We start from the raw sequence: 57,671 nt of genomic DNA on the forward strand, positions 1-57,671 counted from the left end.
CTTTGCGATTGAGCGAGGGCAAAGACCGCTTGCGGGTTTTGCCGAGCGTGAGCAAAGTCAAGCCGCCGAAAGGCGGGTTAAAGGTGAACCGACGCAGCGAGCGAGTGCAGAGACTGCGCAGCAGGCTTAACTGCGGCTAAGCGAGTGCAGAGACCGCTTGCGGGCTATGCCAGCGGGAGCCAAGTCGAGTTGTTCACAGCGGGACACGCCCGACCGAACAAACCGAACGAACGAACAAGGGGTGGCCTGTGTTCGTTCGGTGTTTGCAGAGGTGGACACGCCAGACCGAACAACCGAACGAACGAACAAGGGGTGGCCTGTGTTCGTTCGTTCGCGTGTTCGCAGAGGGGCAGGTGAAAGGTGAAAAGTGAAAGGTTAAAGGTGAAAAGTGAAAGGTGAACCGACGCAGCGAGCGAGTGCAGAGACTGCCCAGCAGGCTATGCCGAGCGGGAGCAAAGTCAAGCCGCCGTAAAACAAGGTGAAAAGTGAAAGGTGAAAGGTGAAAGAAGAATTTTGCAGGTAAGCTGTCTCTGCCCTCGCTCAATCGCAAAGTGGTCGAGCGTATGCTGTACGAGGTCTACGAACGGCTGCTCCAATCCTATGCGCTCACGGCGCAGGAGCGGTACGAGCGGCTGCTGGAACGCTGCCAGGGACTGCTCGGTCCGGTTCCACTGCACGAACTGGCCTCCTACCCTGGAGTGCAACCCGCCACGCTGAGCCGCATCTGCTGACGCATTCGTCGATTTCTCGATCCGGTTCGAGGTTTTTCGGCTCCGATACGCTATTTTTGTCGGTATGAAACGGGTCATTATCATCGGCGCGAGTTCGGGCATCGGACGCGGACTGGCGGAACACTATCTTCGGGAGGGGTGTCGGGTCGGGCTGGTCGGCCGCCGGGAGCATCTGCTCCGGGAGGTGGCGGACTGCGATCCCGAACGCTGCCGCTATGCCGTCGCCGACATTTCCCGGCCGCACTCCGCGGCCGCACTGGAGCATCTGGCAGCGACGCTGGGCGGCATGGATTTGTGCGTGGCGGCGGCCGGGACGGGCGAGCTGAATCCGGCGCTCGATTTCGACCTCGAAGCGTCTGCCATCCTCACCAACGTGCTGGGCTGGACGGCGGCCGTCGACTGGGCCTACGCCTTTTTCGAGCGGCAGGGCGGAGGCCATCTGGCCGTCATCACCTCGCTCGGGGGCCTGCGCGGCAGCGGGGCGGCTCCGGCCTACAACGCCTCGAAAGCCTACCAGATCAACTACACCGAGGGGCTGCGGCAGCGAGCCGCCCGGGCGCGGCTCGCCCTGACGATTACCGACCTGCGCCCCGGGCTGGTCGCCACGGCAATGGCCAAGGGCGAGGGCCTGTTTTGGGTCATGCCCCTCGATCGGGTCGTGCGGCAGATCGTGCGGGCCTTGCATCGACGCAGGCGCGTGGCGGTCGTCACGCGGCGCTGGCGCATCGCAGGGTGGCTGCTGCGGCATCTTCCTACCTGGATTTATCTTAAAATGTGATGGATATGAACGGATGGTTCCTGGCCGCAGGCTTTCTGGCGGGTGCGGCGTTTTTCGTACATGTGGTCGCCGGAAACCGGTTTTATTCGCTGGCACGGCCGGCCGATGCGCGTTCCGACGGCTACGAAGCGTGGCTGATGGGGCGCTGCGGCGTGCAAATGATTACGGTCGATCTGGCCCTTGCGACGCTGTTCCTGCTGCTGCTGGGTTGCGGGGTCATTGCGCGCAACCCCTGCCTGGAGCTCCTGCTGCTGGCCACCTACGGCGGCTGGTGCGTCTTCTGGCTCGTGTCGTTGGCTTGGGAACGGGCCGCTGCGGGCCGTTATCTGCGCCTGTGCCATTGGGGGCTGTTTCTTGTCATCGCCGTGCTTATCGGGTTGGGGATGAGGTGACAAGTCCCGACCGTTTCGGCCGGGACTTAATCTATGCGACCTGCCGCCGCCAGCGCAGGTACCCCGCGACGGCCAGCGCCGAGTAGAGCAGGTAGAGTCCTGCCGTGAGCGGAATCCCCTTGTAGAGGTAGAGTCCGACGCTGATGCCGTCCACCGCGAGCCACACGAGCCACTGCTCGACGTACTTGCGCGAGAGCATCCACATGGCCGCCATCGAAAGGGCGGTCGAGAGGCCGTCCCATCCGGGCACGGTGCTGTCGGTGAAGCGCACCAGGAGCAGGTAGAGGAGCCCGAATGCGCCCGCTGCGGCCGCTGCGAGCAGGGGCACGAGCCGCAAGGGGGTGTGCGCGATCCCCGGAGCGGGCTGTGCCGTGGGGTGCTTCTCTGTCCGTCCCGATCTTCTCCCCGCACGCCAGACGATCCAGCCGTAGAGGCCGGCCAGGATGTAGTAGCCCTGCATCGAGGCGTCGGCGTAGAGCCCTGCGTGGAGGTAGAGCGTGCCGTGCACCAGGGGCATGACGAGCCCCACGGCCCACAGCCGAATATCGGCCCGGTACTCCAGCCAGAGATAAAGGAGCCCCAATGCGACCCCGACGATTTGCAGTACGAGTTTCCAGTCCATAACGGTGCGATTCACAATTCACAATTCATAATTGAAAAAAACGACGAGGCCCTCGCCGCTGCAAGCGGCGGCAGCCCGGAGCCTCGCCGGGCGAAAGGCTGCTTCTCTGCCCCGAGGGCTGCGGGCAACCCATTCGCAGGCTCCGGGCCGCAAAACCCGGGAGCCCCCCCCCACCAATCAATTCTTAATTTTTAATTCTTCATTCTTAATTGGTTCAGAACCTGACCGTCACATTGGCCAGCACGTGCAGCGGTGCCTGGGCAAAGTAGTAGGCCAGGTCGTGCTGCGCTTTCTCGGCGTCTTTGCGGGCGAAATACTGCGAATAGCCGTAGCCGTTGCTCTCGTACACGGCATTGAACAGGTTGTAGAGCGTAAGACCGAAGCGCACGCTGCCCCCGGTACGCCGCGAGAGGGTGTAGGCGAGGTTGAGGTTCGAGACGCAGTAGTCATCGAGCCGCATGTTCGGGTTGGCGTAGTTGGTGAAATACTGCTCGCCGACATACTGCGTGTGCAGCACCGCCTCGAAGCCCCGCACGTGGAAATCCACCATCACAGCACCCATCCGCTCGGGCGAGTAGGAGATGCACGTGGTCCCTATCGGCGTCTCGTGGTAGCCGCCGTCCCAGTCGGCGACCTTGTTGGTGTAGTTCTCGATGCGGTTCTGCGAGAACGTGGCGTTGGCCGAGAGGGTCAGCCACGAGGCCGTGCGCCACGAAGCCGTCAGCTCGATCCCGCGCCGGTAGCTGTCCGGAACGTTGATATTCAGCGCGTCGTAGCTGTCGTTGACCTGCCCGGTCTTCACGAGCTGATCGCGGTAGAGCATGTAGTAGAGGTTGACGCCGACGTCGATGCGGCGCCGCGAGAAACGGTAGCCGATCTCGTAATCGTACATCTTCTCGCTGGAGGGGAACGTCTCGCGGAAACGGTCTGTAAAGTCGCTGCGCGTAGGCTCTTTCTGCGCAACGGCAAAGGAGGCGAAGAGGGCGTGACCGGGTGCGAATCGCCATGTCAGTCCCGCACGGGGGTTGAAAAAGTGGTACTGCTCGTCGACGTCGATCCGCTGCATGGCTTCGATCGCTTCGTCGTAGTTGTCGTTTACGCCCCACGCGCGGTAGCTCACGTAGCGATACTGGAGGTCGGCAAAGAGGTCGAGCCCGCGTGTTACGCTCCACGAAGCGCGGGCGAAGAGGTTGGCGTCCTGTTTATCGACATCGTTGCGGTACCAGCGGGCGCTGCGGTCGAACTCGATCTGTTCGACCCACTCCAGTTCGCCCCAGTGGGGGCAGGTGTAGTAGCTCCACGAGCCGCCGGCCGAGAGTTCCAGCCTTTCGGAGGTGTAGTGCGCGGCGGCATTCACGCCCCCCAGGTGGTTGCGCATGACCTTTTCGCGGATCAGGTCGCGCCGGACCTTGTTCCCCTCCGCGTCGTAGGCCACGTCCTCCGCAAAGCCGTATTCGTAGAGCTTCGCGTCGTCCTTGTACTGCTTGTAGTAGCCGTAGCCGTAGGTGTAGAACGCCGTGGCGTTGAGCCTCCAGCGGTCGCCGAGGCGCTGCGTGAGGACCAGTTGGTTGTTGATCTGGAGGTAGTTGTCGGTCTGGTCGTCGTAGTAGGCGACCTGCATCCAGCCGTCGCTCCAGCCGTCGAGGGCCTGCTCGCTGTTCCAGATGCGGTGCGCCGCGGGGTCAGACGTGGTGTACATCCCCTCGGGATTGAAGCGGCGTCCGTTCAGACGCATCTCCTCGCGCGTGGCCCCGGTGTAGGAGAGAGCCGTCGAGGCCTTGCCGCCGAACGAGAGGAGCTTCAAGGAGGTGCCGCCCTTGTAGTAGGCGCCCTGGAAGAGATACGACTTGAGGTCCGTGGCTCCGCGGTCGACGTAGCCGTCGGAGGCGATATGCGTCAGGCGTGCCTCCACGGCCCAGCGTCCGCCCATGAGCCCCGACGAGATGCCCACGGCCTGCTTCTGGGTGTTGTACGAGCCGTAGGAGAGCGAGGCCGAGCCGCCGAACGCGGTCGGGAGGGCGTCGGTCGACATGTTGATCGCCCCGCCGAACGCCCCGGTGCCGTTGGTCGAGAGGCCCGCGCCGCGCTGCACCTGGATCGTGCCCACGGCCGAAATGAGGTCGGGGGTGTCGTACCAGTACATCGCGTGCGAATCGGGGTTGTTCATCGAGACGCCGTTGATGGTGACGTTCAGGCGCGTGGCGTCGGTGCCCCGGAGGCGCATCGAGGTGGCGCCGATGCCGATGCCGGTCTCGTTGGTGGCCACCATCGAGGGGGTGAGGGCCAAAACCGACGGGATGTCGGTGGCGTAGCTGTGGCGGACGATCTCTTCGTAGTTGAGGTCGGAATAGGCCACCGGGGTCTTTTCCGTGGCGCGCGCGGCCGTCACGGAGACCTCTTCGATGCGGTGGATGCGCAGCGAATCCGCGGGTCGTTTCTCTTCGGTGCGCGGGGTTTCACCGGCTGCGGGATGCTCAGCGGGCCGGGCGTTCGCGGCGGCCGCAAGGGCGAGGGCCGCAATGGGTACGAAAAACCTTTTCATGTTTAAAACGTTTGAGTTAAAGAACTGAAAAGGGGTATGTGTGAAAGATTATCTGTCCCGGTCTCGGCATTACCCGTATCCGGTTCAATGGGTATAATCTCAGCCTGAAAGTAAGGCACCCCTTTGGAATATCGGGGGCAAAGGTAACAATAAAATTAAGAATTAAAAATTAAGAATTAAGAATCGAGAATTTTCATGACACGAAAAAGCCGCCCCTCCTTCCGGAAGAACAGCTCATGCCCAATTTTTAATTCTTAATTCTTAATTCTTAATTTCTCCAGAGTTTGGACATCTCCTCGAGCGTCCTGCCCTTGGTCTCGGGCACCCAGCGCCAGACGAAGAGGGCCGAGAGGAGCGACATGAGGGCGTAGATGCAGTAGGTGCCGCCCACGGACCAGGCGCTGAGCGAGGGGAACGTGGCCGAAACCAGAAAATTCGAGATCCACTGCGCCGCCACGGCGATGGCCACGGCCTGCGAACGGATGGTGTTGGGGAAGATTTCGGAGATCAGCACCCAGCAGATCGGGCCCCACGACATCATGAACGAGGCGGTGTAGAGGATGATGAAGACCAGTGCCGCCACCCCGATAGCCCCCGTGAACGAGAGCGCCGCCAACGCTGCCATGCCGATCATCATGCCTGCCGAGCCGATAATCAGGAGCGGCTTGCGGCCCACCTTGTCGACCGTGAAGATGGCCACCACGGTGAAGAGGATGTTGACGATGCCCATCACCACGGTCTGGATCATCGACGTGTCGCCCGTGGCGCCCATGTTCTCGAAGATGCGGGGCGCATAGTAGAGCACCACGTTGATGCCGATGGCCTGCTGGAAGAACGACAACAGGATGCCGATCACGATCACCCCGACGCCGTAGGCGAAGAGTCGTTCGCGCTTCTCGTGCACCGTGGCCTTGATCTCGGAGAGGATCGTGCGGGCCTCCTGCGTGCCGTTGATGCGTTCGAGCACCCGGAATGCCCGGGTGTCGTTGCCTTTGAGGGCCAGGAAACGCGGAGTTTCCGGCACGAGCATGATCAACAGGAAGAACGCCCCGGCCGGGAACGCCTCGGAGAGGAACATGCGGCGCCAGCCGATAGCGGTCATGGCGGCCTGAACGGCCTCCGAGGTATCGCCCAGGTGGTTGCGGATCAGGTAGTTGACAAAGTAAACCACCAGCATGCCGAAGATGATGGCAAACTGGTTGCACGAGACGAGCGTACCGCGGATGCGGGCGGGCGAGATTTCGGCGATGTACATGGGGCAGACGGCCGAAGCCAGTCCCACGCCGATGCCGCCCAGGATGCGGTAGAGGTTGAAGACGACGAGCAGCGTCATCGACGGCTGGCCGTAGGGGAGCATGCCGCTCTCGGGCCACCACGACCCGATGGCCGAGATGAAGAACATGACGGCGGCGGCGATGAGCGATTTCTTGCGTCCGAAGCGCGAGGCCAAAAGGCCCGAGAGCGCACCGCCGACGACGCAGCCCAACAGGGCGCTCGAGGCGGTGAAGCCGTGCCAGCCGGGGGTATAGAGCGCGCCCAGTCCGCTCTGGAAGAATTGCTGGAGCGCTTTCTCGGCCCCCGAGACGACGGCCGTGTCGTAGCCGAACAGGAGACCTCCGATGATCGCCACCAGGACGATCGAGAAGAGGTAGGCGCGGCTGCCGGTTTGTCGGTTGGTCATTTTATTCAGGTTAAAAGTGAAAGGTGAAAGGTGATTCGAAAACGGTTCTCGATCTCCGAGCCTGACGAGGGGGCAATCCATAAATACACTGCTCGGATTGCGGAAAACGGCAGCACGCTGCAACGAAGCCTTTTTGATTTGTCCTCGCCGCCAGTGAACGGAAGATTCCTCGCATCCGCTCGGAATGACAATTCTATTCGATCCTTGATCGTAAGTCGAGGAGCCGCCTGCCGCCCCGCAGGCCAAGCCCCCGCCGAGGCGGGGGTTTGGGGGTGGGTCAGACTTGTAAACGCCGCCATCGGCGGCGAGAGAGGACGGTCGTTAGCTGCAAAACGGTCGAATAGCCCTCGCCGATTCATCAGATATACATGTTCACAATCGCTTCGAACAGCTCCTGGCGTCCGCTGCGCTGCACGGGGCAGTGCGTACGGGCGTACTCGGCGACCTCTTCGAGCGTGAGCTGCCCCTCTTCGAACTGCTTGCCCATGCCGCTGTCGTAGGAGGCGTAGCGCTCCGTAAGCATCTGGCAGTAGGGCGAGTTGTCGAGGATGTCGGCGGCGATCAGCAGCGCGCGGGCCATCACGTCCATCGCTGCGATGTGGGCGATGAAGAGGTCCTCGGGGTCGGTCGAATTGCGCCGCACCTTGGCGTCGAAATTCGTACCGCCCCCCTGCAAGCCGCCGCCGCGCACGATCACCATCATGGCCTGCACCATCTCGTAGAGGTCGATGGGGAACTGGTCGGTGTCCCAGCCGTTCTGGTAGTCGCCGCGGTTGGCGTCGATCGATCCGAGCATCCCGGCGTCGACGGCCGCCTGCAACTCGTGCTCGAACGTGTGGCCGGCGAGCGTGGCGTGGTTGACCTCGATGTTGACCTTGAAATCCTGGTCCAGGCCGTGGGCCCTCAGGAAGCCGATCACGGTCTCGGTGTCGACATCGTACTGGTGTTTCATGGGCTCCATGGGCTTGGGCTCGATCAGGAAATTGCCCCGGAAGCCTTTCGAGCGGGCGTAGTCGCGGGCCATGCGGAGCATGGTGGCCATGTGCTCTTTCTCGCGCTTCATGTCGGTGTTCAGCAGCGACATATAGCCCTCGCGGCCGCCCCAGAAGACGTAGTTCTCGCCGCCCAGTTCGATCGTCGCGTCGATGGCGTTCTTGATCTGGAGCATGGCGCGGGCTGCGGCGTCGAAATCGGGGTTCGTGGAGGCGCCGTTCATGTAGCGGGCATGGCCGAAGACGTTGGCCGTGCCCCACAGCAGCTTGATACCGGTCTCGGCCTGCTTCTGCTTGGCATAGGCGACGATTTCGCGCAGGTTCTTTTCGTACTCTTCGGGCGTGGCGGCTTCGTCCACCAGGTCCACGTCGTGGAAGCAGTAGAACTCGATACCCATCTTCTGCATGAACTCGAAGCCGGCGTCCATCTTGGCCTTGGCCCGCTCGACGGGGCATGCCGCCTCGTTCCAGGGGAAATGCTTGGTGCCGCCGCCGAACTGGTCGCCTCCCTCGGCGCAGAGGGTGTGCCACCACGCCATCGAGAAGCGCAGCCAATCTTTCATCTTGCGCCCCTTGACGACCCGCTCGGGTTCGTAGTAGCGGAATGCCATCGGGTTTTTCGAGGCCGGGCCCTCGAATCGGATCTGTCCCACAGAGGGGAAATACTGTTTTGCCATAGTTTTATGATTTGAAAATGTATTTTTTAATTCTCAATTTTTAATTTTTAATTCTTAATTCGTCTCTCCACCTCCTCGACCCATCGCCGGTAGCCCTCCTCGAGCGCTGCGCGGTCGGCTTCGACCGGTTCGACGACCTCCAGGCGGCTGAGCGACGCGAAAGCCTCCTCGCGCGTCTTGTAATAGCCCGCACCCAGCGCCGCTCCGCGTGCAGCTCCCAGTGCGCCGTCGGTGTTGAACAGTTCGATCCGGGCGCCCGTGAGGGTCGAGAGCGTACGGCGGAACAACGGCGAGAGGAAAAGGTTGGCCTCGCCGGCGCGGATCACGTCGGGCCGCAGCCCAAGGCCGCGCATCAGGTCGATGCCGTAGCGGAACGAGTAGGCGATCCCCTCCTGCGCGGCGCGCAACAGGTGGGCCGTGGTGTGGCGGTTGAAATCGATCCCGACGATCCCGGCGCCCGTCGTGCGGTTGCAGAGCACGCGCTCGGCGCCGTTGCCGAACGGGAGCACCGACAGGCCGTCCGATCCGGCGGGGGCCGTTTCGGCCAGGGCGTTCATCTCGGCGTAGCCGAGGGTCTGCTGTGCGATGTGGCGGCGCATCCAGGAGTTGAGAATCCCCGTGCCGTTGATGCACAGCAATATGCCGTAGCGGGGAGCCGCCGCCGTGTGGTTGACGTGTACGAACGTGTTGACCCGCGACAGCGGATCGGCCTCGGGGGTGTCCACCACGCCGTAGACCACGCCGCTCGTGCCGCCCGTGGCGGCGATCTCGCCCGCCTCCATCACGTTGAGCGAAAAGGCGTTGTTGGGCTGGTCGCCTGCGCGGTAGCTGATCGGCGTGCCCTCGGGAATCCCCAGCAGTTGCTCCGTGGCGGCGTCGGTGCGGGCTTCGATGCCGATCGAGAGTCCGGCTCGCGGGATCATGGCGTGGGGAATGCCGTACCAGTCGGCCACGAAATCGGCCCGGCGCTCCTCCCGAAAATCCCACAGAATCTGCTCCGAGAGGCCGCTTACGGTGGTCGAGAGGTCGCCCGAGAGGCGGTAGGCGATCCAGTCGCCCGGGAGCAGGAAGCGGTCGATCCGCGCGAACACGTCCGGTTCGTTGCGCCGCACCCAGGCCAGTTTCGAAGCCGTGAAATTGCCCGGCGAGTTGAGCGTATGCTCCAGGCAGCGGTCGCGTCCGATACCTTCGAGCGCTTCGGCGCCGATCCCGACGGCCCGCGAGTCGCACCAGATGATCGCCCGTCGCAGGGGACGGCCCGCGGCGTCGAGCGCCACCAGCCCGTGCATCTGGTAGGTGATCCCGATCGAGACCACCTCGCGCATCGGATGGCGGGCGGCGATTTTACGAATGCCCTCTGTTGCGTAGTGCCACCACAGGTCGGGGTCCTGCTCGGCCCAGCCGCTGCGGGGCGCGTCGATGGGCATTTCCGACGCGGGGTTGGTCTCGGAGGCCGCACACCGGCCCGTGGCGATGTCGAGCAGCGAAACCTTGACCGAAGATGAACCGATGTCGATACCTAAGCTGTACATGGTTAATGGATGTTGTTGGTTTGTCTTTTTTTGCGGAGCGGCACGAAGCCCCTCCCGAGGGAGGGGTTTGGGGTGGGGTCAGAATCGAATACGCCGCCACAGGCGGCGACCACTACGGTCGAAAGCGGAAAGCCATACATGGTCGTAATTCGGTTAATATCTCCAGTTATTTATAAACCCCAGCCGGAGCTTCTCCTTGAGGGCCCGCTTGTAGGCGTTCTTATTAAAGGTATAGTATTGCGCGGGTTTGTGGGCCACGCCCTGTTCGCGTTCGGCGGTGGGGGTGAGAAAACCCGACGAGAGAATCTTCTTGCGGAAATTGCGGTTGTCGATCTCGATACCCAGCACCGCCGCATAGAGGTCCTGCAACTGGCGGATGGTGAACTTGCGGGGCAGCAGCTCGAAAGCCACGGGCGACTGGAGCATCTCGCGGCAGAGGACCCTCAGCGCCGTCGAGAGAATCTGCTTGTGGTCCATCGCCAGCCGCTGGATCGACTCCACCTCGACCCACTGCGCGCCCTTGGCCGTGGTGTAGGCGATGGTGCGCGCGTCGAGCTTCACCAGCGCGTAGTAGCCCACCGTCACCACCCGCTCGGTGCGGATGTTGTGGTAGCGGTTGATCCACTCCAGCTCCTCGCCCCAGACGCGCCGGGGGTCGGAGAATATCTCCATCTGTTTGAGGTAGACGTCCCTGAGTCCCGTGGCCTCCTCCAGTACGCGGTAGGCGGCGTCGGGCAGCGTCTCGTTTTCGAGAATCATCGCTCCGGGCAGTTTGAGCGGATCGAGGTGCGTGTCGGGAACGACGTAACGCCGCTCGATAAGGAGCACCTTGAGCGAGCGGCCGTCGAAACCGAAGACGGCGCAGTCGACCGACAGCGATTGGTTCATCTGGATGGACATGGGGTCCGGGTGGTTTTAGGTTCGAGTGTAAAATTAGGCCTTTTTCCGCAGAGATGCAAACTTATTGCCGAATTTACGCTAACTGCGCTCCGACCCTGCTTTTCAGGGTGGTGACGGGGCGTATTTCAAAGAGTAGACTTTACGTTAAGTAAGCGGCCGCCCGCATCGTCCGCCGTTGGTCCGAATATTGTATTTTTCCCGGCAAAACGAGTACGATTATGAGCAAAAAACAAGACAACAACAGCACAGAGACGCTTGTCGATCCGCGCAAAGCGTATTACACCGACGATTTCCCGCGCCAGCGGCAGGAGGCTCCCGGCGTGGAGGAGAAGATGACGCCCAAGCCCGATGCGGGCGAGCGCAGCTACCGCGGCTCGGGGCGGCTTCGGGGGCGCAAGGCCCTCATCACGGGCGGCGATTCGGGGATCGGACGCGCCGTGGCCATCGCCTATGCACGCGAGGGGGCCGACGTGGCCATCGGCTACCTCCCCTCCGAACAGCAGGACGCCGACACGCTCCGCACGCTTCTGGAAGAGGAGAAGCGGCGGATCGAACTGCTGCCGGGCGACATCCGAGACGAGGAGGTGAGCCGCGAGTCGGTGCGCCGGGCGGCCGAAAAGCTGGGCGGGCTGGACATCCTGGTGCTCAACGCCGGGATGCAGCAAGCCGTGAAGCATATCGAGGACCTGACGACCGAGCAGTTGCGCCGCACGTTCGAGACCAACGTCTACCCCATGTTCTGGATGGTGCAGGAGGCGCTGCCGTGCCTCCGCCCGGGGGCTTCGATCATCACCACCTCGTCGATCGAGGCGTTCGAGCCCAGCCCCATCCTGCTCGATTATGCGGCCACCAAGAGTGCTATCGCCGGATTTACCCGCGCGCTGGCCAAGCAGTTGGCCGACAAGGGCATCCGCGTCAACTCCGTAGCGCCCGGACCCGTCTGGACAGCGTTGCAGGTCACCGGAGGCCAGCCGCCCGAGAAGATTCCCGAGTTCGGCCAGAGCACGCCGCTCGGACGCGCCGGACAGCCGGCGGAGCTGGCGTCGGTCTATGTCTTCCTGGCCTCCGAGGAGTCGAGCTTCGTCTCGGCGCAGGTGATCGGCGTGACGGGCGGGCGGCTTACCTATTGAACGAACGAACGGGACCTCGAAAGGGTCCCGTTCGTTCGTTCAGCAGGTGCCGAACCTAAATACGATCTTCTGGCAGTAGGTCTCCCCGGGCCGCAGCAGCGGCGAGGGGAACTCGGGATGGTTCACGGCGTCGGGGTAGTTCTGGCACTCGATGGCCACCCCGTCGTAATCGGCATAGCGCCGTCCGGATTTGCTCTCGGGCGAGCCTGCGAGCCAGTTCCCGGTGTAGATCATCACGCTGGGCTGCGACGAGAGCACCTCGACGCGGCGGCCCGAGGCCGGGTCGCACAGTTCGCCGACCTCGCCCAGAATGCCCGGCTGCCAGCCGTCGACGAGGAACGGGTGGTCGTACCCCTTGAAATCGCGGATGTGGTTGAACTCCGCGTCGACGCCCTCGCGCAAGGGGCGCGCGGAGAGGAAATCCTGCGGCGTGCCGGTCGCTTCGAGCACCCGGCCCGTGGGTATCTGCCACGGGTCCATCTCCAGCACGCGCGAGCTGTTCAGGCGCAGGCAGTGGTCGAGGACCGTGCCGCTCGCTTCGCCCGCGAGGTTGAAATAGACGTGGTTCGTCAGGTTGACGGGCGTGGTGCGGTCGGTGCGGGCCAGATAGGTGATTTCGAGCGCATTGTCGTCGTCGAAATCGAAGACCGCCTCGACGTTCAGTTCGCCCGGATAGCCCTGGTCGCCGTCCTCCGAGAGGAGCGACATGACCACGCGGTTGGTCTCCACACGGCTCTCCCAGAGGCGGTTGGCGAAGCCGCGCGAACCGCCGTGGAGGTGGTTGCGGCCGTTGTTGACCTCCAGGGCGTACTGCTCGCCCTCGACCGTCATGCGGCCTCCGGCGATGCGGTTGGCCACGCGGCCCACGCTCTTGCCCATCGCGGGGCCGTCCGAAAAGTAGCCCTCGGGGTGCTTGTAGCCCAGCACCACGTCGGCCATGCGGCCCGCGCGGTCGGGCGCGGTGACGGCCACGATGGCGGCTCCGTAGTTCGACAGGCGCACCTCGGCTCCGTGCGCGTTGCGCATCGTGTAGAGGACGATGGCTTCGCCCTCGGGGGTCATGCCCCAGACGTGTTGTTCGATCTCGACCATTATTCGGCGGGTTTGAGGTTGTTCATGAGGTTGTCGATGCGGCGGAGGGTCTCCTCGCGGCCGATGAACGCCGTCACGTCGTACATGCCGGGGCCCTTGCCCGCGCCCACGAGGGCCAGGCGCAGCGTGTTCATCACCTGCCCCATGCCGTAGCCTTTTTCTTCGATCCAGGCGTGGACGATGCGTTCGGTGTTCGCAGCCGAAAAATCGTCGATTGCGGCCAGCACCTCGCGCAGCTCCCGGAGGATCGCCGGGTTGTCGCCTTTCCAGTACTTTTTCGCCTGCTTTTCCTCGTACTCCGTGGGTGCCGTGAAGAAGAACGACGTGAGGTCCCACAAGTCGGTCGTGAGCGTGGCCCGCTCCTTCATGATCCCGGCGGCGCGTCCGGCCAGCTCGTCCGTGGTCTCGATGCCGTGCTCGCGCAGGAGGGGTTGCAGGAGGGGGGCCAGCTCCGCGTCCGACAGGCGGTGCAGGTATTGGGCGTTGAACCAGCGGGCTTTCTCGGGCTGGAAGCGCGCGCCCGATTTCGAAACGCGCTCGAGCGAGAAATTGTCGATCAGCTCCTGCATGGAGAAAAGTTCCTGCTCGGTGCCGGGATTCCAGCCCAGGAGGGCGAGCATGTTGATGAACGCCTCGGGCAGGTAGCCGTCCTCGCGGTAGCCGCGGGCCGTCTCGCCCGTGGGCGAGGTCCAGAAGAGCGGGAAGACCGGGAAGCCCATCTTGTCGCCGTCGCGCTTGGAGAGTTTGCCGCCCCCGGTGGGTTTCAGGAGCAGCGGCAGGTGGGCGAAGCGGGGCTGCGTGTCGGTCCAGCCGAAAGCCTTGTATAAGAGGTAGTGCAGCGGCAGCGAGGGCAGCCACTCCTCGCCGCGGATGACGTGCGAAATCTCCATCAGGTGGTCGTCGACGATGTTGGCCAGGTGGTAGGTGGGCAGCGCATCGGCCGATTTGTAGAGCACCTTGTCGTCGAGCGTCGCCGTGTCGACCTCCACGTGGCCGCGGATCAGGTCGTCCATCACGACCCGTTCGTTTTCGGGCATCCGGAACCGGATGACCCACTGGTCGCCCCGGTCGATGCGCCGCTGCACCTCCTCGGCCGGGAGCGCCAGCGAGGTGGCCAGCCGGGAGCGCACGGCGTGGTTGTAGGCGAACGCCTCGCCCCGTGCCTCGGCCTCGCGGCGCAGTGCGTCGAGTTCTTCGGCCGTGTCGAATGCGTAATAGGCCCAGCCGGCCTCGACCAGTTGCAGGGCGTAGCGCAGGTAGATTTCGCGCCGCTCGCTCTGGCGGTAGGGGGCGTGGGGGCCGCCGACGCCGACGCCCTCGTCGATCTCGATACCGCACCAGGCCAGCGATTGCATGATATACTCCTCGGCGCCGGGCACGAAGCGCTGCGAGTCGGTGTCCTCGATCCGCAGGATCATCGTGCCGTGGTGGCGGCGGGCGAAAAGGTAGTTGTAGAGTGCCGTGCGGACGCCGCCGATGTGCAGCGGTCCGGTGGGGCTGGGTGCGAAGCGCACCCGGACGGGTCTTTCCATTTATCTGTTGTTTTGTAATTCCACTGCGGACGGGAGTGCACCGTCGATGCGGAGAGCACTACTTGATCCGGTACTCGATCCGCATGGTGATGCGCGCCTTTTTCTGGCGGCTCGAGGTATTGAACGACCCGCCGGCCGAGAACTCCTCGTTGGAGTTGGCCCCCGTGATCTGGAAGACGCCCATGCGGGCCGAAGCCACGCGGCCGATCTTCGTCCCGGCGTTCTGGGCGATCTTCTCCGCCCGCGTGCGGGCGTCGGCCGAGGCCTTTTCGATCAGGCCCATCTTCACGTCGTCGAGCTTGGTGTAGTAGTAGTCCGGGGCATAGGCCTCGATCGAAACCCCCTGGGCGATGAGCGACGAAATTTCGCGCGAGATGGTCTCGACTTTCTCCACGTCGGCCGATTCGACGATGAAGCGCTGCCGGAGCTGGTAGCCCGTGAAGCGCTGCCCGGCCCAGTTGCCGTTGGCGTTGTAGACCGGGGCGTACTGCTTGTCGGTGTTCACGAACTCGAAGACCACGGCTTCGGCCGGAAGCCCTTTCGCGGCGAGGTACTGCTGCACCTTGCGCTTGCTCTGCTCGATCTGGGCATAACCCGCGGCGACGTTATCGGCCTCGGCCGTGAGCGTGCCGGACCAGACGATCAGATCGGAGGTGAACTGCGTCTCGCCCAGTCCGGTGACCAGGATGGTGTCCTGCGCGCGGAACTTGTAGGTGTACGAACGGCCCAGCACGAGGGCGCAGACGATGGCCGCGAGGCCGAGGATGAGGTACTTTGCGATTTTCATGGCGGTATGTTTTAACTTGGTCAGACGTTGAACAGAAAGTGCATGATGTCGCCGTCCTGGACGACGTACTCCTTGCCCTCGATGCCGATTTTGCCCGCATCGCGGCACGCTTTTTCACTGCCCAGGGCCACGTAGTCGTCGTACTTGATGACCTCGGCGCGGATGAATCCCCGCTCGAAATCGGTGTGGATGATCCCGGCCGTCTGGGGGGCTTTCATCCCCCGGCGGTAGGTCCAGGCGCGCGACTCGTCGGCTCCGGTGGTGAAGAACGTTTCGAGCGAGAGCAAATTGTAGGCCGCTTTTATCAGCCGTTCGACGCCCGACTCCTGCAATCCCAGGTCCTCGAGGAACATTTGCCGCTCCTCGTAGGTCTCCAGTTCGGCGATGTCGGCCTCGGTGGCGGCGGCGACGACGAGCATTTCGGCCTGTTCGTCGACGATGGCCGCGCGGACGGCTTCGGTGTAGGCGTTGCCCGTCGAGGCGCTCCCCTCGTCGACGTTGCACACGTAGAGGACGGGTTTGTCGGTCAGGAGGTTCAGGTCGGCGACCAGCTTGCGGTCCTCCTTGTCGAGTACGACCGTGCGGGCCGAGCGGCCCTGTTCGAGCACCGACTTGTATTCGAGGAGCAGCTCGACGGTCCGCCTGGCCAGCTTGTCGCCGCCCGAGGTGGCCTGCTTCTGCGTCTTGGCGAGGCGGTTTTCGACGGTTTCGAGGTCCTTTAACTGCAATTCGGTGTCGATGATCCCCTTGTCGCGCACGGGGTCGACCGTGCCGTCGACGTGGGTGATGTTCGCGTCGTCGAAGCAGCGCAGCACGTGGAGGATGGCGTGGGTGTTGCGGATGTTCGAGAGGAACTTGTTGCCCAGCCCCTCGCCCTGCGAGGCGCCCTTGACCAGTCCGGCGATGTCGACGATCTCGATGGTGGTCGGGACGACCCGGCGGGGGTTGTCGATCTCGGCCAGCCGGACCAGCCGCTTGTCGGGCACGGTGATGACGCCCACGTTGGGTTCGATGGTGCAGAACGGAAAGTTGGCCGCCTGGGCCCGGGCGTTCGAAAGCGAGTTGAAGAGGGTCGATTTACCCACGTTGGGGAGGCCGACGATGCCGCATTGTAAAGCCATTTCGTTGTCTTTGGTTTTGGTGACCGAAACAGGGCGGGCCCTCAAAGCGCGGGGCGCAGCCTGTCTGAGCCGGAATCAATCCGAGCACAAAGATAAGCATAAAAAACGAAAGGACGAGAAAAAGCTCTCGCGGACGGCAAAAAACAACGGTGCGCCCCCGCGAGGTTCTTTCTTCCCCGAACGCCGCGTCCGTCCCGATTGCGGAGCCGGCTGGGTTCGGGTAGCGGCGTTTTTTCTTTCAGGATGAAAATCGACCGTCCACCGGGGACCGGCCAGTCGGAATCAGGGTTGCGGGATGTAACCCGACCGCCACTGGATGAGTTCGCAACCGACCGCCAGGGAGTCCCTGTCGAATGCGATGAAGAGGTCCTCTCCCTTGCAGGGGTCGATGTCGAGCAACCGGTACTCGACCGCTATTGCATACCGGATACCGGGCACCGAATCCTGTTCGTTCACGAAATAGGACTTGCCCAGCAGCTCCACGACCTCCCGAAAGTGCATGCCTGCTGCCAGGCGGTTGCGCATGAGGTCCTCGACCATGCACTTTCTGGAATAATAGTGGCCGTCCCATGCGTCCCAGCCTTTCCGGTCGAACGGAACGGATTTCTCGCCGCAGCCCGTCAGCACGCAGACGAGCATGCACAAAACCCAGCCGGCCCGCAGTCGGGCGAATTTTCTGTCGGAGCTCATGGTCGTTCGTTTCGTTCGGCGCTTGTCCGCCAGCCGTTCGGCGGCGAAAGGCCGGGAACAAAATTAATCGTTTTTTGCGAATTTTCCGCCCGAAGCCGTGTAAACGGGCTGTGCGGCGTCAGAGCCGGTGCGCCTTGCGCTGGCGGTATTCCGACGGGGACATGCCCTTTAGCTGGCGGAACGTGCGCGAAATGTTCTTGATGTCGGTGAAGCCCAGCTCGCCCGCGGCGTCCGAGACGCTCAGCCCCTCCGAGAGCAGCTGCGCCATCTTCTCGATGCGCACGCGGATTACATAGTCGTAGATCGAGGTGCCCATGCTGCGCTTGAAGCGCGCTTCCAGCAGCCGGCGCGAAAGGGGCACGAGCGCCACCAGTTCGTCGACCGGAATCTTCTCGCGGATGTTCTCGTGGATGTATTTCAAAACCTCGGCGATGTGGGGGTCGTTGTTGGCGTAAATGTCCGTCGACTGGCGGGTGACGATGTGCGTCGGGGCGACCATCACGTCCTCGCGCGGAGCCGTGGGGTCGTGCAGGATGCGGTCGATCAGGTGCGCCACGTCGTAGCCGCCCTGCTCGATATTCTGGTTGAGCGACGAGAGGTTGGGGGCCGACAGGCGGCAGATCGTCTCGTCGTTGTCCACGCCCAGGACCGCTATGTCGTCCGGAATGCGGAAATTTCCCCCCCCCCTCGATCTGGCACGCTTCGGTGATGTGGTAGGCCTGGTTGTCGTCGCAGGCCATGATCGCCACGGGCTTGGGAAGCGCCTGGAGCCAGGTGGTCAGCTGCACGGGGTCGTAGAGCCACAGATCGGTCTGCGACGGGTTCCGCAGGGCCGAAAAGGTGAATTCGGGGTTGGCCCGGCGGACGGTCTCGCGGAACCCCTGGCAGCGCTCGTCCGACCAGACGATGCCGCGCGTGCCGTAGAACGCGAAGTGGCGGAACCCCTTTTTGAGGAAATACTCGGCGCCGATGCGCCCGGCCTCGTAGTGGGGGCCGGTGATGTTGGGGATCGAGGCGAAGCGGGCCTTGAAATCCTGCGCCACGGCGATGATGCCGTGGCGGGCGAAGAGCTCTACTTTGTCCGTGTTGTAGAACTGGCCGATCACCGCGTCGGCGTGCATCCGCCGTGCCCAGTCGATGACCGCTTCGATACCGAACTTGTCGCGGATCGAGAGCGGCAGGCGGCAGAGGCTCCACGCCTGCCCCTTGTCGTGGGCGTAGCGCGCGATGCCCAGGAGCAGCGTGCGGGCGTAGGCTTCGGAAAAGTCCGTGAGGAAGATGATGCGTGCCATCGCGGGTTCGGGTTGATTGGGTAAAGTTACGTTTTTTTTCGCAAACGCACACCGCCCGTGCGATTATGCGCAAAATGAGGAGGCAAAAGCGCAAATCGCCCCAAGCAGAACCGGCGTTGCATCCTATATTTGTACAACCCGAATTCAACCCTGAACCGCTACCGACCATGATGCGACCTCCGATCCCCGTACTGGCTGCGCTGGCTTTCGTCTGCTGCACGCACCCCTCCGATCCGCTCGAGTGGGTGGACCCGTTTATCGGCACGGGTTTCCACGGCCACACCTATCCCGGCGCCACGACCCCCTTTGGCATGGTGCAGCTCAGTCCCGACACACGCTCGGGCGACTGGGACGCCTCGGCCGGTTACCATTGGGACGACACGACCATCGACGGCTTCTCGCATACCCACCTCAGCGGCACGGGCTGCGCCGACCTGGGCGACATTCTCTTTCATCCGGCTACGCGCGAGGAGGTGGTCCGCGAGGGTGAGTACCTCCACCGGGCGCACGCCTTTTCGCACGCCGACGAGCGCGCTTCGTGCGGCTACTACGCGGTGCGGCTGCGCGAGGAGGGGATCGACGTCGAGCTGACCGCCGCACCCCGCACGGGCGTCCACCGCTACACGTTCCGCGGCAAAGGCCCCCGGCGGGTGGTGGTCGATCTGATGCACACCCTTTCGGACGAGCGGGTCGATCTGCGCGAGCTGCGGCAGACCGCGCCCGACGAGATTGCGGGCATGCGCCGCACCCAAGGGTGGGTGGCCGACCACTATGTTTTCTTCTCGGCCCGTTTCTCGGAGCCGTTCGAAAAGGTCGAACTGCTGGGCGACCGGCAGGCCGTGGTGACTTTCGCGCCGAAGCTGAAGACCCTGACCGTGGCCGTAGGGCTGTCGTCGGTAAGCGCGGGCAATGCGCGTGAAAACAGCCTTGCGGAGGTGCCCGACCTCGATTTCGACGCCGTGCGCAGCCGGGCCGAAGCCCTCTGGCGCGAAGCACTCTCCCGGATCGAGGTCGAGGGCGGCACGTGCGCCCAGCGGATCGATTTCCATACGGCGCAGTACCACGCCCTGCTGACGCCCAACCGCATGAACGACTGCAACGGCGAGTACCGCCGCCACGACGGAACGATCGCCCGGGTGCCGGCCGGACGCAACTACTACTCGACCTTTTCGCTGTGGGACACGTTCCGGGCGTGGCATCCGCTGCAAACCCTGGTCGACACGACGCTGGTCGCCGACATGACGCGGAGCCTGATGGACATGTACGACGCGACGGGAGAGCTGCCCATCTGGCCGCTGGCCTCGGGCGAGACGGGGACGATGATCGGCTACCACGCCGTTTCGGTCCTCGCCGACGCCTGCCTGCGGGGCATCGTACCGTGCGATGCGGACCGGGTGCTCGATGCCATGATCCGCTCGTCCAATATCAACGGGAAAGGCTCCGACTACTACACGGCACAGGGGTTCATCCCTGCGAATGTCAAGCGCGAATCGGTCTCCTGCACCCTCGAATACGCCTACGACGACTGGACCATCGCCCGGCTGGCCGAGGCGCTCGGCCGCGAAGACACGGCCCGCGACTACTACCGCCGCGCGGCCAACTACGCCAATGTCTTCGACGGCTCGACGCGCTTCTTCCGCGGCCGCCGGCAGGACGGAGGCTGGACCGAGCCGTTCGAGGAGTTCGCCACGGGGCGCGACTACACCGAGGCGACCCCCTGGCACTACCGCTTCTTCACCCCGCACGACGTGCACGGCCTGGAGCAGCTCTTCGGCGGCCGCGAGGCGTTCCGGGCGGAGCTGGACCGCCTCTTCACGCTCGAATCCTCGGAGATGCAGCTCGACGTGGCCGACGTGACGGGCCTCATGGGCCAGTACGCCCACGGCAACGAACCCAGCCACCACATGGCCTACCTCTACAACTACGTCGGGCAGCCCTGGAAGACGCAGGCCCTCACGCGCCGCCTCCTGGACGAGATGTACGCCCCCACGCCCGAGGGGATCGTCGGCAACGAGGATTGCGGACAGATGTCGGCGTGGTACATCTTCACGGCGCTGGGGTTCTATCCCGTCTGCCCCGGCTCGGGCGAATACGTGCTCACCGCACCGCTGTTCGACCGGGCCGCCGTGCGGCTGGCCAACGGCCGCACGCTCACCGTCACGGCCGACGATCCCGCCCGCAACCGCTACATCGCCTCCGTGACGCTCGACGGGGCGTCCGTCGACCGCAATTTCGTGACCTACGACGAACTGATGCGGGGCGGCGAGCTGCATTTCGCGCTGCGCCCGACGCCCGACACCCTGCGCTGCACGGGCCCCGAGGCGGAGCCTTACTCGATGACGCGCGGCGAGGCGGTCTCGGTACCCTATACCACGCAGTCGCTCAGCCTCTTTACCGAGCCGGTCGAGGTGCAGCTGGCCACCACGACGCCCGGGGCCGCGATCCGCTATACGACGGACGGCAGCGAGCCCGACTCGCTCGCGGCGCTTTACACCGCACCGTTTGTCGTCGACCGCTCGCTCACGCTCCGCGCCCGCGGCTTCAAGCGGGGGGCCGCCCCGAGCCGCACGCTGACCGTCGAAGCCGAAAAGGCCCTGTTCCTGCCCCCGGCGGCCGCCCGGGCGAGCGTACCCGGCGTGCGGTATACCTATTATGAGGGGACGTTCTCGTGCGTGGCCGAGGTCGAACGGGGACGCCGCATCGCCCGGGGCACAATGCCCGCGCCGTCGATCGCCGACGCCCCGGCCGAGGACCATTTCGGCTATGTGTTCGAGGGGCTGATCCGCGTGCCCGAAAGGGGCGTGTGGGAGTGGATGACCAAGAGCGACGACGGCAGCGTGCTGTGGATCGACGGCCGCAAGGCGGTCGACAACGATTCGTCGCACGCCGCGGTGGCCGCCACCGGGCGCTTGGCGCTCGACGAGGGGCTGCACCGCTTCCGCCTGGTCTATTTCGAGGATTACGAGGGGCAGGAGCTCGCGTGGGGCTGGAAAGCGCCCGGCGCCGCGGAGTTCGAGCCCGTTCCGGCCGAAAATCTCTATGTAGAATAAAGGATACGATGATGAAGAAAATGCTTGTTCTGGGGGCTTTGTGCTGCCTTTGCGCTGCGGCGGCGGCCCAGCCGCCCGTGCTGATCCATTCGCACAACGACTATGCGCGGCGGGTTCCGTTCTGGGAGGCCTATTCGCAGCAGGCGTCGTCGATCGAGGCCGACGTTTTCCTGCGCGACGGTCGGCTGCTCGTCGGCCACGACGCGGAGGACCTCCGGGAGGAGATGACGTTCGAGAAGCTCTATGTCGAACCCCTCGTGACGCTCTTCGCCCGCAACGGCGGCCGCGCCTGGAGCGATTCCGATGAGCCGCTGCAACTGCTGGTCGAGCTCAAGTCCGAGACCGCCCCGACGCTCCGGGCCGTGGTCGCGCTGCTCGGCCGCTGGCCCGGGGTCTTCGATCCGGCGGTGAATCCCCGGGGGGTGCGGGTGACCGTCACGGGCCGGGTTCCAGCGCCCGAAGAGTTCGCCGAGTACCCCGCCTGGATCGCATTCGACGGCGTGTGGGACATCGAATACACCCCCGAACAATTGGAGCGTGTGGCGCTCGTGAGCGCCTGCTTCGGCGATTTCTCGCAGTGGAACGGCAAGGGTTCGATCGTCCCCGCGGAACTGGAACGGTTGAAGCAGGTGATCGACCGGGCCCACGCCTGGGGTAAACCCGTGCGTTTCTGGGGCGCTCCGGAGGGCGTGACGGTCTACTACACGTTCTGCAACCTGGGCATCGACTACGTCAACACCGACCATCCCGCGCAGTGCGCCGCGTTTTTCAGCGATTTTGCGAACAAGCAGTTCGTCGTCGGCGAGCGCCGCACCGCTTCGGCGGGCGTCACGGGCACCAAACGACTGGACAAGACCACGCGCGATTTCGAGGGGTTCCGCAACGACAAGCTCCGCCTCACGAAAGGGGTAGACATTTACGAGCCCACTTACCGCAGCGACGGCGGGGACGGCAAGGTGCGCAACGTGATCTTTTTGATCGGCGACGGCATGGGCTTGCAGCAGATCGTGGCCGCCGCCTATGCCAACCGCGGGCTGACGACGCTGCAAATGAAGTACATCGGCTTGCAGCGGAACAACGCGCTCGACGCTTTCACGACCGACTCGGCGGCCGGCGGCAGCGCCCTGGCCACGGGCGAAAGGCACGACAACCGCCACATTGCGATGAGCCGTGACAGCGTGGCCATCCCCTCGTTGAGCGACTTTTTCCACGAGCGGGGGCGTGCCGTGGGGGTCGTGACGCTCGGCAACGTCGTCGACGCCACGCCGGCGGCTTTCTACGGACACTCGGTCGAGCGGGACAACGCCGACGAGCTGACCCGCTCGCTGCTGGACTGCAAACTCGATCTGCTGTGCGGCAGCGGCATCCGCCAGTTCACCCGCCGCACGGACGGCGTGGACCTGCCGGGCGAACTGAAGAAGCACTACCGCTTCGTCCGTTCGACCGACGGGATCGACGCCGAAGCGTCGCCGGTCGTCTGCATCGACGAGCGGATGGACGAGGCCGCCGAAGAGAGCAACCTCTCGCTGCTGGCCGACGCCACGCGCGCGGCAATCCGCCATCTCGGACGGCGCAGCGACCGGGGGTTCTTTCTGATGGTCGAGGGCGCCAAGATCGACTATGCGGGCCACGCCCGCTGCCTGCCCGGCTCGGTGATCGAGATGCTCAGCTTCGACCGGGCCGTGGCCGAGGCCCTGCGCTTCGCCGACGAAAACGGTGAAACGCTGGTGGTCGTTACGGCCGACCACGAGACGGGCGGTCTCGTGCTGCTGGACGGCGACGAGCAGTCGGGCCGCATCCTCGGCGTCTACGTGACCGACGACCACACCCCCGCGATGCTCCCCGTCTTCGCCTACGGCCCGGGCGCCGACCGCTTTCTGGGCGTCTACCTCAATACCGAAATCGCACGCCGCATCCAATCCCTGATCGAGCCATGATCCGAATACCGACCTGCCTCGTGCTCAGCCTCGCGCTCTGCGGCCCGCTCGGCGCCCAGGAGCTCCGCTCGGGGCCCTACGACCTGCCCTACAAGAACACCTACGTCAAGGAGGTCTTCGTCGCCGAGAATCCCTACCGCACGATGAAGCCCGAGCGCATCGAGCCGCTCCCGTTCGCCGATGCGCGCAAAATCCTGCCCTCGCCCGTGTGGGAGGGGCACGAGCGCGAAATCGAAATGTACTGGCACGCCTGGCGCATCGCCTGCGGCAACATCCGCCAGCCGGCCGAGGGATCGGGGTTCGTCTCGCCGTACCTCGACATCGCCTACAACGGCAATATTTTCATGTGGGACGCCTCCTTCATGATGCTCTTCGCCCGCTACGGCTACCGCTTTTTCCCGTTCCAGCGGACGCTCGACAATTTCTACGCCAAGCAGCACCCCGACGGCTTCATCTGCCGCGAAATCCGGGCCGACGGCTCCGACTGCTTCGAGCGTTACGACCCCACCTCGACGGGGCCGAACCTGCTGCCGTGGGTCGAGCTGGCCTACTACCGCCAGTTCGGAGACATCGAGCGCCTGCACCGCGTCTTTCCCGCGCTGTGCGCCTATGCCAAGTGGTGGCGCCTGAACCGCACCTGGCCCGACGGCACCTACTGGTCGAGCGGCTGGGGCACGGGCATGGACAACATGCCGCGTGTGAAACCTCAGTACAACCCGATCTTTTCGCACGGCCACATGGTGTGGCTCGACACCAACCTGCAACAGCTCTTGGTGGACGAGTCGCTGCTCCAGATCGGCTTCTACATCGAGCGCTGGCAGGAGATCGAGGAGCTGGAGGACGAGATGAAGCACCTGGGCCGCTACGTCAACGACTACCTGTGGGACGACGACACGGGCTTTCTCTTCGACCGCTACGGCGACGGCTCGCTCTGCACGACCAAGGGCATCGGCGCCTACTGGGCTTTGCAGTGCGACGTGCTCCCGCGCGAAAGGCTCGACCGCCTCGTGGAGCACCTGCGCGACACGACGGAGTTCGATCGTCCCCACCGCGTGCCGTCGCTTTCGGCCGACCACCCCAAATACAACCCCCGCGGCCGCTACTGGCAGGGCGGGGTGTGGCCCGGGACCAACTACATGACCGTCGACGGCCTCTGGCGCAAGGGCTACCGCGCGCTGGCGCAGGAGATCGCCGAGAACCACTATGCCGCCGTGTTCGAGGTGTGGAAGAGTACCGGCACGTTCTGGGAGTACTACGCCCCCGAGCGGATCGAGCCGGGATTCATGGCCCGCAAGGATTTCGTCGGCTGGACCGGGCTGCCGCCCATCGCCGTCTTCATCGAGTACATCCTGGGCATCCGCTCCGACTACTCCCTGAACCGCATCGAGTGGAACGTCACGCGCACCGAGGCGCACGGCATCGAACGCTATCCGTTCGGCCCGGAGGGAACGGTGAGCCTCCGGGCGAGCCGCCGTGCGTCAGCCGCCGAGCCGCCCCGCGTGCGGGTCGAGACCGACGTGCCGTTCGACCTCGTGGTTACGTGGGGCGATAGCGAGAGCCGCACGGTCCGCGTCGAGCGGTCGGGCGAGGTGAAACTGAACTAACCGAAAAATGCGACATGAATAAAATCCTCTTTTTCCTCTCGGCCGTCCTCTGGTGGGGCGGCACGACGGCGCAGCCGTTGCGTTTCGATTCCGGCGGGCAGTTCCGGATCGCCCAGTTTACCGACATGCACCTCGACCCCTCGACACCCCGCCGGGCGGCCGAGGCCGAAAAGACCTTTGCGCGCCTCGACCGCGTGCTGGCCTCGGAACACCCAGACCTGGTGGTCTTCACGGGCGACGTGGTGACCGGTGCCCCGGCCGAGGGCATGTGGACGCGCCTTTTGGATACGATGGCCCGCCGCGGGGTGCCGTTCTGCGTGGTGCTCGGAAACCACGACGCCGAGCAGGACCTTACGCGGCAGCAGATCGCCCGGCTGGTGACCGGATCGCCCATGAGCCTCAACACGCTCGACGACCGGGGCGAGCTGGCCGACCGCGAGCTGGAGATTCGGGGCAGCGCCTCGCCCGAGCCCGCGGCGCTGGTCTACTGCCTCGATTCGCACGACTATTCGACCGTCGAGGGGATCGAGGGCTACGGCTGGTTCACACCCGAGCAGGTCGCGTGGTTCCGGGCCTCGGCTTCGGCCCGCGCCGAGGCGAACGGCGGGCGGATGCAGCCCGCGCTGGCGTTCTTCCACATCGTGCTGCCCGAGTACCTCCCGGCGTGGCGCAACCGCAGCAATACCCATATCGGCCGCGCGGCCGAAGACGAATGTCCCGGAGCGCTCAACACCGGCATGTTTGCGGCGATGGCCGCCTCGGGCGGCCTGATGGGCACCTTTGTGGGCCACGACCACGACATCGACTACCTGGTGGCCGAGAAAGGCGTTGCGATGGGTTACGGCCGCTATTCGGGCGACGACACGACCTACAACAACCTCCGGCCGGGGGCGCGGATCCTCCTCCTCGGGGAGGGCGTGCGCGGGTTCGATACGTGGATCGTCGAGGACGACGGCCGCACGGTCGACCGGGCCCGCTTCGCCGACGGCAAAATCACCCACCTCGAACGGTAGCGCCATGAAGATCGGTGTGGATTTGGGCGGCACGAACGTGCGCGCCGGCCTGGTGGACGGGGGACGCATCGTGCGTCTGGTCTCGGAGCCCTGCAAGTCGGACCGGCCCGAAGAGGAGGTCCTCGAACACATCGCCTCGCTCGTGGAGTCGATCCTCACGCCCGGGGTGGAGCGCATCGGCATCGGCGTTCCGTCGGTGGTCGACGCCGGGCGGGGCATCGTCTACGACGTGATCGGCATCCCCTCGTGGCGCGAGGTGCACCTCAAGGAGCGGTTCGAGAAGCGTTTCGGCATCCCGGTGTCGGTCAACAACGACTGCAACTGCTTCGCGCTGGGCGTCTGCCGCTTCGGCGAGGGACGCGGCTTCAGCGACGTGGTTTGCATGGCGCTCGGCACGGGCGTCGGGGCGGGCGTGGTGATCGGCGGCAAACTCTACTGCGGCCGCAACACGGGGGCGGGCGAGATCGGCTGCATCCCCTATCTCGACTACGACTACGAATACTATTGCAGCAGCCGCTTCTTCCTCGGGCGCGGCACCACGGGCAAGGAGGCCTATGAGCGGGCTGCGGCGGGCGACGGGGAGGCGCTGGCTCTCTGGCGCGAATTCGGCGGCCACGTGGGGCGGCTGGTCATGCTGGCGCTCTACGCCTACGATCCCGAGGCGATCGTCTTCGGGGGCAGCATCGCCCATGCGTTCGAATTCTTCCGCGAGGCCATGTACGAACGGCTCGCGGAGTTTCCCTATGCCAAGACGGTCGGGGGGCTGCGCATCTGCCGCACGTCGATCGAGAATATCGGAATCCTGGGCGCTTCGGCCTGCGACTGAACTGCGTATGAATCGAATTTGTCTGTTTCTGTGCGCCGCGCTCTTTGCCGGCTGCTGCGGCCGGGTGGTTCCGGCTTCGGAGGAGATCGCCGTCATCCCCCGTCCCGCCGGGATCGAGTGCGGCGAGGGGTTCTTCACGCTGCGTGCCGCCACGCCCGTGAGACTTTCCGATCCGTCGCTCGAAACGGCCTGCGAGGCATGGACCGCGGTATTTCGAGAGGTTTTCTCCCGCAAGCCCGAACTGCATGCTGCGGAACCCGCGGACGGAGCGGTGAATTTCGCGCTCTGCGACACGCTCGCTCCCGAGGCCTATCGGCTTGAAATCAACCCGCAGCGGATCGAAATCCATGCCGGAGATGCAGCGGGCGCCTTGCATGCCGTGCAGTCGCTGCGGCAGCTGCTGCCCGCGGAGGTGTACGGAGCCGGACGCATACGCGCTGTGGAGCTGCCCGCCGTCGTGATCTCGGACCGGCCCGCGATGGCCTACCGGGGGTTGATGCTCGACGTGGCGCGCCATTTCTTCACCGTCGACGAGGTGAAGCGCACGCTCGACCTGATGGCCCTGCACAAGCTCAACGTCTTCCACTGGCACCTGACCGACGACCAGGGGTGGCGGATCGAGATCCGGAAATACCCCGAGCTGACGCGGATCGGCTCCGTGCGCAAGCGAACCCTGATCGGCAAGGACCCCGGCGGCGAGTACGACGAGACGACGCGCTACGACGGGACGCCGCACGGGGGTTACTACACGCAGGACGAAATACGCGAGGTGGTCGGCTACGCCGCCCGGCGCGGGATCACCATCATTCCCGAAATCGAGTTTCCGGGGCACGCCGTGGCGGCGCTGGCCTCCTACCCGTCGCTGGGCTGCACGGGCGAGCGGTTCGCGGTGCGTGAGACGTGGGACATCGACGACCGCGTCTTCTGCGTGGGCCGCGAGGAGACGTTCCGCTTCATCGAGGAGGTGCTCGCGGAGGTCGCGGAGCTCTTTCCCTCGCGGCTGATCCACATCGGCGGCGACGAGTGCCCGACCAAGGCGTGGGCGCGGTGTCCGCATTGCCGGGCGCGGATGCGGGCCGAGGGGCTCACGCACGAACGTCAGTTGCAGGGGTACGCCACGGCGCGCATCGAACGCTTCTTGCAGCAGCATGGCCGCACGCTGATCGGCTGGGACGAAATACTCGACGGCGGCGTCACGCCCTCGTCGGTGGTCATGTCGTGGCGCGGCACCGAGGGCGGCGTCCGGGCCGCCCGCCAGGGCAACCGCGTGGTCATGGCGCCGACCGACTACTGCTATTTCGATTACTACCAGACCGCCGACACGACCGGCGAACCGCTGGCCTGGGGCGGCTGCCTGCCCGTGCAAAAAGTGTACGCATTCGACCCTTACGCCGGACTGACCGCAGCCGAGCGGGCCTGCGTGCTGGGCGTGCAGGCGAACCTGTGGACCGAGTACATCGCCGATTTCAGGCAGGTGCAGTACATGCTGCTGCCCCGGCTGGCCGCCTTGTGCGAGGTGGGGTGGTGCGGCAGCGGAGGCGACTACCCCGAATTTCTGCGCCGTCTGGAGCGGCTGCGAGGGGTGTACGACGCCGAGGGGTACGTCTATGCGCGGCACGTCTTCGCGCAGTGATTGGAACGCAGGTCAGGAAGCCGGAACGAAAAGGAATCGTTCCGGCTTTTTTTTGTGCGGTTCAAATGTGCGCGATGTGAGGATTTAAATACGCAAAATACGCCTGCTGAGAATGTTATCCTGCATAATTTTGAATATCGGAAACGAAGAATATTACAAACTTGTTACGTCGGCTTATAATTATTTAAAAAATTTAGTAATGTATTCCGAACCGCTCATTATCCTATACTAATTTATTAACCTCAACTTTATGAAAATCAATTTGACTTTTTCGGGGAAGGGATGGGATTCGTCCCGTCGTCTTCTGATGGGTATGCTGCTGTGCGTGCTCATGCTACCGGCCCGGGCTCAGGACCGCGTCACGGTTTCGGGGCGTCTGACCGATACGAGTCAGGCTCCGCTCGTCGGGGCTTCGATCGTGGAGCAAGGCACGACCAACGGCGTGACGACCGATGGCGAGGGACGTTACCGGATCGCCGTTGCGCCAGGCGCCGTGCTCGATTTCTCGTTCATCGGCTACAAGTCGCAGGCGATTCCGGTCTCGAACCGCACGCAGATCGACGTGGTGATGGAGGAGGACGCCACGATGATCGGCGAGGTCGTGGCCATCGGCTACGGCTCGTCGCGCAAGGAGGACCTCTCGATGGCCGTCACTACCGTCAAGCTGGACGATGCGGCCAAGAGCCGTTCGGCCGACCTGGCCACCATCCTCCAGGGCCGCATGCCGGGTGTGACGGTGCAGCAGACCGGCGACCCGATGCGTCCGGCCTCGTTCTCGATCCGCGGCCGCGGATCGAAAGGCAACGACGACGATCCGACCTCGGGCGACGGCGTGCTGATCGTGGTGGACGGCGTGCCCAACGCACCCTACATGGTCGAGGACGTGGAGAGCATCACGGTCCTCAAGGACGCCGCTTCGGCGGCCATCTACGGCGCCTCGGTCGGTTCGAGCGGTGTGATCCTCATCACCACGAAGAAAGCCGAGCGCGGCCAGCTGCGCGTGAGCGCCAACGTCTCGCTGGGCTTCGAAAAGGTGTCGAACCTGCCCAAAATGCTTACCGCCGAGCAGTATAACAAGGTATGGGCGAAAGCCGTGGAGAACAACCCCGGCGACCCGCTGCCCGACGCGGCCAACCCCGAAATCTACCCCTGGGGCAACGTCACGCGCACCGACTGGCTCGACGAAATCTTCCAGACCGGATTCTCGCAGCACTACGCCGTCAGCCTCACGGGCGGGACGGAGAAAGTGCAGTCGGTCTTCTCGGTCTCCTACGACAAGAAAGACGGCGTGCTGCTCAACACCTACAGCGAGAGCTTCAACGGCAAGTTGCAGACCGATTTCCAACTGGCCAAGTGGCTCAAGATTTCGGAGCGCGCCTCGTTCGTGGTCTCCAACGGCCAGGGCAAGGTCGATACCTCGCACGAGGGTCCGATCATGGGCGCCCTGTGGTATCCCCGTGCGGCTTCGGTCTACGCCATGAACGAAGACGGAAGCTATGCCCTGGACGAGAAAGGGAACCGCGTTTACGGCGGTGTCGCACCCACCTGGGCGAGCGTGTCGAGCGTGCCGCTGCTCTACAACCCCGTGGCGACGCTCGAAAAACTCCACCGCAAGTATCCCGAGAACAAGATTTTCTCGACCACCTCGATCGAGATAAAACCCATCTCGTCGCTGACGATCAAGTCCGATTTCACGGCCGACCTGCGCAATGCCGAGGCCGACGAGTTCTATCCCAAGATGACCGAGGTGGGTCTGCAACGCGGCACCAACTACCGCGAGCAGTTCTTCTACCGCGACCGCCACTGGCTCTCGGAGACCATCGTCAACTGGGCCCAGGTCTTCGGCAAACACCACATCAGCGCGATGGCGGGCTTCACGGCCGATTTCAAGAAGCTGCACGAGCGGCAGATCTACTCCAAGGACTACAACTCCGAGAAAGACGACCAGCTGATCTGGAACGAGGCCAAGGATTGGAACAACCATCCCAAGGAGTTCATCACCGAATACTCCATGTTCTCGTTCCTGGCGCGTGTGGGCTACTCGTTCGACGACCGCTATTTCGTGGTCGGCAGCGTGCGCCGCGACGCCTCGTCGAAACTGCCCAAGTCGAAGAACTACGACTGGTTCCCGTCGGTTTCGGGGTCGTGGAAACTCTCCTCGGAAAAGTTCTTCCGCAATGCCGGCCTCGAAAACATCTTCGACCTGGTGAAATTCCGCGCCGGCTGGGGCCGCGTGGGCAACGTGGACCTCTATCCCGACAATGTGGAGAAAGTGAGCCTGCTGCCCTACGACTATCCGATCATCTTCGGTAAGGATTTGAACCAGTTGCTCGACGGAACTTATCTTTCGACCATCCCCAACCTCAACGCTCGCTGGGAGACCACCGAGCAGACGAGCGTGGGCCTCGACCTGACGATGTTCCGCAACAAGCTGGACATCAGTGTCGACTACTACCGCAAGGTGACCAAGGACCTGATCGACTACATCCCCACGCCTCCGCAGATCGGCGTGGCCGAGCCGCCGATGGGCAACATGGGCAACGTGCTCAACCGCGGCTGGGAGTTCTCGATCAATTACCGCGGCAGCGCCGCCCAGGGCAAGTTCAACTACAACGTTTGGGGCATGTTCTCCACCAACAAGGGCTACGTGCGCGAATACGGCGTCCGCCAGGGATCGGTGATGCACCAGAATCCCAACCTGAACAGCACCCCGATCCTCTATTCCGACGCGGGACAGCCCTGGTATTCGTTCAAAATCTTCCGCACGGCCGGCATCTTCCGCTCCGAGGACGAGATCAGCAAGTACATCTACAAGAACCCCCAGACGGGTGAGGCCAAGCTGCTCATGCCCGACGCCAAGGTGGGCGACCTGATCTTCGTCGACGTCAACGGCGACGGCGTGATCAGCGACGACGACCTCGATTTCGTAGGCTCCTATACGCCCAAAAACACCTTCTCGTTCGGCGGTTCGCTCGACTGGAAAGGCTTCGATTTCAGTTTCTTCTTCCAGGGCGTGACGGGCAACAAGATCTACAACGGCATGAAGCAGATGGCCATGAACGGCCGGCAGCAGTACGGCAACATGATGACCGACGTACTCGATACGTGGGATTTCAACCCCGAGCACAGCGCCCATCCGCGCCTGGGTCTGACGCGCAACGGCGACACGAACGGCAACTACACCCGTTTCTCGGACCATTTCCTCGAAAAGGGCGACTACCTGCGCCTGAAGAACGTCACGCTGGGCTATACGCTGCCCAAATCCGTGAGCCGCTACATCGGGCTGGACAAGGGCTCGCTCAGGGTCTACGTGAGCGTGGACAACCTCTGGACCATCACCGACTACACGGGCGTCGATCCCGAGGTGGGCAACTACGGCATCGACCGGGGCGTCTATCCCGTTTCGCGCTTCTTCAATTTCGGTGTAAACATTAATTTCTAATTCCAAGAGCAATGAAAAAATCAGCGATATTGACCGGCCTCTGCATCTGCACGATGCTTTTCGCCGGCTGCGAGGACTTTCTCGAGGTGACCAAATACGGCGCCTCGCCGACCTGGGAGACACAGGAAGACGTGCAGAAAGCCGTCAATGCACTCTTTTCGTTCAACACCAACGATTCGGAGGGCGTCACGGGCCGCGGCATCATGTGGTTCGAGTGTTGCAGCGACAACGTAACCGTCGGACGTGCGCAGTCCGAAGCCGAGGACATCCGCAATTTCCGCATGTCGCCCAGCAACGGCCGCGACGTGAAGAGCAACTGGAAGATCATGTACGAGGTCAACGCCAAGGCCAACAACCTCATCAAGGTGGTCCCGACGATGGCGCTCGACGAGGCATTCAAGACCAAGACCACGGGCGTGGCCTATTTCTTCCGCGGCCTGGCGATGCTCTGGATCGCGCCCTACTACGGCGACAACGGCCCCAACGGCGGCATTCCGATCATCCTCGACACCACCGAGCCGGCCGCCATGGACAGCCCGCGTCCGGCGTCCGTGGTGATGAACTACGACCAGATCATCCGCGATTTCAACACCGCGGCCGAGCGTCTTCCCTACCTGTCGCAGCTCGCCCCCGAGGAGTACGGTCTGCCGCACAAGGCGGCGGCCTGGGCCTTTGCGGCCCGTGCGGCGCTCTATGCGGCCCAGTACGATTCGAAATACTACAACACGGTCATCGAGATGTGCGACAAGGTGATGGGCATCACGGGCGCCGACAAGCGCGACCTGTGGGACGACGGCACGGACAACGCCTTTGCCAATCTCTGGCGCAAGGAGCAGAATTTCTGCTGCGAGTACCTCTTCTCGCTGTTGGGAAACGCCACCGACGGCCCCAAGTTCCACGGCATGTCGTTCCAGAAAGACGGGTGGCAGCTCTACAACCACTGGGGTTATTACCAGCCGACGCTTTCGCTCTGGGAGGCTTTCGAGCAGGGCGACACGCGCCGCGACGCCACGATCCTCTACCCGGGCCAGACCATGCGGTTCATGAGCGAAACGATCGTTTTCGGAGGTTACGGAACCCGCCGGGGGTCGCGCTATTTCTACTCGATCAGTTCCGATACGGGCATGACATTCCGCAAGTTCCTCTCGCCCTGGGAGGATAAGAACGGCCTGGGTGTCGATTTCAATTCGAACGGCAACAACGCTTCGAACAAGCTGGGCACCTGCCTGATCCGCTTCGCCGACGTGCTGCTGATGAAAGCCGAGGCGCTGATCTGGCTCAACGGCGAGGGAGATGGCGAAGCCAAAAAGCTGCTGAACCGCATCCGCAAGCGTGCGCGTCTCGCGGAAAACAGCACGGCCACCAAGGCCGAACTGAAGAACCAGCGTCGCTGCGAACTGGCTTTCGAGTTCATGCCCAGCCGCCACCTCGACATGGTTCGCTGGGGCGATGCCAAGGAGGTGTACGCCAAGCCCACGCGCCGCGTCAACTCCCACTGGGACAATACGACCAACGAGGTGGTCATCGACGAGCCTACCAACTACGACAACGGCCGCACGTTCGATCCCGCAGTCAATCAGGTCTTCCCCATTCCGATCACGGCGTTCGACGGCACGGTCCATCTCAAGCAGAACAAGGGTTATTAATCAAAAGAATCGCACACATATGAAACTGTTGAAACATATCATCCGGGCAGGCGCCCTCGGCGCCCTGCTCCTTACGACGGCAGCCGTCCAGGCGCAGCAGGTCAGCCTCAAGGTGTTCGTCTGGAACGTGCTTTCGTTCGAACGGGTGGACAAGAGCGGCGAGGCCGCCGGTTTCCCCGTCGGCGAGCACCTGGCGCTGATCAAGGCGCAGAATCCCGACATCGTCTGCCTCAACGAGTTCGAGACCGGCACCAGCCGCATGGGAAAGGAGAAAATGGCCGAGCTGGCCACGGAACTGGGCATGTACTCCTACTACGTCATGTCCTACCCCAAGGACGTGGGGTACTACGGCAACGTGATCCTCTCGAAATACCCGATCCTCAACTCCGGCTCGAAACTCTTCACCTACGAGAATGCCCAGGGCCCGGGCAACTACCAGTTCAACTCGGGCTGGCAGATGAACTACTACGGCTCCGACCAGCGCAGCATCGGCTATGTCGACATCCTGGTCCCTACCTCCGACACGGACGGGCGCATCGTCCGCATCGCCTGCACCCATTTCGACCACGTGGCCGGGCAGGCTACCATCCAGCAGCCCGAGGCGATCGAATTTCTCCAGTTGGAGAATCCCCCGTATCCGACCCTGCTGATGGGCGACCTGAACACGTCGTTCACCAACAGCCTGAATCAGATGAACAAGTTGGGCGAACTGGCTTTCGTTTCGTGGGTCGATCACATCATCTGCTTCCCCAAGGGGGCCTGGACCTGGAAAGACGGGCAGAGCGTCAGCAGCGGCGCCCTCTCGGACCACAATGCGGCCAAAGCGACCGTCGAACTGAAATAAACTCCTGACGAACTCACAAAAGACGAAATCATGAAAAATATCGGAAAATATTTCGCAGCGGCTCTTGCGCTGATACTGGTCATTCCGCTCTTCACGGGTTGCGACGATCTGGACGAATACACGCTCGGCTCGGTGAGCGCCACGCCGTCGGACAAGTTCAACGCGACGATCCAGTTCGTCAGCCGTCTCTCAGACGGGGCGCTGATGACCGGCGACGCCGACCTCAAGGCCGTCAACGACTACCTGGTCTCGACGCTCAAGAAGCGCGACGAAGCGTGGCTCACGGTGCTCGACCGCACGGATAACACGGGACTGGGCAAGGTGGCGGCGCTCTCGCTGAACACCTACCGCTGGACCATTCCCGCGTTCTACGGTCTCTCCTCCCGCACGGCATTCGAGGGCGGCACGCTCTATTTCAACCAGCCTATCCGCCAGTCGAAAGCCATGGCTTGCGGCCGGAACTGCTATGTCACGGGCTTCTCGCCCCTGATGGAGGGGATGCGCACCGACAAGGACGAGAGCGGTGCGGTCACCGGGACGGAGGACGTTGCGTTCAACATCAATTTCCGCACGGTGCGCTTCAAGAGCGGCGAGCAGATCGACGCTTTCGGCGGCGAGACGGGCGTGATGAACACGCTCAAGCGCGAGAACATGAACATGCTGCTCATCGGCACGGTGAAAAACGAGCTGGTCGGAGCGCTGGAGTCGGCCGTGGCCGGTACGGACCCCTCGTTCAAGGTCTACCGGATCGCGCAGGGAGGCGCCTACACGCTCTTCATGCTGGCCGAAATGCGCTTCTGGGGCTATACGGGCATGAACCAGCGCTCGCTTGGCAGCGGGATCGACGCCTACGAGATCAACATCATGTGGTAACAGGAACAGTTTGGTCAGGGAGGGCGGCGCACCGAAAGGTGTGCCGCCTTTCTTTATGAAAGTGGGCTTTCGGGAATGGATTTTGAGGGATAAAAAATGGGTGTCAGGGGCCTATTCTTGAGATGCTTTCGATTTGTAATGTTAGGGTAAATATGGTTTTTTTAAAAGTTTGAAGAATAAATACTTGCATATGTTCAAATTGTTAGAGTTAATTTTTTTAGACAGATTGAATCATAGACGCTTTTTTTTATTATCTTTGCATATCTTTAGTTGGATGCAATAGTGGCAATTTCCTTATTATCAACGTTATGGCTGTTGATGTTTTATATGAAGATTTCATCGAGCGATTGGCATCGATGAAGAGCGATCAGGATTTTTTCAACAATAATTCAGAACACGCACGTATCGTTTTAACGGCTTTGTTTCGTCATGCCAATGTGGATGCAACGGTCTACTGCATGAATCTGCTGAGCGAGCATGTGTCCAACGCGCCTGAATACCTGGAGGCTGTCAAGGGCTTTTTGGAAAGGAAAGGCCTTATTCGTGTCTATTTGACGGATTATAACGAGGAAAGGGCTGCAATCACTCCTGTTTATCAGCTTTTTAAAAAATATCCGGAACAAGTGGAACTCTACCGGACCGACAGCAGAATAATTTATAACGGTGTTCCGGTGCATTTCACATGTACCGATGGACAGGCGTTCCGTTTAGAGACGGACATTACTAACAAAAAAGCGATCGGTAATTTCAATAATCCGCAGGTTGTTCAGATTTTGCTGAAATCATTGAAGGATATAGATGCTCAACAGATTCCGATCTCTTAAGCAGTCCTGATCTTCGTGCCAAACTCTAACCTTTTATCGTGTTTTTTCCTGAATTCAATTACAGTTCTTTTGTCGGATTGCTCTCATTCGGCATGGCCCTGAATCTGGGATGGGTTTTGTATGAATCCAACATGGGCGGGTTGAAAGAGTTTTTTGAGAAATTCGGTGAATCCAAGCGTTCCGTCCGACATGACAGACTTGTGCAGGATATCGGCGATCTGAATAACTTAAGGCAGCGAATCGATTTCATGTCCGGTTTGGTCGGTTCCAACGAGGACGATTTAAAGAAATTCGATCACATATACAAGGGATTGAATACGCTGCTCATCAGGCAAGATCAATTTCATGAAAAGCTCAAGTCGATTCAATTTTTCGGAAGCAGTTGCTTATTGTTGGGGCTTTATACGCTTTTGGTCTTGGGCATTATACCCGTTATGCAGATCGGCTATCCGGCCTATGCATTTTTGTGGGGTTCCGGGTTTGTTTGTCTGGCATTTCTTTTGGTATGTCTCTTGAAAGATTACGGATCGTCAGCCCTCGATGACCGGGCTTCCAATGTCACGCTCATCCTTTTGTCGAAAGCCGTACCCGTCTCACCGAAAAGGCGCTATGCGCTGACCCTGTTCGGATGCATGATTGCGGTTTATCTCTATCTGCTTTTTTCCGGAAAAGGTGAAAATTATGCATGGCCTTCCGATTTCAGTCGGATATTTACTTTTTTCTTTCTTTCGGCTGTCTGTTATTCCGCAGTAATATGTTATAGTATCTATTTTTTTGGCAGAGCTCTTTGGTGCGGCCTGCATGTACGTATCTTCAGATGGTATTACAGGTTGCAGCGAAAGGAAATAGCTCGGAGACTGGGAGCTGTCAAGTTCCCTGAAAAATTCGATTTAGCCGTTGCTGACTTTACGGTCCAAAAAATAAATGAGAGTAAAGAAGAGTCTGCCAAAAAATCTAAAGGGGAACAGAACCAATAGACTGTTTCGTTTCAAATAGTTGCGTTTCGGTTAAAAAACTCAGTCACAATCGATCTCTTTCGAATGTGGCTGTGTTTTTTAGTTTTTGCCCTTCAGATCGAACGCGAGCCTGACCGGAATGCCCTCATCGCCCTTTTTGACCCGGATATTGCCGGGCTGGCTGCGGGGGCCGTGCTCCGAGACGGGTTTGAACGAGCGGATGGCCGGAATTTCCAGCAGGAACGAGATGTCGCCCGCCGGGAATTCGGGGTAGGCGCGAAAAGCCTTGTTGTCGGCCGGTTCGCCGGGGGTGTAGAGCCTGAGATAAACGCCGTCTGTAAGGGCGTAGACCGTGAAATCCGATTCCCTCGTTTGCAGCGTCGCCCACCGCAGGTCGGCATGGTAGCCCTTGAACTCGGGGTAGACCAGCCGCTCGTAGGCTGCACCGGTTTGGGTGTCGTTGTACGCTTTCTCCCAGATGCCCAGATTCACGCCTCGCAGGCGGTTCTTCCAGACCCGGTAGGGGCCGCGCCCGAACCAGCGGACGCCGCGTACCTGTTGCTCCGGGTAGTCGAACGTGAAGCCGAAATTGAGTACGTCGCGCTCCGTCAGGGCGTCGTCGAAGCCCGAGCCGCCGCTTGCCTTGTCGAGCAGCACCGCATTCATCGTCAGCAACCCAGCCGGGGTCATCTGCCAGCGGATCGAGTCTACGGCGCCCTTGTAGTAGATCGTCAAGACGGCCGTGTCGCCCTCCATGCGGGGCTCCGCACGGAACGGGCGGGCGTTCATCCCCACGGGAACGGGACCCCCTGCGAGCGAGAGTATGCCCGCGGCGTTGCGGACCTCTGCGATCAGCCCGGTCGCGGTGTCGAAGCGTACCCGGACCCCGCCGCCTGCGAGCGTGACCGCTCCCTGCTCCGCGTGCAGAGAGGCGCTTTGTGCCGGCGCCGGCCCGGGGAGGACCTTGTCGGCATATACTCTGGCCTGGTCGACGGGCCACGTGCGGGTCGCAGAGGGGAGTCCCGAGGGATGAAATGTGGTTATTTCAAGCACATCGGCTTCGAAGAAATTGTCCGGCAGCACCATCCGGGCATAACCCGTACAATGCGGCTCCAGCGCCGGCAGCGCTACCTCGCCCTCGGACATGACCCGCACCTCCCCGGCGTCCGGTCCCGGCACCGCGAGCAGCCGGTAGCGGGCCGTGCACGCACTGAGCGGGGTCGTGAGGTAGCCGTTGCGAACCAGCATCCGGCCGTCGAACGAGGGGGTGATGCGCAGCTCTTCGAACTGCACGGGAGCCCAGATGTCGCGCACGGCGTAGTAGCTGCCCTCCTTTTCGCGGTAGGGTCCCAGGATGCCGTCGGCCCCGTTCGAGCCGTCCGAATCGAGCGCTCCGCCGCGGTCGGTGCGGCGCACGGCGTTGTCCGAGAAATCCCACAGGAAGCCGCCGGCGAACAGGGGCGAGGCGGTGTATTGGGCCCAGAAATCTTCGAGCCCCGCGCCGTGGCCCTGGTCGTACATGCCGTGCATGAACTCCGTGGGCATGAAGAGTTTGCGGCCATTGGTAAAGCGTGCCACCCCGGTCTGGTAGGCGGGGTAGTGGTGGGCGTCGATCGCCCCGAAATCGGCCCAGGGGTGGATGACGCACCGCCCCTGCGGGTCCAGTTCGGCGAAGCGGGCGTCGAGCGCCGTGTTCCAGCCGCCCTCGTTGCCGTTGCTCCACAGAATGACGCACGGTCGGTTGCGGTCGCGCGCGACGAACTCCTCCTGCAAGCGGGAGCCGACGGCCGTGGCGTAGGCGTTCTGCCACCCCGCCAGTTCGTCCACGACGAAGATGCCCAGCGAGTCGCAGACATCCAGAAAGTGGCGGTCGGGAGCGTAGTGGACCCGGACGGCATTCATGTTCATTTCCTTGATGAGCAGTCCGTCCGCGAGGCTGATCGACGGGTCGGTCGTACGTCCTCCGTCGGGATGGAACGAGTGGCGGTTGATCCCCTTGAGGATCGTCTTGACCCCGTTGACATACAAGCCGTCGCCCGGGCGCACCTCTACCGTCCGGAAGCCTATTCGCTCGCTCGTGGTGTGCAGCGCACGGCCCCGTGCATCGCGGAGCGTCGCCGAGAGGGTGTAGAGCTGCGGATGCTCGGGGTGCCAGGTCCGCACGCCCTCCCAGGCGGTCTGCACGTCGTGCCGCGTTCCGGTGCCGAGCGGCACGGTGCGGGGATCGGCTCCGTCCAGGGCCAGCGTGAGCGAACAGCCCGCCGGCAGCGGCGTGGTGTGCACGACGGCCCGCAGCGTTCCGTCGGCCCGCGGGTCGAGCGCCAGGCGGTCGATATGCACCGCAGGCCGGGCTTCGAGGTAGACGGGGCGGTAGATACCGCCGAAAATCCACCAGTCGGCCTTGCGCTCGGCAGCGTTGACCGACTTGTCGGCCGACTCTTTGGCGACGCGCACCTCGATCCGGTTCGTCCGGCCATAACGCAGCAGGCGCGAAACGTCGTAGGAGAATTCGTTGAAGCCGCCCCGGTGTACGGGACCCGCCGAACGCCCGTTCAGCAGCACCTCGGTGTCGGTCATCACCCCCTCGAAGACGATCCGCACGGCCCGGCCGCGCCAGGCGGCAGGCACGTCGAATGCCAGGCGGTAGATGCCCTCCTCGCGCGGCGGATGCTTCGGGCCCTCCTTGTACCAGCGGCCGTAGCAGTACGCCCCGAAGCCTTGCAGCTCCCATTGCGAGGGCACCTCGATCGTGCTCCACGAGCCGCTGCGCCGGCCCTCGGTGCAGTAGAACTCCCAGGTCCGGGTGTCTGAGAGCCCCGTGCCGGAGAGGTAGAGCCGCTGCTCCTGCCCGCGGGAGGGCAGGGCGGATAGCAGGGCGAACAAAAGAGCCAGCGTGCGCATAAGAGGTTTTATTGCAGTTTGTAGACCTCCGTTCCGGCCAGCAGAAAGCAGCCCGTGCCGTAGTCCTCGAAATCGGGAACCGACGTGTGGGTGACCGGCTGTCCGTCCTTGGGCTCCTTGCCCGTGCCCTGCACGTAACCCAGGAATCCGTTTTCATGCACCGCCTGGGAGCACATGGCATTCCAGGCCTTGACGATTACGGGCAGGTACTCGGCGCGGTCCAGCACCCCGTTGTTCACGCCCCAGGCCATACCGTAGACGAACAGCGCGGTGCCCGAGGTCTCTGGGCCGCCGTAGTTCGTCTCGTCGTGCAGGCTGACGTTCCAGAACCCGTCCTTGCGCTGGCACTTTTTCAGCGCCCGGCACATGGTCCGCAGGTCCTCGACATAGACCTCGCGGTGGGGTGCGTCGGCCGGCAGTTCGTCCAGCACGCGCACCAGCGCGGCCACGACCCAGCCGTTCCCGCGCGACCAGTAGCAGTTGCGGCCGTTGGGCTCCTTGTAGGGCGGTACGAAATCCTTGTCGCGCCACCAGAGTCCCTCCTTTTCGTTGTAAAGCCCTCCGGCCAGCGTGTTGCGGCTCCAGGCATACATCTTCCACGCTTTCTCGCAGTAGCGGTCGTCGCCACGGTCGACGCCCAGTTTCACGAGCACGGGCATTCCCATCTGAATGGCGTCGATCCACGTCCAGTCGTCCACTTGCGGGGTGTTGACGAGCATGTTCATGGCCGCGACGGTCTTGGTGAGCATCTCCGGCCGCGGGGTGAGGCGGTAGAGGTCGATGTAGGTCTGTGCACAGCAGTAGTTGTCGGCGTTGCGCGAGGTGGTGTTGTCGCGGCGCATGCCCCACTTGTGGAACTCGGCCCAGTCGCAGGCGTAGTCGTAATAGCGGTTCTCGGGGTAGATTCCGTACAAGGCCATCAGTCCCTCGTAATAGACGGCGCGGGTCCAGATGTTCGACTCGTAGACTTTCTTGCGCGAGTAGTAGGGCATCACGGCCGTCGGGTCGGCGTGCTTCTTCATGAAATAGTCGTTCACGCGGATGAGCGTACGGAGCGTTTCGCTGCGCGAGGGAATCTCCTGTGCAGCGACCGTGCCTGCCAGCAGCGTGGCGGCAAGCAGCCATAAGATCGTTTTTTTCATATTCGGTTATCGGTTTTCGTATTCGTCGATTTTCTGTACGGGCGTCAGCGTGACGGGCGCGTTGAGCCCGCTCGGCACGACCTCCCACTGGCCGAAATCGAACTCTTTGGCATTGGTGACGCTCGCCACGTTGGCATCCTTGAAGATGCGCCACCTGACGCCCCGCCGCTCCATGTCGGCGATGCGGTTGGCCGGGAGGTTCGTCACGTCGACCTCGAGCGTGTTCTCGCCGGCGCGGAGCCAGCGCCCGATGCGGAGGGTGAAAGGCACCGACCACAGCACGCCGACAGGGTGGCCGTTGACCCGAACGGCGGCGCTCTCGCGCACGTCGCCCAGATCGAGCACCCAGTCGGCCGCGGTTTCCGGGTCGTCCAAAGTGAATGTCAGGCTGTACCGGGCCGTGCCGACGTTGACCGAAGCCACCGGATCGGCAATCTCGGTCCACGAGTGGGGCGTGTCGATGATATAGCTCTTTTCGGCCGGGTCGGCAGCTTCGATCCCGATCCGCTCGCGGTTGAGCATTCGGGCGGCCTGTTCGTGTCCGGCGTCCGGTGCGTTGTTGCGGGAACCCATTGCGGGGTCGCTCTCCAGAAACTGCAACACCCAGTTGCGGTCCAGTGTGCGCGTGCGTTCGGTGTCCGGGACGTAGTAGTTCCACGCTTCGGGAGCCTCGGCTGGCGGCTCGGGGAAGCATTTCAGCAGCATCGAACCTCCGGCGGGCAGTTGCAGCCTCACGTCGGTCGTTCCCTCCGCGTCGGTGCGCGTCAGGGCCATGCCGCGCTCCCCCGTGAGGGGGTCGAACAGCTCCACGGCGGCGGCGCGGGTCGAGAGCGTGACCCAGCCGTCCACGGCGCGGCTGCCGAGCAGGGCGAGGAAGTAGTTTTTGCCCCCGACCTCGTTCGTGCGGCGGATCATCTGCCCGCCCTCGAGGAAGCGCAGCGGTTCGGGCCTTGCACCCGTCGCCGCGAGCACCTCGGCATACTTGCGCCCGGTGATGAAGCGCCCCTTGCCATACGCGGTTACGGTCGTGCCGTCCGATGCGGTCAGCCCGGGCAGCTCCCGGAAGAGTTTTCGGAGGGCCTTGCGGCGGCGTTTGAGGTCCGAGAGCCCCGGCACGTCGTCGGGCACCGAACCGATGAACGCCACCGTGGCACCCTCGCGCACGAACTCCGCGAGCCGCCGCATGCTCTCGAGCGGCATCAGGCGGCAGTCGGGCAGGACGAGGGCGCGGTAGCGGGCGCCGCCCTCGCTGACCAAGGTACCATCCGCCTCCACGCGAAGCGTTCGCAGGTAGCGGTCCGAGAGGTAGTCGCAGTCGTACCCCGCGGCCAGCACGGTCTGCACGGCCTGCTTGAAGCGGGGCATCGTGCGATCCATCTTGTGGATGTCGAACATCAGGAACTGCTTGCCCTGCTGCTCGCGCCAGATGTCGTAGAGCGGGAGGTAGAGAAGCAGGTCGTTGTCGGGCTCCCCGGCCGTGAGAAACGCCTGACAGCGCGCCACATAGCCGAACAACCCCTGGGCGTCGCGCCAGATGGAGTTGGTGGGCGAGAGGTTGACCGTGGCGTAGAAGAGCCAGCCGGGGAATGCGGCTCCGGCGGGCGAGTAGGGTGCGCCGTGGAAATAGAGGTGGTTGACTCCCGCGGCGAACATCTGGTCGATCTCGGGCTTGCAGAGCGCGAGCGGCGTGCGGAAATGCTCGGTCAGCCACGTCAGGGCCTCGGCCGAGGTTTGCCGCTTGCCCGTCAGGTGCGCGGCCGAGGAGGCGAATTTGAGCACCGCGGGGTCCGCGTCGTTCTCGCGCGAGGGTCCGTCGTCGCGGTGCAGGCCCGGAATGGCGAACGGCGTCTGCCCGAACGACTCGCACTCGGGGATATCCACCGCGGCGTAGAGGTCGATGATGTTGCCCGGCGAGCCGTGTGCCTGGTTGCGGGTCCTCACGCCGCGGGCGTGGGCCCAGGCGGTCCAGGGCCGGGTGAAATTCGCAAGGAGCATCTCGAAGAGCGTCCGGCGGTAGTCCGACACCACGCGGGCCGAAAGGTCGCTGCCGTCGCGCGCCAGAAATTCGGGCAGGTACTCCTCGAGCCGGTAGCCGTTCAGGCGCTCGAATGCTGCGAGCAGCCGGTCGTCCCAGTCGGCGCCGTAGACCTCGAACGAGTCGTTGAAAAAGGTGTTCGGCCAGGGGCAGCCCGACGCGGCGAACGCCTCGTCGAAACGACGGAGGTAGTGGCCGAGCGCCGTGCTGTCGTAGTGGTTCATCACCAGCCCCGCGCCGCCCGGCGCCGCGCGCTTGACCTTTTGCAGGGTTCGGCCCGAAAAGAGGGCATACACGTTCCACTCCCCGCGCGGGGCGCGCCAGCGCAGCAGCGTGTCGCCGCCGACACGCTCCGTCAGGTCGAGGCGGCGTCGGCCGTCGAACGCCATCACCCGTTCGAGCTTGGCCAGCGGCTGCTGGCGCGGGTCGCGCGGGCGGATTTTATCGGCAATGCACTCGCCCTTGCGGAGCGTCCACTCCTCGACGATGCGTTTGCGGGCGCTGTGGTCGGTCGAGATGTTCGGACCGCCGAACGGCCAGCCCGTGCAGTTGCTCATGTCGATCTCGATCCCCAGCCGTTCGCCCTCCGAGATCGTGTGGCGCAGCATCTCCATCCAGCGGGGCGAGAGGTAGTCGATGTCGCTGGCCTCGTTGCCCTGAACCCCGTAGATGGGGGTGATCTCCACGCCCCCTATGCCCTTTTGGGCAAACTGTTCGAGGTTGTAGGTCAGCCCTTCGCGGTCCACGGCGCTGCCGGGCCACCACCAGCGCACGAAAGGTTTGTGGTCGCGCGCCACGGGGTACCAGTCGGTCGGCTGCTGCGCCCGCACCAGGGGCGCTGCGGCGACGAGGAGGAGAGTCGTAAGCAGGGTTCGTTTCATGGTTCGGGATTTTGGAGGGTCACGGCCATCAGGCCGATCACCACGTCGTTCGAGAGCGTCTCCAGTTCCAGCTCTTTCAGTTCGCGCGACGGATCGAGCGCGATGTCCAGCACCACGCCCGCGCCGCCGTCGATCCGGCGTCCGTATACTCCGTCGATACCCAGCTCGTCGCCCAGCGTGCGGCTCATACGCCCCGAACCCAAATACAGGCGGTAGGGCGGCAGCCACCCGTCGCCCGGAGCAAAAGCGTGTGCGTCGTAGTAAAAGTCCTGCTCGACGGGCGCCCAGTTGTCGGGGTTGACCAGTTCGGTCGTCTGCTCGGTGCCGTCGGCATAGCGGATGCGGACCACTCCGTTGGCGATGCGGCACTGCATGTGGTTGGTCGAGCCGGCCAAGAGGAGGTAGGCATGCGCGGCGCGGCCCGAAAGGGGTACCGCGGCCCGGTCGGGGTAGTTGTCCCAAAGTGAGGTAAAGAGAATATTGCGTCCCTCGCGCGGCAGGCGGAACGCGATGCCCGGAGCCGTCTGCAAAAGCCCGTCGGCCCCGATAGCGGCCCGCAGTCCGCTGTCGTCGATCTCAGCGGTCTCGGTGGGGTGGCACCACTCGCCGATCCCCTGCACGGGCAGCTGGAGCGTCGTGCACGCGGGGCGCGGCGAGAGGTAGCGGCTCCGGAAAATATCCGTCACCGAGGCGTTGTACGCAGGTGCGAGGTCCACCGTGCGGAACAGTTCGGGCCGGATGTCCGTAAAACCGTTCTCCGGGGCGGGCGTCTCGCTGAGGTCGGGTTCCTCGGGGAGCCACCACGCCAGACCGTCGGCCGTCACCTCGTGGAATGCGATGTCGCCCTCAAAGCGGATGTTGCTCGTGGCACGGGGTTCGGCCGCCGGGCCGCTGCAGTCGATGACTACCGTTGCGACCGGTTCGGTTCCGGCGTCGATGCGGATGCGGGGCACTCCGACCGAGTTCTCGACCCCGCTCCACGCGGCTTCGCGGCCGTTGACGCGCACGCTGCGCAGCCCCTCGGCCGCCACGACCAGCCAGATGCGGGTATCGCCTCCGTAGCGGTTTTCGATCCGGTAGGTCGAGACGCCCTGCGTGCGTTCGAACGTGTAGGCGATCTGCGGCAGCGCGATCGAGGCATGGTCCCACGCGGCTGGAAATCCAGGTCGCAGTTCGACCGCTGGGCGTTCGCCGATCCGGTCGGGCCGGATGCCGAAGAGCCCCTCGGTGAGCGCCCGCGACCAGACCCCGACGGGGTCGGCGAAATCACGGTAACACTCGCCGCGTGCGGCGTCGAGGTGGCTGATCTGCCCGAAATTCAGGGGCGACGTGCCCAGATACATGTTGTCCATCGCCACGCTCTTCATCAGGCGGAACGCCTCCTCGGGCCGGTCGGCCTGCCAGTAGGCGAGCGCCGTGTGCATCACCTCGGCGATGGCCACGTTGTTGATGCTCCACGAGTAGGGTTTCCAGTCGGTCGTCGAGACGAGGTGGTAGGCGCCCTCGTCGAAATCGCGCGAGCGGAGCGGAATGCGGGGAATCCGCTCGTCGAGGTAGCGGGTCGAGGCCCAGGCCCGCAGCGGGTCCGTGGTTTCGGAATCGAGCGCGTGGTAGATCGTCCACACGGCGGCCGAGGGGTGCACCCGGCGGTGACCCCCGAGGTCGCGGTACTCGGCCCAGTGCCCCTCGTCGGGGAGCCACAGCTCGCGGTGCATGGCGGCCAGGATCGAGTCGGCCTCGGCGCGGTAGGGCGTGCCGTCCAGCCCGATCCGACAGGCGATGCGGGCCGCCTCGCGGTTGGCGAAATAGTTATAGGCTGAGGCGTGCGTGACCGCCCCGCCCGCGTAGTAGAGCGCATCGCTGGCCCAGATGCAGCAGTAGGCGTCGTAGAGGTGGTCGCCGTCGGGGTCGAAATTGCGTTTTTCCCACGCGAGGTGACGCTCGATGACCGGGAAAATCCGCCGCATGCAGGCCGTGTCGCCCGTGTGGCGCAGGTGGCGCACGAGGGCGTCGATGTAGACCAGATTCATGTCGTAGTGCGACATTTCGTCTTTCTTGCCCGGGCGGCGGCAGATGTAGCCGTTGCTGTACATGGGTGTGCCCCAGCGCTTCTCGGCGCGGGCGAGGTTGAGGGCCGAATCCTGTCGCGGGTGGTCGAAAACGGGTTCGATGTCCGTAACCTGGTTGGCGGCGTAGGTGTCGAAATGGGTGCGGGCGCGGTCGTGCCAGCCGATCGCGTCGCCCACGTAGGCGCCCCGCCACCCCAGGTGGGGCGTGCGCCAGCCGATTGCGCCGTGCAGCCACGCCCGGCCGCTCCAGATGCCGTCGGCCGCTACGGCGAGCGCGCCGCCGATGGGGTCGATCCACGGGTCGGGCGTCGAGATCGAGAGCGTCGAGGCGATTGCGGTCCGCTCGCGCTCGGCCTGCGTCAGGAGGGCGGGAAGCTCCTGCTCGGTGCGAGGCGCGACGTCCGCCGGAAAGAGGGCGATGCAGCGCTTCTCGCCGGGTGCCAACACCATTTCGCCCTCGAATGCGGGCAGCTCCGTGATGCGGTGCGATTCTGTCGGGACCACCAGCGTCAGCGTCTTGCGCTCCTTGGCGCCGTAGCCGATCTTCACGACGTTGCCCGTTACCTCGTAGGTGTTGCCCGCGCAGTACTCCGGCTTCAGATCGAAGCAGTCGGGCCGGTCCACCCCGAGGTCGCCCTCGCGGTAGAATTTCTTGTCCGCCACGCCGCCGAAGCGGATGCCGATGCGCTGCTCGCTCTCGGAGCCGTTCGCAATGCGCCACAGCGCGGCGTCTTCCGAGCGCCGGACCTGCACCTCGATGCGGATGCGGCCCTCGTCGAGCGAGTAGTCCATGCGTCCGGGCGTGTAGCGGGCTTCGCAAGTGATGTGGTTGCAGTCGAGTTGCAAGTTGCCGCCCATGCGCGGCAGGTAGAGCCCGAATTCGGGGTAGTCGCTGCACTCCACGCGGAACCCCGTGTGTGCGCCGTAGAGCGCGCGGTTGAAGCGGGCCGTGCCGTCCGTGGCCGCCACCGACCCGTCGCCTGCGGGCCGGTAGTGCAGGGGCCGTTCGCTGCCTGACGTGAGGTTGTAGGTGTAGTCCTCGTTCAGGCGGGCGGGCTTCACAGACTGGGCCTGCAAAAGCACCGCCGGCAGCGCTGCTGCGAGGAGAAGACAGATCGTGCGTTTCATGGGCTAAGGCATGGGTTTGATTCCCTCCCACCGCACGTCCCACGTGCCGTCTTTCGGGAAGCCGGGGTTTTCCGTCTGGCAGCCGTCCCAGCCGGCACACATGAGCGCCACGGCCGTCAAGAGACCGCCGTTGCCGGGCAGGTAGCAGCGCAGCCGCTTGTCCTGGTAGTTGTGGCCGTTGGGGAGGTAGGTGTTGGTGCGTTTCTCCATCATGAGGGCGTTCAGCGCCTTTTCAGGCTCGCCCAGCCGCACGGCGTTCATGGCCGTGGTGGGGTAGTCCCAGCCCCAGGTGCGGCCCCAGTTCCAGTTGTCGTAGATCCAGTCGAAGGTGTCGTGCATGATGTCTTCGCGCACCAGCGGGCATTTGGGCAGCACGCCCAGCGCGGCCAGCACGGCCATGTGGTCCGACGTGAAGCGGATGTCCCGGTAGGTGTCGGTCGCCGTCTCGGCCGCAAGGTAGAGCCCGTCCTGTGCGGCCAGCGGCGAGAGCTTGTCGATGCACTCGTCCCAGTCGAGGTTGCGCCGCTCGCCCCGCCGCTCGCGCCATTTCTGGGCCGTGGAGAGGGCGAAATGCCAGTAAGAGAGTTCGAACGGCGGGTTCACGGTCTCCGCGGCACGCAGAGTCTCCTGTGCCGGAATGGCGCCGCGCAGGATGTAGCGGTTCTCCATGCCGTCGTACTCCGCGAACGAGTACATGAACGCCGCGGTCTGTTGCACCAGGTCGTAATAGGCGTCCAGCACCTCCTCGGACGGATCGGCGCGGTAGAGCAACTCCGCCAGGTAGATCAGATGGGGCTGCTGCCAGATGAGGAACGAACCCACCTTGGAGGGGGCTTCGGTGGCCGACGGATCGGTCATCTTCATCCACCTCAGCCCGTCGAAGCCCTGGCGGGCGGCGATCTCGCGGGCCACGGGAGCCGCCGAGCGGTACCATGGCAGCGTGCGCGCGAGCAGCTCTTCGTGGCCCCACAGCGCGAACTGCGCCTGGTGCCACCAGATCATTTCGAGGTGGAACTTGCCGAACCAGGAGTTGTACGTCAGGCCGGTCTCCTGCGGGGGCGTCGAGCCGGCGCACTGCACGGCCAGCAGGTATTGCGACAGCACCACGCGGCGTTCGAGTTCTTTGGCCCGCGGGTCGGTGCAGCGGCTGAAATCCACCGCGCCGCCCTGCTGCCAGAATGCCTGCCACCACGCTGCCGATGCCGCCTGCGATGCTTCGGCGTCGGCACGCTCGGCCGAGGGCATGTCGGGCGTAAATTCCACAGCCAGCGTCCATTCGTCGGCCGTCGGGCGGATCACGAGCGCATTCCGCCCCCGCATTTCAGGCGTGGCGGCGCCGGTCCAGGAGAGTTTCACATAGTAAACGGTCTTGTCGAGCGTGCGGCGGACGATGGCCCAGCCGTCGCCCGAGGCGACGATTTCGGTCGTGTGCAGGTCGTCCCGGGTCCAGTCGCAGGCGTCGTCGGCATGGCCGCCCGTGGGGTAGGGAAAGCGCACGGCTACGGGGATGCGCGCGGCGGTGCGGATGTGTGCGGCGATCTGATCCTTTTCGGGGTCGCACGAGGTCTCGACCGCCACTTGCTGTCCCGCTGCGGTGAACGACGAGCGCAGCACGCCGTGCCACATGTCGAGCGTCTGGTCCACGCCGGCAATCTCGTCGGGCGAGAGGCCGTCGAAGCCCACGATACCCAGGTGCAGGCGGTGGGGGTTCACGCGGAACCAGTTGGCCGCGTCGCGCTGGCGGCCCGGCTCGTTGAACTGGACCGAATAGGGCTCCTGCCGTCCGCGGCCGAAATCGTAGTCGCGCAGCGTCTCGTCGTGGGTGAATCCCTCGGGATTGGGGAATGCGTGCCAGCCCCACTGGCTCTGGGTTCCGAGCGGAACGCCCAGGCGGTAGGCCTCGGGAAAGGTTTGCAGTCCGGTCACGTCGGCCGTGAATGCGAATTCGCCGTTGCCGACCGTGAGCGACGCGAGGGTGTCGATCGCCGTTACGTGCGGGTTGTTGCGCTCGACGAGCGCCGCGCGGTCGATCTGCTGGGAGTTCGCGCCGCAGCTTGCAAGCAGCAGGGCCGCAGCGGCCCCGACGAGGGTCGATAGTCTGAGCATCTTCATTTGGGTTTTTATCCAGTGTCAAATTTAAGCATTTTCCCCGAAAAACCGTCCTGCGGTGGGGTTATAATGGAAGATGGCCCGTGCTGGAGCGCGTAGCCATCTTCCTGAATGTGTGCGGTACGGTCTATTTTACTTTTACGCAGCGTACCGAGTAGGCGTTGCCGCGGCAGTTGCCCTTGCCCGTAGCCGTCGGGTTATCGCCCTTGATGATGATATAGGCGCCGTTGGCGTCCTTGCCGCCGACGGGGCAGCTCTTGAACGTCGAGCCGTCTACGCCGCAGTCCTGCAAGTTGCCGCTCGTGCGGTTGTAGAGACCCGCGGCCGGGTACCAGATATTGCTGTTGCCGTTGTAGTCGAAGAGCAGCCCCTTGTTCGATTCATCTTTCTTCCATCCGGTTCCGGGGAAAATCGAGGTCGAAGCGTCCTTGAGCCAGACGTCGTTCGGGGCGACCATGTACCCGGCGGGGCAGGGGTCGTAGATCGACTTCTTGAGCGTTGCGGCCGGGGGGTTGTTGTAGCCCTCGGGGTTGCCCCACAGCGCGTCGTCGGCATACTTGAGCCAGTCGTTGGCGTATTGATACGGCTTGGACGAGGTGCTCGACTTGGAGTTGGCGCGCATGAGGTAGACCATCGGGTTGGCGATGGCGAAAGGCATCTCCTTGCTCGATCCGCCTGCCTGCGACTTGGGCCGTGCGACCGTTCCGGACTCGTTGTAGAGCGTTCTGGTCCAGGTCGGGCCCGACGCGGCGTCGCCGCTGGGGAACGGGTCCTTGCGGCCCCACTCGTAGAGCAGACCGATGGCGTCGGCGTCGTAGGGGGTGGCCGAGGTCGCGCCCAGGTTGCGGTCCATCACGACGTAATGATTACCCAGCGCGTTGGTGCCGTAGTCGTGGTCGGCGGTCTCGGTCACCCAGATGTGGAACGACCAGAGCACAGCGCCTGCCTTGTCGCAGATAGCCACCACGGCGTTGCCCCGCTCGCCCGAGAGGGTCGCGGTGAACGACTTGCGGTCCGAGGCGAGTTTGACGCCCGAGATGAAGCCCGTCGAAACGTCGTTCCAGAGCACCTTGGCCGAGGTGGCCAGCAGGTTCTTCTCGTCGGCGACCTTGTTGTCGTTCTCGTAGGCGTAGACCGAACTGCGGGTGGTGCGGACCGCGCAGTCGACCTTGACGGAGGTCGAGCCGGGAGCCACCACGATGGAGTTGGCCGTGCCGTAGTAGATCGTCGAGGGGTAGTCGATCTCCGTGAGCTCGGCCAGGAGGGCTTTGCGGCCCTCGATCCGCTGACCGCGCAGGTCGAGCGTGGTCGAAGCGACGCCCTTGGTGGTGGTGATCTTCACGTCGAGCACGTCGCGGAACGTGAGCGGCGGCATGACGAACAGCAGGTCGGCGCCCTCCTTGGTGTCGATGCTGCCCTTCATCGTCAGCGTCTGCGTGGCGTTGCCCAGGATGTAGACCTCGCCCGTGCGGGCGTCGATCCGCACGTCGCCCGCGAGCACGTATTCGGCCGATTTGAGCTCGACGCTCGACACCGAGGCGAACGACTCGTCGGGAGGTGCCGGAATGCGCACCTGGAGAGCGCCCAGCACGGGCTGGAGCTCGATGCCCTGCTCCAGGTTTTCGTTATCGGCGAACGCGCAGATCGGGAAGATGCTCTTGTCCACGCCGCCGGCCGTGTAGTTCTGGGTCGCGGGCAGGTTGTATTCCAGGACGGAGCCCTCGCGCCGCAGCGGCTCGGGGTAGTAGGCGAAATACTCGAGCTCGGGGGTCACGTCGTGCAGGTTGATCTCTCCGGTGCCCATGATCATGCAGGCCATCCCGTTGATCCAAATCTTGTCGCCCGTTCCGACCGAGGTCTTCAGCTCCGCGTCGTCCGCATAACTCACGGTCGCCGTGTAGGGTTTGTAGACCGTGATCGTCTCGTCGTCGCTGCACCCTGCGGCTGCGAGTGCCAGGGAGGCGATAGTCACGTATTTTATCCAGTTTTTCATCGTTGTGCAGCAGTTATTGGTTGTTGGTGGTGTTTTCGAGCGTGAAGATGTAGTTCTCCAGGTTCATGTAGCCGTTGTTGGCGATTTTTGCGGCATCCGACGGGTCGTTCTTGTCCAGACCGTTGGCGTCCTCGAACGCATCGGGCATGCCGTCGTGGTCCGTGTCGAGCGGCTTGTTGTTCGCGGTATCCATCTGCTGCCAGGTGTCGGCCAGCGGGTAGTGCTTCGGGTCGGTCTGGTCGCGCAGGATCGTACCCTTGGTGCCCAGCGACGCGAGCTCCTCGATCATGTAGGCGTCCACCTTGTCGCGGCGGGGCAGCGAAGCGCCCACGTTGGCTACCACCCACTCGTAAGCCTCCGCGGCCGAGGTCATCACACCGATCACGGGGTGCTCTTCGGGCCGGGCGTCGAGGAACGTGGGGCCGTCCCAGCCGTTGAGCGCCTCGAAATTCGTGCGGGTGATCTCCTCGCCGTCGAGCGAGCCGTTCTTGTTCCGGTCGTAGTAATTGCCCACGCACCAGGTCTTGAATCCGTCGTTGCCGCGGCTGAACGGAGCGGCGGCTCCCTCCTGACGGCGCAGTTCGTAGTACTTGCCCTCGGTGGCGACCGTGCAGTTTTCCGTATCGGCGATCACCTGCTCCCACGTATCGGGGTATTTCTCCTTGATGTCGTCCAGACCGGTGTTGCGCCATGTCCAGCAGGGACCCGTGATGAAATAGTTGTTCTGGATGTCCGTGAGCGACTCACCCGACGAATCTCCGCCCATGATGTAGGCGCCGCCGTTGCCCCAGTTGTAGATCACGTTGTTGACGTACTGATTCAGGCCCTTGATCTTGAAATTGCGCGTGCCGTTGTCGATCAACAGGTTGCGGAAGATCGTCACGCCCTCGTCGGTGTTGGTCTGGATCAGACCGCCGGCCGAGTGGTTCATGCAGCCCTGGCCGATGATCGAGTTCTGGATGGTGATGTTGCGCGGACGGGTGCCCTTGTTGTCGGCGTTGATCGAGAAATTCTCGTCCGTGCCCCAGGTGAACGAGCAGTGGTCGTAGATCACGTGCTCGCCGCTCGAGAGGCCACCGGCGTCCATGTTGTCGCTGCCGCCGACCTGACGGCCCGTGCGGATGCGCATGTAGCGCACGATCAGGTTCGAAGCGCCCGACGAGCTGACGCGCCCGTTGTAGAGCACCACGCCGTCGCCCGGCGCGGTCTGGAAGAGGATCGTCTGGTTGCTCTTGAGCACCACGGCTCCTTTGTTGAGATCGATCACGCCCGCCACGTCGAACAGCACGACGCGGTTGGGCTTGCTCACGGCGTCGGCGAACGAACCCTCGCCCGAGGCGTTGAGGTTGGTGACGTGGACGATTTCGCCGCCGCGGCCGCCCGTGGCGAAGCGGCCGAAGCCCTCGGCGCCGGGGAATGCGAGCACCTGGCCGTAGTCTGGAAAGACGCCCCCTTTGTTGGCCGCCTCGTAGATCGTGTCGTCGCTGCATCCGTTCCCCGCGAAGAGCGCGGCGCAGAGGGGCAGCAGATAGGTCATATATCGTTTCATGTGTATGGTCGTTTTACGGTTTTTCGAATTTTCGGAACGGCGGCGGTACCGGCGGGCCGAACCCGCCGGATACGCGCCATATGCGTTCCGCTATTTGTAGCCGGGGTGCTGCGTGAGGTTGGGGTTGTCGATGATCGGGTGTCCGGCGGCTTTGGCTGCAAAGGGCAGCAGCTCCACGCAGTTCTCCTTGAAGCCGTAGTAGATGCCGTCCGAACCGTCGGCCGCCCTGATCCAGTCGGGGTACTTGCCGCCGTTCTCGGCCGAACCGGTGGGCTTGGTGTAGATGATGTTTCCGATCTGCAACTGGTTGAAGCCTCCCGTGAAACCTACGGCCTTGCGGGCGTTGCCGTTGAAGGTCGAGGTGTAGGCCTCGAACATGTTGACGGGATACCACTTGTCTCCGTCTTTCCAGGTCATGCCGTGGGCGCGGACGATCTCGGCCAGCGCGGTCTGGTAGGCGGCGAATTCCGAGGCGTCGGTCGGAACGGCCGTGGCCGTGGCGATCTGCTGGGCGTCGGTCAGGTCGATGAAATCGACTTTCGAGGTCTTGCCGCCCCACTCCTGGTCGTCCAACTGGTATTTGTAGAGCCGGTAGGTGGCCACCTCCGTGTAGTCGCCCGCACGGTCCGAGAGGTCCTGCATGGCCTGCCGGGTATTGGCTACCTCTTTGGCCAGCCGGTTCATGCGGATGATGTCGGTGCGCAGCATGAACTCCCCGGCGAACTCCCATTTGCGCTCCTGCAAAACGGCCTCCTCGAAATCGTCCTGCGAGGTCGGTATGGGCAGGTCGGCCACGCCGGCCCGCGTGCGCACCTCTTTCAAGGCGTCCTTGGCGCCCTGCGTGGGACCTCCGTTGAGGAAATTCTGCGCTTCGGCGTACATGAGCAGCACGTCGCTGTACCGCAATACGGGAATGTTAAGGTTGTACTTGCGCGTGGTGTTGAGCTGGACGCGCCAGTTGTGGCGGAACTTGCCGTGCATGATGCACGAATAGGTCGTTCCCACGTCCACCCACGTGTCGTCGGCTGCGCCCTTGTTGAGGAAATAGATGCTGTACGGGGCGCACGTCACATCGCGGCGCGTGTCTTTGGCATCGAACGAGAGGTAGTAGGTCGGCAGCATGAACTGCATGGCCTTGAGCGAGCCGTAGAGACCGCCGCGGGTGCCCGTATGGGCGAAACCGCCGAACTGCGAGTTGGTCGTGGCGCCGTAGTTGGAGAGCTCCCACAGCATCTCGGGCATGGTGGCCGAGAAGTTGCGCTGGCAGAAATTGTACCACAGGAACTGGAATCCGGTCATGCCGTTCTGGGCCTGCAAGAGGGTATTGCCGGGCAGCCCCATCACTTTCTCGCAGGCGTCGCTGGCGATCTGGTAAAGTTCGCGCACGCGGCCCTCGTCGCTGCGGCGCTCCATCTTCATGCTCGCGGGGTCGAGCGTTTCGAGGTTCCAGCGCAGCGAGTAGCCGCCGGCATAGAGGGCGATGCGGGCCAGGAGGGCATAGCCTGCGTCGCGCGTGAGGCGCTCGAGCGTGCCGTAGGGGTTCTCGGCCTTGGTCGGCAGGTCCTCGACGGTGGCCTGCATGTCGGAGATGATCCGGTCGTAGATCGCGTCGCGCGACGAACGGCGGGGATAGAACGTGTTGTCGTCGTTGGGGTCCATCGTTTCGAGCGGCTGCCAGACGGCCGGCACGTCGCCATAGATGCGGATCAGGTTCAGGTAGCAGAAAGCGCGGATGGCATAGGCCTCGGCCAGGAGGGCCTTGCACTTGGCCGAGCCGCCCATCTGCGAGATCTTGTCGATGGCGATGTTGGTGGCCTCGATGATGCGGTACTGCTCGCTGAAGATGGTGGTGACTGTGTAGGGCGACTGCGTGTCGTAGAAATAGTTGCAGACGTTGTACTTGGAGTTGTTGGTGGTGCCGTCCTCCGAGGAGTGCATGGCCGTGTCGCCCATGCCCAGCTGGTAGTACATCTCCTGGTGGATCAGGCCGCGGTAGCAGCCCCGGACGTAGATTTCGGCCGAGGTCTCGTCCTTGAACGCCGTTTCGGTATCGACCGTCGTGTAGGAGGGCATGTCGAGCCAGTCCTCGCAGGAGGTCCCGACGACGGAGAGCGCGGCGGCGGAGAGTATGATGAATGCTTTTTTCATGGCTTTATGTCGTTTTTAGAAAGTTAAGTTGAGACCTGCGACGTAGCTGCGCGCACGGGGATAGGCCGAGGAGTCGTAGCCCGGAGTGATGATCGGGTGGTCGTTGGCCGAGGAGACCTCGGGATCGTAGCCCGAATAGCCGGTGATCGTAGCCACGTTGTTCACCGTGAAATAGATGCGGGCGTTGCTGATGCGGATCTTCTGCATCCATTTCTTGGGGAACGTGTAGCCCAGCGTGATCTGGCCGATACGGAGGTAGGAACCGTCCTCGACGAAATAGGACGAGGGGTAGGTGATCATGGCCGTGTTGTTGTTCGACAGGCTCCAGGTGCGGCCCTTTTCGTTGGGGTTCAGCTCGCGCAGACGTGCCAGCGAAGCGGCTTTCATACCCGTCGCGGGGTCGATCAGCCGGTAGTAGTCGTTGAACTCCGTGGGGATGTTCTGGAACGAGGCATAGGGCGAGAGCGAGTGCTTGGTGGCGTTGTAAACGTCGTTGCCGATCGAGAATTTCATGAAGACCGTCAGGTCGACGCCGAAGAACATGAACGTGTTGTTGAAGCCGCCCACGCAGTCGGGCGTACCGTTGCCGATTTTGACCATCTTGCGCGTGAACTGCGTGCCGTCCTCGTTGTCTGCCGCGAATTTCATGTCTCCGGGCTGGGGCATGGCGTCGCCGTAGGGTTTGACCACGCCGTCGCGCAGGATGAGCCGCCCGTCGGTCAGTTCGATGAAATCGTCGGTGGTGTAGACGCCCTCATACTTGTAACCGTACATGTCGCCCAGACTGCGGCCCACGTTGGCGTAGTAGGTCACCGTACCCGAGCGGTTGCCGCCCTCGACGAAGGTCTTTTCGGTCTGTCCCTTTTCGAGGCTCACGACTTTCGAGCGGTTGAACGAGAGGTTCAGGTCCGAGGTCCAGCGGAAATTCTTGGCCTGGACGTTGACCGTATTGATCGAGACCTCCCAGCCGCGGTTGCGCATCTTGCCGATGTTCTGATACTGCGACTTGTAACCCGTCGAGGTCGGAATGGTGCATTTCATCAACAGGTCGTTCGACTGGTTGTTGTACCACTCGGCCGTGATGTTGAGGCGGTTGCGGAACATGGCCAGCTCCAGACCCACGTTGGCGGCGATCACCGTCTCCCACTTGAGGTCCTTGTTGCCCAGCTCCGTGCCGGGGACGTAGGCCGGGAAACCCTCGTTGTTGTTCATCGGGTAGTCCGTCTGGCTGATTTTGGTCAGGTACATGTAGGAGTCGATGTTGCAGTTACCCGTCGTACCGTAACCCACGCGCAGCTTCATTCCGTCGATGACGTTCGAAACCTTGCTGTCCTTGAAGAAATCCTCCTCCGAGATGCGCCATGCGGCCGAAACCGAGGGGAATACACCCCAGCGGTTGCCCGGAGCGAACTTGGCCGAGCCGTCGGCACGTACCGTGGCCGTCAACAGGTAGCGCTCGTCGTAGGAGTAGTTGGCACGGGCGAAGAACGATACCAGCCCGCCGTGGCCGTGTTTCGAAGTCTTCTCCTTGACGTTCGAACCCTTGATGTCGTCCAGTCCGAAATTGGGGAAAGGAAAGAGGTTGAGCTTCAGATCGACCTCTTCGGATTCGCTGTACGAAACCTCGTGGCCGGCCAGAATGCCCAGCTTGTGTTTGTCGTTGAAAGTCTGGTTGTAATTCAGCGTATTGGTGATCTGGTAGCGGTAGGACTCCTTGTTGTTGATGCCGCCGTTGATACCCTCGGTCTCGGAGTTCATGATGTAGGCCGTCGAGTTCTCGTCGGCGAACGAGGTTCCTTTGGTCTGCGACCAGCTGTAACTGCCGGCCGTGCGCCAGGTGAAATGCTTGAGGAAATCGAACTCCAGGCCGGCGTTGACGTTGAACGACCGGGCGCGTTTGAGTGAGGTCGAAGCCTCATTGGCCACGATGGGGTTGGCCGTATCGAAATTACCGTCGAGCGACGAGTAGTCGGGGTAGGTCTGGGTGTTGAGCAGCTGGTCGCGGGTGAACATGGTACCGCCGTCGATAGGCTGCATCAGGACGCTCTTCATGCCCGAGTAGGCGCCCCCGCCCTCGGTCTTCTTGTTCGAGAAACTGGTATTCAGGTCGATGCGGATGCCCTTGTAGAGCTCCGAGTTGACCTTGGCGCGGAACGTGTTTTTATAGACGCCGTGGTTCGAAAGCAGACCGTCCTGGCCGTTGTAGTTGTAGCTGAGCATGACCTGCGTCTTGTCGGTGCCGGTCATGATGTTGACGTTGTGGCTCTGGGTCATGGCCGAGCCGCCGAAGAGGCGGTCCTGCCAGTCCACGCCGCGCAGCCCGCCGTAGCGGTTGGCCATGCGCTGATAGGCTCCCGTGTAGAAATCCTCCTGGTCCGAGCCGTAGTCGTCGTCGTAGACCGAAGAGAAGCGGTGGAGGTTGCCCGAGAGGTTGGTCAGTTCGTACTGGTAGTTGGCGTACTCTTCCACGTCGGAGAGCACGTCGAGCTTCTTGGAAAGGACGTCGAACGCGAAATAGGTGTTGTAGGAGACCTGCGTCTTGCCTTTCTGGGCCGACTTGGTCGTGATGAGGATGAT

37 protein-coding genes, 1 pseudogene and 1 riboswitch (1 of these 39 running past the window's edge) are annotated in these 57,671 nt (G+C 63.3%); of the genes and pseudogenes, 16 read left to right on the forward strand and 22 right to left on the reverse strand.

Annotated elements, in window-relative coordinates; all coding sequences use genetic code 11:
- Positions 1-563 precede the first annotated feature (563 nt).
- From ACMQ11_RS00500 to ACMQ11_RS00510, 3 genes are all read left to right on the forward strand, one after another.
- On the forward strand, positions 564-731 hold the full coding sequence (locus tag ACMQ11_RS00500) for a hypothetical protein (protein ID WP_418990697.1): 168 nt from the start codon (positions 564-566) through the stop codon (positions 729-731).
- Between the two features lie 64 nt (positions 732-795).
- The gene (locus ACMQ11_RS00505; RefSeq protein ID WP_418990698.1) at positions 796-1,509 is read left to right on the forward strand and encodes an SDR family NAD(P)-dependent oxidoreductase; all 714 of its coding nucleotides are present in this window, start codon (positions 796-798) and stop codon (positions 1,507-1,509) included.
- Between the two features lie 5 nt (positions 1,510-1,514).
- Positions 1,515-1,901, forward strand: a complete 387-nt coding sequence (locus ACMQ11_RS00510) for a hypothetical protein (RefSeq protein ID WP_418990699.1) — start codon at positions 1,515-1,517, stop codon at positions 1,899-1,901.
- A 31-nt stretch (positions 1,902-1,932) separates the two neighbouring features.
- Here ACMQ11_RS00510 and pnuC read toward each other — a convergent pair whose 3' ends face one another.
- The 6 genes from pnuC to ACMQ11_RS00540 all read right to left on the reverse strand — a co-directional run bounded on the left by pnuC (position 1,933) and on the right by ACMQ11_RS00540 (position 10,847).
- Positions 1,933-2,523 (reverse strand): nicotinamide riboside transporter PnuC, encoded by a 591-nt coding sequence (pnuC, locus tag ACMQ11_RS00515; protein WP_418990700.1) that lies wholly within the window; start codon positions 2,521-2,523, stop codon positions 1,933-1,935.
- 214 nt (positions 2,524-2,737) lie between these two features.
- Positions 2,738-5,065, reverse strand: a complete 2,328-nt coding sequence (locus tag ACMQ11_RS00520) for a TonB-dependent receptor (RefSeq protein ID WP_418990701.1) — start codon at positions 5,063-5,065, stop codon at positions 2,738-2,740.
- 38 nt (positions 5,066-5,103) lie between these two features.
- A riboswitch (TPP riboswitch) is annotated at positions 5,104-5,198 on the reverse strand.
- A 135-nt stretch (positions 5,199-5,333) separates the two neighbouring features.
- Positions 5,334-6,746 carry a D-xylose transporter XylE gene (gene xylE / locus ACMQ11_RS00525; protein WP_418990702.1) on the reverse strand — a complete coding sequence of 471 codons (1,413 nt, stop codon included), beginning with the start codon at positions 6,744-6,746 and terminating at the stop codon, positions 5,334-5,336.
- A gap of 358 nt (positions 6,747-7,104) precedes the next feature.
- Positions 7,105-8,415 carry a xylose isomerase gene (gene xylA / locus ACMQ11_RS00530; protein WP_418990703.1) on the reverse strand — a complete coding sequence of 437 codons (1,311 nt, stop codon included), beginning with the start codon at positions 8,413-8,415 and terminating at the stop codon, positions 7,105-7,107.
- A gap of 47 nt (positions 8,416-8,462) precedes the next feature.
- On the reverse strand, positions 8,463-9,947 hold the full coding sequence (locus ACMQ11_RS00535) for a xylulokinase (protein ID WP_418990704.1): 1,485 nt from the start codon (positions 9,945-9,947) through the stop codon (positions 8,463-8,465).
- A 153-nt stretch (positions 9,948-10,100) separates the two neighbouring features.
- A complete protein-coding gene (locus ACMQ11_RS00540; protein ID WP_418990705.1) occupies positions 10,101-10,847 on the reverse strand; it encodes an NUDIX hydrolase in 747 nt (248 codons plus the stop codon).
- A gap of 218 nt (positions 10,848-11,065) precedes the next feature.
- On the opposite strand from ACMQ11_RS00540, the gene ACMQ11_RS00545 reads away from it, so the two are divergent.
- On the forward strand, positions 11,066-11,977 hold the full coding sequence (locus tag ACMQ11_RS00545; protein WP_418990706.1) for an SDR family oxidoreductase: 912 nt from the start codon (positions 11,066-11,068) through the stop codon (positions 11,975-11,977).
- Between the two features lie 39 nt (positions 11,978-12,016).
- Here ACMQ11_RS00545 and ACMQ11_RS00550 read toward each other — a convergent pair whose 3' ends face one another.
- The 7 genes and pseudogenes from ACMQ11_RS00550 to ACMQ11_RS00580 form a co-directional block, all read right to left on the reverse strand.
- Positions 12,017-13,069 (reverse strand): aldose epimerase family protein, encoded by a 1,053-nt coding sequence (locus tag ACMQ11_RS00550; RefSeq protein WP_418990707.1) that lies wholly within the window; start codon positions 13,067-13,069, stop codon positions 12,017-12,019.
- Positions 13,069-14,601 (reverse strand): glutamate--tRNA ligase, encoded by a 1,533-nt coding sequence (gltX, locus tag ACMQ11_RS00555; protein ID WP_418990708.1) that lies wholly within the window; start codon positions 14,599-14,601, stop codon positions 13,069-13,071. The genes ACMQ11_RS00550 and gltX overlap by 1 nt, the downstream gene beginning before the upstream one ends.
- 58 nt (positions 14,602-14,659) lie before the next feature.
- Entirely contained in the window at positions 14,660-15,388 is a 729-nt protein-coding gene (locus ACMQ11_RS00560; protein ID WP_418990709.1) for an SIMPL domain-containing protein, read from the reverse strand.
- A gap of 20 nt (positions 15,389-15,408) precedes the next feature.
- Positions 15,409-16,509: a redox-regulated ATPase YchF gene (ychF, locus tag ACMQ11_RS00565; RefSeq protein WP_418990710.1), complete on the reverse strand. Its 1,101-nt coding sequence runs from the start codon at positions 16,507-16,509 to the stop codon at positions 15,409-15,411.
- A gap of 282 nt (positions 16,510-16,791) precedes the next feature.
- Positions 16,792-17,199 carry a hypothetical protein gene (locus ACMQ11_RS00570; RefSeq protein WP_418990711.1) on the reverse strand — a complete coding sequence of 136 codons (408 nt, stop codon included), beginning with the start codon at positions 17,197-17,199 and terminating at the stop codon, positions 16,792-16,794.
- Positions 17,200-17,317: 118 nt separating this feature from the next.
- Positions 17,318-17,839: a helix-turn-helix domain-containing protein gene (locus ACMQ11_RS00575; protein WP_418990712.1), complete on the reverse strand. Its 522-nt coding sequence runs from the start codon at positions 17,837-17,839 to the stop codon at positions 17,318-17,320.
- Positions 17,840-17,945: 106 nt separating this feature from the next.
- A pseudogene (locus tag ACMQ11_RS00580) lies at positions 17,946-18,491 on the reverse strand (transcriptional regulator); the annotation flags it as partial.
- 167 nt (positions 18,492-18,658) lie between these two features.
- Between ACMQ11_RS00580 and ACMQ11_RS00585 the strand changes: the two are divergent.
- From ACMQ11_RS00585 to ACMQ11_RS00640, 12 genes are all read left to right on the forward strand, one after another.
- A complete protein-coding gene (locus ACMQ11_RS00585; protein WP_418990713.1) occupies positions 18,659-21,541 on the forward strand; it encodes a GH92 family glycosyl hydrolase in 2,883 nt (960 codons plus the stop codon).
- A gap of 11 nt (positions 21,542-21,552) precedes the next feature.
- Positions 21,553-23,478 (forward strand): alkaline phosphatase, encoded by a 1,926-nt coding sequence (locus ACMQ11_RS00590; protein WP_418990714.1) that lies wholly within the window; start codon positions 21,553-21,555, stop codon positions 23,476-23,478.
- On the forward strand, positions 23,475-25,082 hold the full coding sequence (locus ACMQ11_RS00595; protein WP_418990715.1) for an MGH1-like glycoside hydrolase domain-containing protein: 1,608 nt from the start codon (positions 23,475-23,477) through the stop codon (positions 25,080-25,082). Before ACMQ11_RS00590 ends, ACMQ11_RS00595 begins: the two co-directional genes overlap by 4 nt.
- A 14-nt stretch (positions 25,083-25,096) precedes the next feature.
- Positions 25,097-26,095 (forward strand): metallophosphoesterase family protein, encoded by a 999-nt coding sequence (locus ACMQ11_RS00600; RefSeq protein ID WP_418990716.1) that lies wholly within the window; start codon positions 25,097-25,099, stop codon positions 26,093-26,095.
- A 4-nt stretch (positions 26,096-26,099) separates the two neighbouring features.
- Positions 26,100-26,921: an ROK family protein gene (locus tag ACMQ11_RS00605; RefSeq protein ID WP_418990717.1), complete on the forward strand. Its 822-nt coding sequence runs from the start codon at positions 26,100-26,102 to the stop codon at positions 26,919-26,921.
- A 7-nt stretch (positions 26,922-26,928) separates the two neighbouring features.
- The gene (locus tag ACMQ11_RS00610) at positions 26,929-28,554 is read left to right on the forward strand and encodes a beta-N-acetylhexosaminidase (protein ID WP_418990718.1); all 1,626 of its coding nucleotides are present in this window, start codon (positions 26,929-26,931) and stop codon (positions 28,552-28,554) included.
- Positions 28,555-28,804: 250 nt separating this feature from the next.
- Positions 28,805-31,996 (forward strand): SusC/RagA family TonB-linked outer membrane protein, encoded by a 3,192-nt coding sequence (locus ACMQ11_RS00615; RefSeq protein ID WP_418990719.1) that lies wholly within the window; start codon positions 28,805-28,807, stop codon positions 31,994-31,996.
- Between the two features lie 11 nt (positions 31,997-32,007).
- Positions 32,008-33,642 (forward strand): RagB/SusD family nutrient uptake outer membrane protein, encoded by a 1,635-nt coding sequence (locus ACMQ11_RS00620; protein WP_418990720.1) that lies wholly within the window; start codon positions 32,008-32,010, stop codon positions 33,640-33,642.
- 19 nt (positions 33,643-33,661) lie between these two features.
- Positions 33,662-34,486 carry an endonuclease/exonuclease/phosphatase family protein gene (locus ACMQ11_RS00625; protein WP_418990721.1) on the forward strand — a complete coding sequence of 275 codons (825 nt, stop codon included), beginning with the start codon at positions 33,662-33,664 and terminating at the stop codon, positions 34,484-34,486.
- A 30-nt stretch (positions 34,487-34,516) separates the two neighbouring features.
- Positions 34,517-35,359: a hypothetical protein gene (locus ACMQ11_RS00630; protein WP_418990722.1), complete on the forward strand. Its 843-nt coding sequence runs from the start codon at positions 34,517-34,519 to the stop codon at positions 35,357-35,359.
- A 308-nt stretch (positions 35,360-35,667) separates the two neighbouring features.
- Positions 35,668-36,183 (forward strand): hypothetical protein, encoded by a 516-nt coding sequence (locus ACMQ11_RS00635; RefSeq protein WP_418990723.1) that lies wholly within the window; start codon positions 35,668-35,670, stop codon positions 36,181-36,183.
- 92 nt (positions 36,184-36,275) lie between these two features.
- Entirely contained in the window at positions 36,276-37,160 is an 885-nt protein-coding gene (locus ACMQ11_RS00640) for a hypothetical protein (protein WP_418990724.1), read from the forward strand.
- 78 nt (positions 37,161-37,238) lie between these two features.
- Here ACMQ11_RS00640 and ACMQ11_RS00645 read toward each other — a convergent pair whose 3' ends face one another.
- The 9 genes from ACMQ11_RS00645 to ACMQ11_RS00685 form a co-directional block, all read right to left on the reverse strand.
- Positions 37,239-40,040 (reverse strand): glycoside hydrolase family 2 TIM barrel-domain containing protein, encoded by a 2,802-nt coding sequence (locus tag ACMQ11_RS00645; protein WP_418990725.1) that lies wholly within the window; start codon positions 40,038-40,040, stop codon positions 37,239-37,241.
- 8 nt (positions 40,041-40,048) lie between these two features.
- Positions 40,049-41,182 (reverse strand): glycoside hydrolase family 88 protein, encoded by a 1,134-nt coding sequence (locus ACMQ11_RS00650; protein ID WP_418990726.1) that lies wholly within the window; start codon positions 41,180-41,182, stop codon positions 40,049-40,051.
- 6 nt (positions 41,183-41,188) lie between these two features.
- A complete protein-coding gene (locus ACMQ11_RS00655) occupies positions 41,189-44,098 on the reverse strand; it encodes a glycosyl hydrolase (protein WP_418990727.1) in 2,910 nt (969 codons plus the stop codon).
- Positions 44,095-47,295: a DUF4450 domain-containing protein gene (locus tag ACMQ11_RS00660; protein WP_418990728.1), complete on the reverse strand. Its 3,201-nt coding sequence runs from the start codon at positions 47,293-47,295 to the stop codon at positions 44,095-44,097. Before ACMQ11_RS00660 ends, ACMQ11_RS00655 begins: the two co-directional genes overlap by 4 nt.
- A gap of 3 nt (positions 47,296-47,298) precedes the next feature.
- Positions 47,299-49,401 carry a hypothetical protein gene (locus tag ACMQ11_RS00665; protein WP_418990729.1) on the reverse strand — a complete coding sequence of 701 codons (2,103 nt, stop codon included), beginning with the start codon at positions 49,399-49,401 and terminating at the stop codon, positions 47,299-47,301.
- 130 nt (positions 49,402-49,531) lie between these two features.
- Positions 49,532-51,397, reverse strand: coding sequence for a hypothetical protein (locus ACMQ11_RS00670; protein WP_418990730.1), 1,866 nt, complete (start codon positions 51,395-51,397; stop codon positions 49,532-49,534).
- A gap of 13 nt (positions 51,398-51,410) precedes the next feature.
- Positions 51,411-52,946: a pectate lyase family protein gene (locus ACMQ11_RS00675; RefSeq protein WP_418990731.1), complete on the reverse strand. Its 1,536-nt coding sequence runs from the start codon at positions 52,944-52,946 to the stop codon at positions 51,411-51,413.
- 90 nt (positions 52,947-53,036) lie between these two features.
- A complete protein-coding gene (locus tag ACMQ11_RS00680; RefSeq protein ID WP_418990732.1) occupies positions 53,037-55,094 on the reverse strand; it encodes a RagB/SusD family nutrient uptake outer membrane protein in 2,058 nt (685 codons plus the stop codon).
- Between the two features lie 15 nt (positions 55,095-55,109).
- Positions 55,110-57,671: the 3' portion of a SusC/RagA family TonB-linked outer membrane protein gene (locus tag ACMQ11_RS00685; RefSeq protein ID WP_418990733.1), read on the reverse strand. The gene runs 687 nt beyond the window's last position; 2,562 of the gene's 3,249 nt are visible here — the last part of the coding sequence; the start codon falls outside the window, past its right edge; it ends in the stop codon at positions 55,110-55,112.

It is taken from the genome of Alistipes sp. (assembly GCF_048465575.1).
In the GTDB taxonomy this organism is placed as follows: Bacteria; Bacteroidota; Bacteroidia; order Bacteroidales; family Rikenellaceae; genus Alistipes.

Coding starts and splice junctions, on each gene's coding strand:
- ACMQ11_RS00615 (WP_418990719.1), top strand. CDS start 28,805: ATGAAAATCAATTTGACTTTTTCGGGGAAGGGATGGGATTCGTCCCGT.
- ACMQ11_RS00510 (WP_418990699.1), top strand. CDS start 1,515: ATGAACGGATGGTTCCTGGCCGCAGGCTTTCTGGCGGGTGCGGCGTTT.
- ACMQ11_RS00585 (WP_418990713.1), top strand. CDS start 18,659: ATGATGCGACCTCCGATCCCCGTACTGGCTGCGCTGGCTTTCGTCTGC.
- ACMQ11_RS00500 (WP_418990697.1), top strand. CDS start 564: ATGCTGTACGAGGTCTACGAACGGCTGCTCCAATCCTATGCGCTCACG.
- ACMQ11_RS00665 (WP_418990729.1), bottom strand. CDS start 49,401: ATGCTCAGACTATCGACCCTCGTCGGGGCCGCTGCGGCCCTGCTGCTT.
- ACMQ11_RS00660 (WP_418990728.1), bottom strand. CDS start 47,295: ATGAAACGCACGATCTGTCTTCTCCTCGCAGCAGCGCTGCCGGCGGTG.
- ACMQ11_RS00670 (WP_418990730.1), bottom strand. CDS start 51,397: ATGAAAAACTGGATAAAATACGTGACTATCGCCTCCCTGGCACTCGCA.
- ACMQ11_RS00675 (WP_418990731.1), bottom strand. CDS start 52,946: ATGAAACGATATATGACCTATCTGCTGCCCCTCTGCGCCGCGCTCTTC.
- ACMQ11_RS00535 (WP_418990704.1), bottom strand. CDS start 9,947: ATGTACAGCTTAGGTATCGACATCGGTTCATCTTCGGTCAAGGTTTCG.
- ACMQ11_RS00520 (WP_418990701.1), bottom strand. CDS start 5,065: ATGAAAAGGTTTTTCGTACCCATTGCGGCCCTCGCCCTTGCGGCCGCC.
- ACMQ11_RS00630 (WP_418990722.1), top strand. CDS start 34,517: ATGAAAAATATCGGAAAATATTTCGCAGCGGCTCTTGCGCTGATACTG.
- ACMQ11_RS00625 (WP_418990721.1), top strand. CDS start 33,662: ATGAAACTGTTGAAACATATCATCCGGGCAGGCGCCCTCGGCGCCCTG.
- gltX (WP_418990708.1), bottom strand. CDS start 14,601: ATGGAAAGACCCGTCCGGGTGCGCTTCGCACCCAGCCCCACCGGACCG.
- pnuC (WP_418990700.1), bottom strand. CDS start 2,523: ATGGACTGGAAACTCGTACTGCAAATCGTCGGGGTCGCATTGGGGCTC.
- ACMQ11_RS00550 (WP_418990707.1), bottom strand. CDS start 13,069: ATGGTCGAGATCGAACAACACGTCTGGGGCATGACCCCCGAGGGCGAA.
- ACMQ11_RS00610 (WP_418990718.1), top strand. CDS start 26,929: ATGAATCGAATTTGTCTGTTTCTGTGCGCCGCGCTCTTTGCCGGCTGC.
- ACMQ11_RS00655 (WP_418990727.1), bottom strand. CDS start 44,098: ATGAAACGAACCCTGCTTACGACTCTCCTCCTCGTCGCCGCAGCGCCC.
- ACMQ11_RS00505 (WP_418990698.1), top strand. CDS start 796: ATGAAACGGGTCATTATCATCGGCGCGAGTTCGGGCATCGGACGCGGA.
- ACMQ11_RS00640 (WP_418990724.1), top strand. CDS start 36,276: ATGGCCCTGAATCTGGGATGGGTTTTGTATGAATCCAACATGGGCGGG.
- xylA (WP_418990703.1), bottom strand. CDS start 8,415: ATGGCAAAACAGTATTTCCCCTCTGTGGGACAGATCCGATTCGAGGGC.
- ACMQ11_RS00680 (WP_418990732.1), bottom strand. CDS start 55,094: ATGAAAAAAGCATTCATCATACTCTCCGCCGCCGCGCTCTCCGTCGTC.
- ACMQ11_RS00595 (WP_418990715.1), top strand. CDS start 23,475: ATGATCCGAATACCGACCTGCCTCGTGCTCAGCCTCGCGCTCTGCGGC.
- ACMQ11_RS00600 (WP_418990716.1), top strand. CDS start 25,097: ATGAATAAAATCCTCTTTTTCCTCTCGGCCGTCCTCTGGTGGGGCGGC.
- ACMQ11_RS00560 (WP_418990709.1), bottom strand. CDS start 15,388: ATGAAAATCGCAAAGTACCTCATCCTCGGCCTCGCGGCCATCGTCTGC.
- ychF (WP_418990710.1), bottom strand. CDS start 16,509: ATGGCTTTACAATGCGGCATCGTCGGCCTCCCCAACGTGGGTAAATCG.
- ACMQ11_RS00540 (WP_418990705.1), bottom strand. CDS start 10,847: ATGTCCATCCAGATGAACCAATCGCTGTCGGTCGACTGCGCCGTCTTC.
- ACMQ11_RS00570 (WP_418990711.1), bottom strand. CDS start 17,199: ATGAGCTCCGACAGAAAATTCGCCCGACTGCGGGCCGGCTGGGTTTTG.
- ACMQ11_RS00645 (WP_418990725.1), bottom strand. CDS start 40,040: ATGCGCACGCTGGCTCTTTTGTTCGCCCTGCTATCCGCCCTGCCCTCC.
- ACMQ11_RS00545 (WP_418990706.1), top strand. CDS start 11,066: ATGAGCAAAAAACAAGACAACAACAGCACAGAGACGCTTGTCGATCCG.
- ACMQ11_RS00590 (WP_418990714.1), top strand. CDS start 21,553: ATGAAGAAAATGCTTGTTCTGGGGGCTTTGTGCTGCCTTTGCGCTGCG.
- ACMQ11_RS00605 (WP_418990717.1), top strand. CDS start 26,100: ATGAAGATCGGTGTGGATTTGGGCGGCACGAACGTGCGCGCCGGCCTG.
- xylE (WP_418990702.1), bottom strand. CDS start 6,746: ATGACCAACCGACAAACCGGCAGCCGCGCCTACCTCTTCTCGATCGTC.
- ACMQ11_RS00650 (WP_418990726.1), bottom strand. CDS start 41,182: ATGAAAAAAACGATCTTATGGCTGCTTGCCGCCACGCTGCTGGCAGGC.
- ACMQ11_RS00620 (WP_418990720.1), top strand. CDS start 32,008: ATGAAAAAATCAGCGATATTGACCGGCCTCTGCATCTGCACGATGCTT.
- ACMQ11_RS00635 (WP_418990723.1), top strand. CDS start 35,668: ATGGCTGTTGATGTTTTATATGAAGATTTCATCGAGCGATTGGCATCG.